The organism is Bacteroides sp. K03 (assembly GCF_019734355.1).
Classification (GTDB): domain Bacteria; phylum Bacteroidota; class Bacteroidia; order Bacteroidales; family Bacteroidaceae; genus Bacteroides; species Bacteroides nordii.
Genome location: NZ_JAASHC010000003.1, coordinates 288358 through 346028, shown reverse-complemented (window position 1 = coordinate 346028; position 57671 = coordinate 288358). Strand labels below are relative to the sequence as shown.

Sequence of the window (57671 nt, the reverse complement as noted above, 5' to 3'; positions counted from 1 at the left end):
TATGTTGCAGGAATGGATTACGGTGCAGACGGGTGCTATCCGTCCTGAGGCTCGTGGAGTGAAACTCTCTGATGAACTGATGGGAGATGCTATGCGCTTCGTAGCGTGCCATGAAGTAGGTCACTCTTTGGGACTTCGTCATAACATGATGGGGTCATGGGCATTTCCTACAGACTCATTGCGTTCCAAGTCATTTACAGACCGTATGAATTCCACTTCTTCCTCTATCATGGACTATGCCCGTTTCAACTATGTGGCACAGCCGGGTGATGGGGTGACGGTGCTTTCTCCGCATATTGGTCCGTATGATATCTTTGCTATTGAGTACGGATATCGTTGGTACGGCAAGGAAACTCCGGAAGCGGAAAAAGAACTGCTTTATGATTTCTTAGGTCGTCATACTGACCGTCTTTATAAGTATAGCGAAGCGCAGGATGTACGTGATGCAGTAGATCCACGTGCTCAGAACGAAGATTTAGGTGATGATGCAGTACGTTCTTCTCTTTTGGGTATTGAGAATCTGAAGCGTATTGTTCCGCAGATTATCCAGTGGACTACTACCGGCGAGAAAGGACAAACCTACGAGGAAGCTTCGCGTTTGTACTATGCTGTTATCAATCAGTGGAACAACTATCTTTATCATGTGATGGCCAACATTGGTGGTATCTATATTGAGAATACGGTTGTTGGTGATGGCCAGAAGACTTATACTTTCGTAGAGAAAGAGAAACAACAAGCTGCATTGAAATTCTTGCTTGATGAAGTTCTGACTTATCCTAAATGGCTGTTTGATACAGAAGTAGGAGAGTACACTTATTTGCTTCGCAACACTCCGTTGGGTGTAGTAGAGAATGCTCCTACGCTGATATTAAAGAATGCACAATCATATATTCTATGGGATTTGTTATCAAACAATCGTTTGATGCGTATGCTCGAAAATGAGTCGGTGAATGGTAAGAAGGCTTTTACTGCTGTGGATCTGATGGATGGTTTGCATCGTAGTATTTTTGCTACTACCGAACGTGGTGCAATACCTGACGTTATGACTCGTGCGCTGCAGAAGAATTTCCTGGATGCCTTGATTACTGCTGCTGCCGAAAGTGAAGGTGTAAAGATTAACAAAAAGCTGATGAATGATCATTTCTTGTTGAATCATCAGGAACCTGCGTGTAGTTGTGATGAGTATGCACATCATTCATTAGATAGTGATCGTATGGGGGCTCGTCGCGAATTAAACTTCTACGGTTCGCAGTTGAATCGTATTTCAGATGCAATCTCTGTGAAACGCGGTGAATTGCTTCGTATAAAAGACTTGTTGCAAAGTCGTCTGGGAACATCAGACACAGCTACAAAGTATCATTATAAAGATATGATTCTGCGCATTAACACTGCACTGGGTTTGAAATAATCATTGAAATAGTAGCTAATTAAAATTATATTCGTAATTATTGATGAAAAGAATAATCAGTTATTTATTATTTTCTCTTTGCTGCATCATTGCCTTTGGAGCAAATGCAGCGGAAAGGAAGATCACAGGTGTGGTTATTGCTGGTGATTACAAAGAGCCTCTGATTGGAGCCTCGGTATTTGTGTCATCAGAGATCCTAAAGAAAGCAGGGAGTTCCCAGACTACTTTAGGAGTGATAACAGACATGGACGGAAAGTTCACTATCAACGTGCCTGATGGAGTGACCACTCTTCAGTGCAGCTATGTAGGATATGAATCACAAACCATACATCTGGTTGCCGGAAAAAGCAGTTATGAGATTGTTCTGCAACCGTCGGCGCATATGCTTGATGCGGTTGTCGTAACAGGATATCAAACGATTGAACGCCGCAAACTGACAGCTGCGGTTACTAAACTGGATATTACAGATGATAAGATTGGTTCGGTAATGAGCATTGATCAGGCACTTTCTGGCCAGGTAGCCGGATTGTCTTCTATTGCTTCTTCGGGAGCTCCTGGGGCAGCTCCTAAGATCCGTATTCGTGGTACTGCCTCTTTGAATGGTACGCAAGACCCTCTTTGGGTGCTTGACGGTGTGCCGATGACAGGAACAGAGATTCCGACAATGGAAGACTTGAAAGATATAGACAATATATATCAGTCGGCTATTGCGGGTTTGAATCCTGCGGATATTGAAAGTATTACAGTATTGAAGGATGCTGCAGCAACGGCCATTTATGGTGCACGTGCTGCCAATGGTGTGATCGTGATTACTACGAAAAATGGTAAGGCTGGTAAACCTCAGATTACTTTCTCTACCAAGCTGTCTTACTCTCCTAAATTTGATATTGATCGTTTGAATTTGTTGAACTCTGACGAGAAGGTAAATCTGGAACTTGGATTGCTACAAAGTGATTATACTTTTCGTGAGAATAAAGGAGATGTGGCTGGTATTATTTCACGCTATGGGCTAACTGATGCTTATAAAGCAGGCGGTTGGAATGCTCTTTCTACTGCAGCTCAGAATGAGATAACAAATTTAAGAGGAATTAATACCGATTGGAATGATATTCTTTTTAGAGGTACATTCAATCAGGAATATAATGCAAGTCTTTCCGGTGGTTCAGAAAAAGCTACTTATTATACCTCTTTGGGTTATTATGATGAAAAAGGCAATGTGAAGGGGGTAGAAGCCAATCGTTTGAGTTTGGTATTGAAAACTTCTTATAAAGTGAATAAGATATTGAAGGTAGGAGCTTCTTTATTTGCTAATCGGAGAACCAATAAATCTAATCTTACCGATGCGGATGGTTTTACTAATCCGGTATATTACTCTCGTAGAGCCAATCCTTACCAATTGCCTTTTGACGAAAATGGTAATTATATTTACGATATGAATGTTCAGGGAAAAGGTGAAGCAGGTATGAAATTTAATGTATTTGAAGAGAGGGATAATACCTCTTACGAACAAACTACTAATGCTTTATCAGCTATCTTTGATGTAGAACTTCGTTTTAATGATAAATTTAAAGCTACTTCTCAGGTAGGATTGCAGTTAGATGCTGTGTCTAAAGAATCTGTTGCCGATCATGACACATATGCTATGCGTAAGGATAAAGAGTTCACTTCTATGTGGATAGGTAATGAATATAAATCATTCTTGCCTGATGGTGGAAAACATACGGAGGCTGCAAACACCAATTCCCAAGTAAACTGGAAAGCTCAGGCTGAATATCGTGATTCATATAACGATATTCATGAATTTGAAATGATGGCAGGTACTGAGATCCGAAAAACCTGGTATAGTTCTTTGAATAGTACAGGCTATGGGTATGACCGTAAAACTTTAACTACAAAGCCTGTGATATTTCCAAATGAATCCTGGGCGCGTAGTTATCCGTTACATACTAAAACTTATGTAGAAAATGCCTATGCTTCTTTCTTTTCAACAGCTTCTTACTCTTTGTTGCAACGCTATACAGTAGGAGGGAGCGTTCGTTTTGATGGCTCTGATATTTTTGGGGTTTCTAAAAAGTATCGCTTCTTACCATTGTATTCATTTAGTGGACTTTGGAGAATCAGTAATGAACCGTTCATGAAAAATTTCAAGAGAATCGATAATCTGGTGATTAGAGCGTCTTATGGGATACAAGGAAATATAGATAAAAATACTTCTTCTTATGTAATGGGAACTTATAAGAATATAAGTATGTTACCGGGAATAACTGAAGAACTAATTTCGTTAGATTCTCCACCTAATAAGCGTTTGCGTTGGGAAAAGACAAAGACTATGAATTTCGGAACAGATATTGCATTGTTTAATAACGCTTTGAATGTTACGGTAGATTATTATCGTCGTAAAGGTACCGATTTGATTGCTATGCAAATGTTACCTCTTGAAACGGGTTTTATATCTACTACTGTCAATTGGGCAAGTATGCGTAATGACGGTTTTGAAGTAGCTTTGACTACCCGTAATATCAATCGTAACGGTTTTACATGGTTTACGAATTTTAATTTGGGATATAATCAAAATAAAGTTTTACGCGAGTCTGTACCAGCTAATCAAACGACTCCTGGGCGCGAAGGTTATCCTGTCGGTGCTATATTTGCTTATAAATCAGCGGGACTGGACGATGAAGGTTATCCTTTGTTTTATAATAAAGAAGGTGAAAAAGTAACCTCATTAGAGCTGTTGAAACTGAATAGTGCAGGTGCCAGTACATTATCTGCTGAAGAACAACGTAACTTGTATTCCTATATAGGTTCCAGTGATCCACTATTCTCCGGAGGCTTTGTGAATACATTCAATATTAAACGCTTTGAAGTAGTAGTCAATTTTATTTTTAATTTGAAAATGTATTCAAGGGTTTCCCCTTCTTATTCCTTAACTCAGTTTGACCGGGGAATGAATACAAATCGGGATATATTGAATAGATGGACACCTACGAATACAAATACAAATCTCCCTGCATTGTTGTCCGACACAAAACGTAAGGCTGAATATTCGAATTATGACTTGTTCACGACATATCAGATGATGGATACTTGGGTGAAACGTTCGGATCATGTAAGGTTACAAAATATCCGGGTAGGTTATAAACTTCCTGAAACGTTTATTCATACATTGGGTATACGTTCGGCTACAGTTGCTCTCGAAGGTCGTAATCTGTTTGTTTTCGGTGCTAATTACAAGAATTTTTTAGATCCTGAAACAATGAGTAATCAGTTTGCACAACCTATACCTAAATCGTTTACTTTCAGTCTTAATATGAATTTTTAATAGATTATGAAGATACTAAAAAATATAAAACTACTGTGTGCTGTGTTTTGTATGGCGGCCTTATACAGTTGTGATAAGTATTTAGATATACAACCGGTAGGAAAGGTTATTCCCCGGACAGTTAAAGAGTTCAGGGCATTACTAACTCAGGCTTATTCATCTGTTCCGGCAGATAGAGGATTAGCAACTTTTCGTTCAGACGAAATGATTATGGATGGTACACTTGCTGCTGAGGATTTGAATTCCTACAAGGATATATGGACATGGAATGATGTCAGTCCGTCTGAAAATACGGCTGCATTTAAGTGGCGTCAGTTCTATCATACATTGTTTATTGCCAATTATGTTATTGAATCCAAAGATAGGATAGAGGAAGGAACTATGGATGAGGTAAATCAACTGGTAGGAGAATCTTATATGCTCCGTGCTTATATGCATTTCTTATTGGTAAATCTTCATGGCGAACCTTATACACATTGTGATCCTGCTACATCAAAGGCCATTCCGTTGAAACTGGACAGTGATACTGAAGCTACCTTATCCCGAAACACAGTAGGTGAAGTATATAGCTCTGTTTTGTCTGATCTTACGGAAGCTGAAAAGTATCTGAATGTAGATAAGTGGGATTTAGGATATAATTATCGTTTCAATACATTGAGTGTAAATGCTATCCGTTCCCGTGTATATTTATATATGGGCGAATGGGCAAAATCTCTTAAAGCATCACAGGCTGTATTGGATGTTAAGCATGATTTGGAAGATATGGCTACTTCTACAGTATTGCCTAATGAATATAATTCTTCGGAGAATATTTTGGCATTGGAACAAGTGATGACTTCTGCATATGTACGTGCAGCCAAAGTGAATACAACTTTATGGAGAATGTATAGTTCGAGCGATTTACGTAGATCAAAATATTTCAATCAGGTGACCGCCTCCAATATTTTAGTAGCTAAAGGAGGAAGTAATCAATACGCATGTTCTTTTAGAACTGGTGAAATATATTTGAATGCTGCTGAGGCTGCTTTGATGACAGGTGAGGCTGCAATAGATGTAGCTCGTGAAAACTTACTTACTCTTATGGAGAAAAGATATACGGCTAATGCTTATGCAACAAAAGAAGCAGCCGTAAATGCCATGGGCCGCGATGAGTTATTGCAGGAGATATATAATGAACGTACCCGTGAATTGGCTTTTGAAGGACATCGTTGGTTTGATCTTCGTAGGACAACACGTCCCCGTTTGGAAAAGACGTTTGGTGGGACAAGTTATGTACTTGAGGAAAATGATTCTCGCTATACCATTCGTATTCCAAGTGAAGCAATAGAAGCCAATCCTGGGTTGGCAAACTAAGTTGGAGGTATCTTTGTTATGGTTGTAATGTTTTTCATTTAACCATAACAAAGACTTATATATATTTTGTATGTCTAATTTATAACAAAAATTGTTTATGAGAAAAGTATTACTTTTTGCTTTATGTGTGGCTGCATCAGTTGTAGCACAGGCACAGCCGACTGTAAATAACAGTTGGACAAAGTCTCAGATGGGTATTCTTCCTGTTAAGGATGTAAATAACAGTAATCCTGTAGCTCTTTCTGCACAGGGAGATATGTACGTAACGGGTTTATTTGCTGGAGATGGTTTTTCATTTGCGGGTACAGATTTGGCTCCGATTGCCGTGAGTTCCTACTTGTTGAAGTATGGCGCCGATGGCACAGAAAAGTGGGGGGTAGCTTTAGCTGGTGCTGCTACTATTAAGGCTATAACTACTGATGCGTCTGGGAATGTTTATATTGCAGGTAACTTTGCAGATGTAGTAGAGTTTGGTAGTACAGATGGAAATGCGGTAGAGAAGGAAGGAATGAAAAAGGGCGATGCATATGTTGCTGAACAAGCTGCCGGTTTTGTTGCAAAGTATGATGTGAATGGTGTGTTGAAGGCGGTACAGAGCTTTGTACCACAAGGATTGCCAGAGTTGGTGGCAGGTGGAATGTATGAACCAGAACCAGGGGCTTTATATTTTGATATTAATAAATTAGAATATAATAATGGAAAATTATATGCTTCAGCACTTTACACTGGATTAACTCAAAATAACGGTTTTTCGTTTAAGGGAAATTATTTGGATACTTTTGGATGGGGAATATATTCAGACCTGTCTTCTGGTGCTGTATTTGCTTTGAATGAAGAAATGAATGTTAATGGTATTATCGCCTCTATGGCTGTATCGGAATCTCAAACGGAAAAGCAGATGTTTGTTAAGTCTGCCACATTTACGGTTGCAGGCAATGAACTTTATTCAGGATTTATGGCTGTAGGTAATGTTACATTGACAATAGACTCAAAAGATGAGAAATTTGAACTAACTATGTCCGAAGATGGTACTATAGAATATGGACATATTATTTCTGCTATTAATTTGGATAATAATACATCTTCTACCAAAAAATATTCAACCACTCATAGTATAGGTAATTACTGTTTTATAAAATCTATGGAAGTAAAAGGCGATGCTTTATTAATTGCTGGTTCATTTAACACAAAGTTAGCATTTGATTCAAGTAAAGAGTCTGTTTCTACTAATGATTTATACCTTGCTGTCCTAAATAAAAGTTCTTTGGAAGTCACTTCTACAGTAACCTCAAAAGTAAATGAAGGTGAACAGAATCAGAAGAATGAAGAATTCGGAGGTGTGACTATTTGTGGTGATTATGCTTATATGATTGGGTATACAGCAGATGCAAAATCTCATGTTGCCGAAACTCCTCTTGCTTTCTGGGTTAATATCTCTAATGGTACCATGACTCAATCAAACCCTGCCAACCTTACTACTGGTGTAGCTGCTTTAGGAACTAAATTGGCTACTGCCCAAACAAAAGTTGCTAATGATAAGTTGGAAAATATCTTCTCATTAAACGAAGTTACAGGTGGCGGTGGCACAGGTATCTCTTCTACTGAGCAGGGAGCTGGTGTATCTGTTTATCCTAATCCGGTAGTTGATGTATTGAACTTTACAACTCCTTGTAATGTTGCTGTCATTAACTTAATGGGAGTAACAGTAAAACAGGCTGAGAACGTGTCGAACTTAAATGTATCTGATTTGATAAACGGACAGTATATTGTTAAAGTTACTACGGAAGATGGTACAAGTACTGTTAAAGTGATTAAGAAATAAAGGAATCTTCCTTTTTTGGGGAAAAATAGAAGGTTGTCTCAGGTAAAACTGAGATGACCTTTTTTTATGATTAATAACTCCCAATTTATATAGAATTTATCTTGAATTGAAGAAGAATAACAAGATTGTACACTTTAGTATAACAGGATTGTACAGTCTTGTCATACTAAAGTGTACAATCCTGCTATGTAAAAGTGTACACTCTTTTATGTGTTGATTATCAGTGTTTTATAAGTGTATATTCCTATGCTATTTTATATGATTTATGTGTTAGGATAAAATCAATCAGGTAGTGACCTGCTATGTGTAGAGTTCTATAGTTGAAAGATCCGAAAAGCTGATCATTACTCCCATAAGATAAACCGATTGCTCCATCAACAAAGTATTTTGGTGAGAATAACTTGTATGGTGTTTAACTCATAATGAAGAATTGACTTTGAATAAAATTAATATCGTATTTAATTTTGTTCAATAATATATTTGATTTATTTAATTATCTATCTATATTTGCAAATATAATGATGAACTTCTAAAAAAAATATCATGAAACGTATCAGTTTAATCTTCGTTAGTTTATTTTCTTGTTGTTGCTTTCTTTGTCAGGCACAATTGATGCCATTGAATGGTGAGACCGTGACTCTGGATACCAAGGAAGGAGTTATTAATGGAAAATTGCTTCTTCCCAATGGTGGGAAGACATTTCCGGTCGTGTTATTAATTGCTGGCTCCGGTCCGACGGATATGGATGGGAATTCGGCTATTGGTAATATGAAAAACAATTCATTAAAGTTTCTTGCAGAAGGACTGGCTGCCAATGGAATCGCTTCACTGCGTTTTGATAAGCGGGGGATAGCTACCAGTGCGGCTGCCGGAAAAGAAGAATCTCTGTTGCGTTTTGAAGACTATGTAAACGATGTAAAAGGGTGGATTAATTATCTGGCCAAAGATAAAAGGTTTACTGGTATTACTGTGGTAGGGCATAGCGAAGGTTCTCTGATCGGGATGTTGGCTTGTGTGAATCAGCCTGAAGTGAAAGCTTTGGTTTCTCTGGCAGGGGCAGGGCGTCCGGCTTATGAAGTGATTGAAGAGCAGGTTGCTTCTCAGCCGGAAATGATAAAGAAAGAAGTTGCTTCTATCAATGAATCTTTGAAGAGTGGTAAAACAGTAGAGCAAGTATCTATGTATGTGCAGTCTCTGTTTCGTGCTTCGGTTCAGCCTTATTTAATTTCCTGGTATAAATACAACCCTCAGACGGTTATTGCCTCTCTGAAGATACCGGTATTGATAGTTCAGGGTAAAAAGGATATTCAGGTCTCTGTAAAAGATGCCGAACTGTTGAAGAAATCAAAGCCTACAGCAGAATTACTTCTGATTGACTCAATGAATCACGTATTAAAAGATTGTGAGACAATGGAACCACAGAAACAAATGTCTATATATACAAACCCTTCTTTACCAGTCAATGCGACTCTTATATCGTCACTGAATACTTTTATAAAGAAATATAATAAGAAATGAGTGAACTAAAGAAACGTCTACCGTTGAAATGTCCTTCTTGTGAAGCCCCACTGAAAGTAGGACGTATGTTTTGTGAGCAATGTGCCACAGAAGTCTGTGGTAGTTTTGAATTACCTTTACTGGCTCGTTTGCCAGAGAAAGAGCAACAGTTTATTATTGATTTTGTGAAATCCAGTGGAAGCCTGAAAGATATGGCCAAAAGTATGGGAGTGAGTTATCCAACCGTACGTAATATATTGGATGATTTGATTGAAAAACTAACTAAAATGAATATATAAAATGAAGAAAAGAATAGAAATACTTATTAATCCGTTTATTCGGATTGCAGGAATGCAGGCATTAGTCTGGGGGATACTGGGATTGGTAATTTCTACATTATTGAGTTGGGCATCCGGCTACCATTATCACGGCTTGCTTCATTTTGGTCCCGCTCCCAATCCCGCCTGGTGGTGCTACTTGGCAGAACATCTTCTTGTGTGGTTAGTTCCGGCTACCTTATTCTATTTGGGTGGTCTTATTTTCTCACACTCTAAAATTCGGATTATAGATGTGTTTGGTACTGTATTGTTTGCTCAGCTCCCGATGCTTGTGATGAATTTGATAAATTTCCTACCACCCATGCAAGTATTGTCACAAATAGATCCTACGATGTCACCGGCGGAAATGCTCTCCATGCCTTATTTTCACTTGGCAATAGTTTTGTCGCTGATTGGTTTCCCGTTTCTGGTCTTTTCTATTATCTGGATGGTACAGGCATTGAAAGTGTCTTGCAACCTAAAGAAGTCTCATTTGTGGATAGTAGCTGCTATTGGAATTTTAGGTGGTGATGTACTTTGTCGGATTCTCATCAGATTACTTTATTAATGCAGCAACAAACATGTGCTATTGAATTTTTTAACAGCATTGGATGTTGTAAAATTATAAAAAAATGAAAAATGATTGACCGTATACTATCTGTTAGGATTAAAAGTACTTTCTTTTGTCCTGATTTGACAAAATAGTTATTGATGGTATAAAAATGTTCCCATTTAATGGAGGAACAAAACAATTATTTACGTATGAAAAACAGCAAAATTTATTTAGTAGGAGTCTGTCTCCTGTGTACTACCGGTGCTTTTGCACAAAATGTCAGTTTACAGCCACCTCCTCAACAAATGATTGTACTTGACAAAAGTGTAGACTTACCCTCCACCTATCAGGTAAATGGTGAAAGTGAAGCAAACCCATATGCAATAAAAGTATTGAAAAAACTATTTGCAGATAGACAACCGGGCAAGAATGGGATTCGGATAAACATTGGTGAGAAAGGAGATAAAAGCGTACATAAGTATACTCATCTGATTCCTAAATACGATGAGGGTTATTATCTCTCCATTAACGAAGAAGAAATCGTATTGGCAGGAAATGATGAGCGAGGCACTTACTATGCTTTGCAAACTTTAGCACAACTGCTGAAAGACGGGAAATTGCCTGAAGTGGAAATTAAAGATTATCCTTCTATTCGTTATCGTGGGGTGGTAGAAGGGTTTTATGGAACTCCGTGGAGTCATCAGGCACGTATCAAGCAGCTGAAGTTTTATGGTGAAAACAAAATGAATACCTATATATATGGTCCTAAAGACGATCCATATCACAGTGCTCCCAACTGGCGTTTGCCTTATCCCGAAAAGGAGGCTGCCCAATTACAGGAATTGGTAACAGTAGCCAATGATAACGAAGTAGACTTTGTGTGGGCAATTCATCCGGGACAGGATATCAAATGGAATCAGGAAGATCGTGACTTTCTGATTGCCAAGTTCGAGAAAATGTATCAGCTCGGCATACGTTCATTTGCTGTATTTTTTGATGATATTTCCGGTGAAGGGACCAATCCACAGAAACAGGCGGAGTTATTGAACTATATTGATGAGAACTTTGTACAAACAAAACCTGATGTTACTCCGCTGATCATGTGTCCTACCGAATATAATAAAAGTTGGGCAAATCCGGATGGTAACTATCTGACTACTTTGGGGGATAACCTGAATCCTTCTATTCAGATCATGTGGACAGGCGATCGTGTTGTTTCTGATATTACCCGTGACGGTATTGACTGGATTAACGAACGAATCAAGCGCCCGGCCTACATCTGGTGGAATTTTCCTGTATCCGATTATGTACGCGATCATTTACTTCTTGGCCCTGTTTATGGCAATGATACTACAATTGCCAAGCAGATGTCGGGTTTCGTCACCAATCCGATGGAGTACGCCGAAGCATCTAAAATTGCGATTTATGGTGTGGCAAGTTATGCATGGAATCCTACTAAGTATGATACCTGGAGAACGTGGAAAGAGGCTATCCGTACCATTCTGCCGAATGCTGCGGAAGAGCTTGAGTGTTTCGCTATCCATAATTCAGATTTGGGTATCAACGGGCATAAATACCGTCGAGAAGAGTCACAGGATATTCAGCCTGCTGCTGAACGTTTCCTTGAAAGTTATATAAAAAACGGAGAGTATGATAAAACAGATTTTGAAACGTTACTGAACACTTTTGAGCGAATGATAGAATCCAGTGATATTCTGCTGGTTGATACGGAAAATAAGCCATTGATTCAGGAGATAACACCGTGGTTGTATCAGTTCAGGTTGCTGGCTGAAACCGGACAGGAAGTATTTAAAATGGTGGAAAGCCAGAAGACCCATTCTTGTTTTTTACACAAATATAAGCATGTAAAGGCTTTACAGCAACAAATGTTTGATATTGACCAGACATATAACCAGAATCCCTATCAACCGGGAGTAAAGACTGCTACAAAAGTTATAAAACCGTTGATCGATCAGACTTTTGCGGTGACTGTTGACCGTTATAATCAAAAGAACGGAACTACCCTGGATGCTACTTCAGACTATATGCCCCACAAACTTATTAGTAACGTAGAGCAGATAAAGAACCTGCCGTTACAGGTAAAGATAAACCGTGTGCTTATTTCACCTGCAAATGAAGTAGTGAAATGGGGTGCAGGAAATATAGTTGAAATAGAACTGGATCATATTTATCCGGCAGAAAGTATCCAAATCGATTTTGGAAAGAAAGAACCTTGTGAGTGGGGACGTTTTGATATATCTTCTGATGGTAAAGAATGGAAAACGATTGATCTGGTACAAAAAGGTAGCAGATATACGGCCGAACTACGGAGGGCTCCGGTGAAATTCGTTCGATTTACGAATATGAGTAATGACGAGCAACAGGTATATCTCCGGCAATTTGTCTTAACGTTGGAAAAGAGTAAGTGATAAGGCGAAACTCTTCTATTTCAATATCATCTTAAACTATAAGTAGAGTGACTTTATGTGTGTATGGTCACTCTACTTTTTTGTTAAAACGCCTCTTCTTTTTCCGAATATATTTATGGCAGATATCTTGAAGAAGAAGTTTTTTCTAAGGTATATATTCAATCTTAGCTACGATAACACGTATATCTTCTTCCTTATTGGCTTTAACCAAAGCCTGATGGCAATTTTTAGGGAAGAACATAAAAAACTTATCAGGAGTAGAATCTATGTATTTAACTTTAGATGATTTATAAAAAGTGACATCCGGTTTGTATTCTGTAATAGGGGTGGCATCCTTTAAGGTTACAAGGCCGAATCGTTCGGTTCCTTTTACTACATATTGCAGATCGATGCAGTGGCGATGTGATTCTATTTTGCGTCTGCTGGCATCCTGTGTCTTGGCTTCCTGTACATTAATATAACATCTTTTGCCGTCAATTTCATATTTTCCTACTGGGATAGTTGTCAGGTCATGTTCGGCCAGCCAACGAAAGGTTTTATCCCACAGCTCTTTGTTTTTACGATACTGGGTGGCAAATTCCACGTAATCCGTTGTTTTATGCGGCGTGGCTTTGAATCCGTTTGTCCATTCACCTTGTTCTGTCCATTTACGGGCTTGTTTCGGTGTGACGGATTCTATAGTTTGTGCCTGACAGATAATAGTGTACGAAAAGAGGAAAACGGTGGCTATAGTCAGAGTTCCGAGGATCGATTTTTTGTTCATGATAGTTCTTATTAAATGTATTGATTGTTTGGGCAAAAGTAGAAAAAAGAAATAGCTCTTTGGACTAAAATAGTAGAAAAGAATTTATGTTTTTCAAGTATGGGCATAAAAAAAGGAGCAACGCCTTGCTCCAACCTTTGTTAACCTTAAATCTAATACTATGAAAAACACATTGCAAAGGTACCACCTTTTTGCACATTTGCAAATTAACCAAGAAAAATCCCCTGTTATATAACATGTTTTAATAATTAAATCGTCTATTTTTCTTCTCTTTCACATAATTTTCTTCATTTTCCATCGCCCGGCGTACCTCCCCGTGCGGGAAGCACCTCCCAGTATTTATCACAAATATCCAGATAGCTTTGTTTGGGCTCTTCTCCCATAGAGAGGGCATATATTTTTGTTTGGTTCTCTTTTATATGTCGGATGTGGGCTGATAATTCTTTATCTATTGGCATCATCTCAAAGTCGGATATCATCACCATATCTGCCTCCTGATATCCTTGTGTTTCAATCATCCGGATCGTATGAGCTATGGCAGGAGCAAGATCTGTACCTCCGTGAAAAGATTGGCACAGGAAATCTACCAGACGATCGAAACTGCTTCCTAAGTCAGTTATTTCGATACATTCCACATCGTCAGAGAAGATTATGATATAACATTTGCGATGTTGTTTTTCCGTTAGTTCGGCTATAGCGAGCAAAGCCGATTTGGCCAGTTTCTCTCTTTTTCCTGCCATTGATCCGGAGGTGTCAATACAGACAATAAAGGGACCTTCGGCTTCCTCGGAAACCTGGTTACCCGGCATCTTTTTATCATCCATGGTTCGTAGCTCACGTGAGGCATAATCAATCATTTGAAGCTTTTTCTCGGCATATCGTTCAAAGAAAACAGGTTGCAGGGCTTTTTCCGCCAGATAACAATATTCAATTGGTAACAGGCTGTTCAGATCATTACCTTCACAAATACCGGTAATGTCACTCCGGGTAGAGTGAGTGATGATCTGTTCCTTATGGATTCCGGCTGTCATCTTAAAACGTTTCTGTATACCTTGATGCCGTTTGCCTAATTTCTCAATTAACTCTTGTATGGCAGGAGTTTTTTTGATTGTCTCATCATACTCCAGTATCTGTTCCGCTATTTGTTTATGGTTTCGGAGCAACCATACCAACCGGGAACCTCCCCGGACAGGCAGATTCTTAGAGAGCGATAATTGCAGGCGGTAAAACTCTTCGCACAGGTGGTTGATATGCTCCATCTGGTAATTGAACTCATTGTTGGATAACAGTTGGTGCCATTTGTCGAAGAAAAGTATTCGCAATGCTTTCCACTCTTTAGAACGGGGTTTGAGGGTATGAAATCGTTCCAGATAGTATTTCACATTGAGATCTACCAGGTTATACTTCATGGAAAGTGGATAAGCGCTATTCTCCAGAAAACGTAGAAACTTTGTATCCGAAGCTTCATCCGTTTCATGAAAATACTCCCATTGACTGGCATACCTTGAATAAAATTCTTGCAGAGAGGGCAGGGTATGACGAAAGTATTGCCGGATGTCGGTATCCAGTTCTTCGGGCTTGATGATGAGGTTGTGCAACTGCTCATCATATACCTCGTAGGCAATATCCTGCAAACGGTCATAATACCTGTCTTGCAGTTCTTTCAGCCTAATAGTCCCTGTTCTCTTGTTCATGGGCATGGGCAATGATTCGCAACTCGTTCCGGTAATTTTCAATGATATGGGCTGTACCATTCAGGATTCGTTTCAGCTCCCCTTTTTGTTTGGTGCTCAGAAAGAGGTGCTCCTTGGCATATTCGTTTTCCCGTTCAGATAGTTTTTTAAATTCTGTTTCCATGTTATGCAGTAAATCTATTACCTCTTGTAACCGGAACTCAAAGGGGGTACTCGTATCTTCATTCTGTTCGGGTAATGGAGCACAATCGTCATAGCAGAGTAGCGGATATTCCTGGTTATTGACAAACACGGAACGGTTTCCTTTTCGCAGGGAATAAATATCTTTCTGAGCGATACTGCGGTTTTTTACAAAATCATATACCTTCAGTACTTTGTTTACCGGACGGAATTTATCCTGCTGGATATAAAACAGGCGGTTGCTGTCTTTCTTCAGATTCTGATAATCGGACGCAAACATAAGCAGGTTTCCGGCAATGCGATATCCTTCGATGCGATGATAGAAAGTATCTACCACCTGAATAGCAGGGTCGCTGATTTCCCGCAGACTGTGTTCTGCTTTCATATCTTCTTTGAGTGCATCCAGTTTTTGTTCCAGCTGTTTTTCGCCTAACAGATAGGTGTTGATACTATCAGTGATGGCCCGCTGTACAATATCTTCGGCAATGGGAAATTGGCTTACCTCGTCCCAGATACAATAGGGGATCAGCAGGCAATCGGCAAAGCAGACCGTTAATGATTCGTTCAGATAGGCCGAAGTGCGTAGCAACCCAACCATTTTCTTCCAGCGGCGGTCTGATATATAAATAGGAGGAAGATTCGCCTCCCGTTGTGTATTATACTGTTCTACGGTTCGTTTGATGGTATGTATCAGTTCAAAGAAGGTATAATGTAATGTTACTTTTTCCGCTTCCTCCTGCAGGGTCGAGTATTCTTTAGGGCTGATTGTCAGTTTCTCCGGAATGCAAGGCTCTGTGTCCCGTGTAGAAGCAATCATGCGATCAAAAGCAAACTCCTGTTCAATACATCCCACGAACTGCCGGATCAGAAAGCGGTCATAGAGAGCTTCCAGTCCTTCTCCTTTGGCAGGTAATTCGTTAGAAGCCGCAATCAATACTTTCAGGGGGACTTTTACTGTGAACTGCCCATTACGGTATATCTTTTCATTGATAACGGTCAGCAAGGAGTTCTGAATTGCCGGACCGGCTTTCCATATTTCATCCAGAAAGACTACCGAGGCCGTAGGCAGATATCCCTCCGTGATTCGTTCATAAGTGTCTTCATCTTTCAGCTTAGAGATGGAAACCGGACCGAATATCTCATCCGGTGTGCTAAACCTGGACATCAGATACTCAAATGCACTGTTTTCTTTGAATGCATATTTAAGTCTTCGGGCTACCAAGCTCTTGGCAACTCCCGGAGGACCTAACAGAAAGATACTTTCTCCGGCAATGGCTGCCAGAAGGGAAAGGGCTATGGTGTGTTCTTTCTCAAACACGCCTTCGTTGAGGGCATTGAGAAGCTTAGTGATACGTGGTTTTATGGAGTTCATGCTTTTTCAATTAAAATGCAAAAATACGAATAAACTTAAATTATCTCATCCAAAAGGTGTATATTCGCAATATCAAATTCATATAAGAAGAGTAGGTTATGAAATCAACTGTAAGAATCACTGTGCCTTATGCTGTGGCAAACTATGTAGAAATGCGCGAACGTGGATTTTACTATGTGGACAAGACAATGTTTATTCCCGATCTGGAACTATATAAAGCTCCTGTCTTTTTGCGTCCGCGCCGTTTCGGAAAGAGCTTGTTAGTGTCCATGTTGGCCGCTTACTATGATTTGAATATGGCAGATCGTTTTACAGAACTGTTTGGAGATACATACGTTGGAAGTAATCCTACAAAAGAGCATAATAAATATCTCGTGCTTCGCTTCGACTTCTCTAAAATGGTAGTAACCGATACACTGGAAGGGTTACAAAAGAACTTTAATGATTTGAATTGCGGAGTCATCTATGATATGGTGAAAGCCGATGCCAGATATGCACGTTTATTCCCGGATTTTGAATTTAGTGATAAAACCGATGTCACAAAGATGTTGGAGGATATGTTGCGTTATGTATCGTCCCATAATCTTCCTCCGGTATATCTTCTTATTGATGAATATGACAATTTTACCAACCAGCTGTTGACTGCTTACAAAGATCCGCTCTATGAGCAAGTGACTACTGCCGACAGTTTCTTACGTACTTTCTTTAAAATAATAAAGGCAGGTATCGGCGAGGGAAGCATACGTACCTGTTTCTGTACAGGAGTACTTCCCGTCACAATGGACGATTTGACCAGTGGATACAACATTGCGGAGATCTTGACACTTGAACCTGACTTTCTAAATATGCTTGGCTTTACTCATGCAGAGGCAGAAGTGTACCTACGCTATGTACTCCGGAAATATTCCGGTAACGAAGAACAATTCGATGAAATATGGAAACTGATCGTGAGCAACTATGACGGTTACCGGTTTCAGCCTAATGCGGAGCCTTTGTTTAATTCTACCATACTGACTTACTTTCTTAAAAAGTTTGCTGTTAATGGTATTGTTCCCGATGAAATGATTGATGAGAATTTGCGTACAGACATCCATTGGATTCGTCGACTTGCGTTGAGTCAGGAGAATGCCAAACAGTTGCTCAATACATTGGTGATGGAAGATGAAATAGCTTATGCACAGCCTGATTTGCGAAGCAAGTTCAATAAGCAGAAGTTTTTCGACAAGAATTTCTATCCTGTCTCCTTGTTTTATTTGGGCATGACGACATTGAAGAATTCCTTCCGAATGACGTTGCCCAACCTGACCATGCGTAGCATTTATATGGATTATTATAACCAGTTGAATGACATTGATAACTTTGCAAACCGCTACGTTCCTGCCTTTGAGCAATTTACTCACGACCGGCGTATGGAAGGTATTTTCCATAACTACTACGATCAATACCTTGGGCAGTTTCCCGCACAGGTATTCGATAAGATGAATGAGAATTTCATTCGTTGTTCGTTCTTTGAACTGTGTTCGCGTTATCTGAGCCAATGCTACACCTTTGCATTAGAACAGAACCATCCTGCCGGACGTTCGGATTTTGAGATGACAGGAATTCCCGGAACGGAATATTATAAGGATCACCGGATTGTAGAGTTCAAGTATTTCAAAGCAAGCGAAGCAAAGAAAGTACTGGCACTCAATGCTCCACGTCGCGAAGATGTGGAACAGGTGAAGCAATATGCGGAAACAATTCGCGTACAATTCCCATACTATAATATACAAATGTATGTGGTGTATGTGGCTGCTAATAAAGGATACAAATTCTTTGAAGTATAAACATACTAAACAAGCATTGTAAAAATACGTACTTTATAGGTATAAAAGTACGTATTTAAGTCACTATTAATTACCTATTTAACGCATACTTAAAATAGTACTTTTGCATGCAATAAATATCTATATTGAAATGCTTGATTTCTAATAAGATACCTGTCTGATATTTCGCTTTTCTGCTCTTATTACTCTATTACTTCATTCATCGAAAATGTTTTAGTACCTATTTTAGTAACTATAAAAAAATATTGTAGTAATAATCCCTTGTTTTTATTTTATCCATCTGATTGAACGTAATACGTATATAATTTTTGCATGATACACGCTAATATAGCATGTATAATCATGTTTTTTCACTATTTATGTGTATTTTACTTTCATCGCATCTTTAATATCTGTATACTATAAAGATGAGGATAAAACAATGTTGTCTGTCTTTTATTAGTATATTTGTCTTCCTGTTTTCATTTAGGTTTTAACTGAAACTATTTGAAAGCACAACTGTTTATAGAAATATGATATAAACAGAAAGGAGAGAAACACTATGATAATAAGAGGAAATGAGATCGATATACGAACCGTTGATGTAATTCGTTACATCATGCCTTTACGTGAGGGAGGTTCGTTGCCAGCTCTTGCCGAAGCTGATGATGGATTTAAGTATGTGGTAAAGTTTCGTGGGGCGGGGCATGGGACAAAAGCGCTTATTTCTGAGCTGATAGGAGGAGAGGTAGCCCGTGTGTTGGGTTTGCGTCTTCCGGAAATTGTTTTTCTAAATCTGGATGAAGCTTTCGGGCGTTCGGAAGGAGATGAAGAGATACAAGACCTGTTGCAAGGAAGTCGTGGGTTGAACCTGGGGTTGCATTTCCTGTCGGGAGCATTACCGTTTGATCCTGTGGTAACAAAAGTGGATGCTAAATTAGCCTCACAGATAGTATGGCTGGATGCCTTTTTAACTAATGTGGATCGTACAGCCAAGAATACCAATATGTTAATGTGGCATAAAGAACTGTGGCTGATAGACCATGGCGCTTCTCTGTTTTTCCATCATTCGTGGGTGAACTGGAAGAAACATGCACTGAGTCCTTTTACACAGATAAAGGAACATGCATTGCTGGCCGAAGCGAGTGACCTGGAGGAAGTGGATCGGGAATACAAAGAGATATTGACTGATGAAATATTGCGGGAAATAGTAGATCTGATACCCGATGACTGGTTGCATTGGCGGGATAAAGAAGAAACACAGCAGGATATACGAGATATTTATTTTCAATTTCTAACAGAAAGGATACGTCATTCCGAACTATTTGTAAAAGAAGCACAGGATGCCAGAAAAGCACTTATATGAATATGCAGTAATCCGCATTGTACCGAAGGTGGAACGTGAGGAGTTTATGAATGTTGGAGTTATCCTGTTCTCAAAACAGGCTGACTTTATAAAAATGCGTTATGAGATAAATGAAAACAGGCTTAGAGCCTTTTCTCCGGAACTGGATCTAGAGTCGTTTCGCGAGCATATGGAGGCTTTTAGTAAGGTCTGTTCGGGGCATGAGACTGGAGGAACAATTGCTCTGTTGGATATTCCGGAACGTTTCCGGTGGCTGACGGCTCTGAGAAGTTCCTGCATCCAGACTTCAAGGCCACACGTAGGTTTTTCTGCCAATCTGGATCAGACACTGAATGATTTATTTCAAGAATTGGTGGAATAAGCAGTAAAAACCGAAAGTCATAGTATGTATTTTAATTGCACCGTAGTGGAATGGAAATTAGACTCGTGTGGTTTTTCGGTCGAATAACCGCTCGATTTAATTACATCGCAGTGGCATGGTAGTAATAAAGATGGTAAAAGAAGCGAAAGGGCAATCAACCTTTCGCTTCTTGATACATAAACCGTTTGATACTTTTCTTAGCTGTCTTTTCAAACTCTTCAAAGTGTATTTTTACTTTGCTTATCTGGCTGAATGCAGGTAACTGAAGGTTCAGTTCCAGCCGGTTTACCTCCATTGCTTTCTCAATATCCGGTTGTTGCAAACCATGGGCAAATGCATCGTCAAAGTCAGGATATATGAGAGCAACAAGTTTGTCATTCTGCAATACGATCAATGACTCTGCTACATACGGCATATTGTTCAGTTTGCTTTCAATCTCTTCGGGATAGATGTTCTGTCCGCTTGAGTTAAGCAGAAGATTCTTACTGCGTCCGCGTATTGTCACATACCCTTGTTCGTCTATTGTGGCAAGATCGCCTGTATGCAGCCACCCGTCTTTATCTATAATCTGTGCAGTAGCTTCCGCATTTTTATAATATCCCAGCATGAGGTTGTCTCCTCTGCAGATGATTTCTCCGGCATGTGTGTTGGGATCAGGAGAATCTATTTTTACTTCCATGCGACTGGCAGCTTTTCCACATGAGGCTTTTTTGAGATCTTGCCAGTAGTCTGAACAGATAATAGGACCACATTCAGTCATTCCGTAGGCAATTGTATAAGGGAAACCTATCTTTTTTAAGAAAGCTTCAATCTCTGCATTGAAAGGAGCACCGCCGATAATAATATCATTAAAGTTACCACCAAAAATTTCCATAGCTGTCTGTCGGGCGGCTGCTTTCAGTTTATCGTTGAGGATGGGAACCCGCAACAATAGTTTGCCTATCCTGTTGTCCAGCCGGAGTAATACCTCTTTTTTGATGATCTTTTCTACAATCAGGGGTACGCATGAAATCAGTTTCGGTTTGATTTCGGCAAAAGACTGTGCTATGATTTTAGGAGAGGGCATCCGGGTGAGGAAATACAGATGTGCGCCTGCTGAGAAACTGTACAGGAAATCATAGGTCATACCGAATACATGGCCTAACGGAAGCATAGATACAACCGTATCTCCGGCTTGCAGAGGACGCATCTCATAACAGTAAGTAATGTTGGACCATATGCTACGGGCAGGCAGCATCACTCCTTTAGAGTAGCCGGTAGTTCCTGAGGTATAGTTAATGATTACCAACTCTTCGGGATCGCTTTTGCGATATGAAATGTGTTCTTTCCGGAAACATTTGGGATAACGTTTTCCATAGATCTCATTCCGGTGCTCAAAGGCATAAGTCAGTTGATCACAACGGGACACAAGTGCAGAGAAGTCTTTCAAAGAAGCGATCCCCTTTAATAGAGGCATGGCATCCTCATTCAGGTTTTCCCATACCTGGTCGCCAACGAACAGAAGTTTAGCTTCGGAGTGATTAACGATGTTGTGTATATTATCGGCTTTGAATTCATGAAGAATGGGAACGATAACGGCTCCATAAGTTACTGTTGCCAGAAAAGCAACTGCCCAATGTGCACTATTGCGTCCACAAACAGCTATTTTATCACCGGACTGAATGCCGGCACTCTCAAGTACAATATGAAATTTTGCTATTTTGCGGGCAACATCCTTGTATTGAAGGGTGATTCCTTTATAGTCTGTCAGGGCGTTACGATCCCAGTTGTTTATGATACTTTGCTCTATATAGTCTATGAACCCTTGTTGTTGTTCCATATTTGCTTTTTGCACATTTGTTTTAAAACTGCGCAAAATTAATATTTCATTAACAAAGACGGGGTTCTCCCGGAAAGTTTTACGGTAAATTAACGGGAGGTGGAACTGATCAGAAATGAGTAAAACCCACCACAGAGTAACACAGAGTTCCACAGAGTAGTATTTATCTGATGAAACGCGGATTAACACAGATGAACGCAAATTAAAAGACTGTAGTTCTCTTAGATGAAAGTCTGCATTCATCTGCGTTTCAATAAAGATTTAAACTCTGTGGAACTCTGTGTTACTCTGTGGTGAAATATACTCAAAACCGTACGAATTTAAGTAAGAACTGAATGTAATTATAATCAAAAGGTATATCTTTGTAACCGGATACTAAACTTGTCTGATAAAAAGATTACTATGAAAACTGTTCTTACATCTCTGCTTGTACTCCTATTAGGAGTTTTACCTCCCGTTGATATATGTGCTGCCAATCGTGTGTATGATGTCTCTGATTTTGGTTTGAAAGCCAATGGAAAGAAAGATGCATCACCTGTATTGCAAAAGATTTTAGAGAAGATCAAAAGAGATTACCAGGAAGGAGATAATGTCACATTACGTTTTCCGACGGGCAGGTATCATTTCTTTGAAAAGAATGCAGCATCTCGCCAATATTATATTTCTAACCATGACCAGACAAATCCGAAGAAGGTAGGTATTGCTATTGAGAATATGAAAAATCTGACTTTGGATGGACAAGGATCTGATTTTATTTTCCATGGTCGCATGATTCCTGTCTCTCTTTTGTATTCGGAAAACTGCATACTGAAAGATTTTAATATTGACTTTGAGAATCCGCATATAGCACAGGTACAAATAGTAGAGAATTCTGTAGAGAATGGTATTACTTTTGAAATAGCTCCCTGGGTGAACTATCACATCAGTAAAGATTCAGTTTTTGAGACATTGGGTGAAGGTTGGAAACTTCGTCCTTCTTCCGGCATTGCCTTTGATCCTAAAAGCCGTCATATAGTCTATAACACCAGTGATTTATATTATCCGAATAAGGGAGTAACCCAAGTGGCTTCACGTCGTCTCAATATAAAGAGCTGGAAGGACAACCGGCTTGTTCCAGGTACAGTAATTGCTCTGCGTACTTACTTCCGGCCTACTCCCGGAATATTTCTTTCACATGATGTAGATACACAATTATTAAACGTGAAAGTACATTATGCCGAAGGGATGGGATTACTGGCACAATTGTGTGAGAATATAACCTTAGATGGATTTAACGTATGTCTTCGTGGAGAGAATGATCCCCGTTATTTCACTACTCAGGCCGACGCCACTCACTTTTCGGGTTGTAAAGGAAAGATTATATCCCGGAGCGGCTTTTATGAAGGTATGATGGACGATGCTATCAATGTACATGGTACTTACCTGAAAGTTATCAAGCGGATAGACGACCGTACTTTGGTAGGACGGTATATGCACGACCAGGCCTGGGGATTTGAGTGGGGACGACCGGAGGATGAAGTGCAGTTTGTACGTTCGTCAACGATGGAGCTTGTGGGTAGTCAGAATAGCATTACGGCGATCGCTCCCTATGATAAAGAGGAGGTTCAGGGCGCGCGTGAATTTGTTATTTCTTTCCGTGATCCTGTTGATGCGGTTGTCAATGCTGAAAGTGGTTTTGGTATTGAGAACCTGACCTGGACTCCGGAAGTGCTATTTGCTGATAATGTGATTCGTAATAACCGTGCTCGCGGTGCATTGTTTAGCACTCCTAAGAAAACGATTGCAGAGAATAACCTGTTTGACCATACATCCGGTACAGCCATTCTGCTGTGTGGTGACTGTAATGGTTGGTATGAAACAGGAGCTTGCCGGAATGTAATTATCCGGAAAAATCGTTTTGTGAATGCACTTACAAATATGTTTCAGTTCACAAATGCTGTAATTTCTATCTATCCTGAAATACCTGACCTGAAATCGCAACAAAAGTATTTTCATGGTGGAGTTGAAGAAGGCATCGTGATTGAAGACAATGAATTCGATACCTTTGATGCACCGATTCTTTATGCCAAGTCGGTAGACGGACTTGTATTCCGTAATAATAGTATCCGGATGAATACGGAGTATAAGCCGTTTCACTGGAATAAAAGCCGCTTTCTGCTGGAACGGGTAACCAATGCGAAAATAGAGTAATTACTCGATTGCATATAGAAGTCACATAGGCTATAAACGGAGGTGTGCCAAAGGTAAAATCAGCCATTATTAAAACGCAGATGATCGCTAATTAACGCAAATATTAAATTGTATTTGCGTTAATTAGCGATCACCTGCATTTCTAAAGTCACATGTTGATAGCTTTATCCGGCTTTTGAAAGGGAGATTTTTATTCTTTGCTCTTCTCTGAAATGAGTAGTAGCTTATCATCTACATGTAGTTTCAGACTTCCATTCGGAATAAGGAATTCGTCTCCACGTTTTACGATCATAACGAGTGTGCCTTTTGGAAGATTCATATCTTTCAGTGTATCGGCTTTCTCTATCATTTCCTGCGTTACAGTCATGTCGCGAAGATCGGAGTCTATCTCTTCGGGCAATTCTACTCCAAAGTCATTTCCGGTTTTCTCGAGTGGGGTGGAGAGATGAAGCAAACGTGCTACATAAGAAACTGTAGTTCCCTGTACTACCAGCGAAATGATGGTAATAAAGAATACGATATTGAATATAACATTTGATCCTTCCACATTGGCCACTACCGGATAGGTGGCAAAGATAATCGGAACAGCTCCGCGTAATCCTACCCATGATACGAATAACCGCGACTTGAATGTTATTTTCCGGAATGGGAGCAGACAAAGAAATACACTTAACGGACGACCGATAACAATCATGAATATCCCGATAAGCAATGCTACACAAGCTACTTCGAGCATCTCGTGCGGATTGACAAGCAAGCCGAGCATGAGGAACATGATAATCTGGAAAAGCCAGGTGAGTCCGTCCATGAAGGTAGCAATCTCTTTTCGAAACATGATCTTATTATTACCCACCATTATACCGGCAATGTATACTGCCAGATAACCGTTTCCATGTAGTCTGTCGGTGATAGCAAACGTAAAGAATACAAATGACAGAAGGAGGATAGGGTAGAGTGATTGGTTATCAATGTTGATTTTGTTGAGGATCAATATAGCCAATTTACCCAGTACATAACCGGCAGCTGCACCTACCAGAAACTGAATAAAGAAAGAGCCTAATATGGCACCGGCTCCCATACCGGAAGACTGAACGAACTGTATGAGAACAATCGTGAGCATATAAGCCATAGGGTCATTACTACCGCTCTCCAACTCAAGCATCGGGCGAAGGTTGTGTTTCAGATTCATTTTCTGTGAACGGAGAATGGCAAAGACGGAGGCAGAATCTGTTGACGACATAGTAGATGCAAGTAGCAGTGAGGTTGTGATTGGAAGGTAGATATTACTCCAGCTCATACCGGAGAGCCACCAGATAAATAGCCCTGTGAACAGGGCCGTAAGTAACACTCCAACGGTGGAGAGCACGATACCCGGAGTCAATATCGGACGTATTTCTGTGAACTTAGTATCCATACCACCGGAAAAGAGGATAATACTAAGTGCCACCATACCTATGAATTGTGCGGTTTTTGCACTATGGAATTGAAAGCCCAAGCCGTCGCTTCCAAAAAGCATACCAACAACAAGGAATAATAACAGGGCAGGCACTCCGAAGCGATATCCGGTTTTACCGACAATGATACTGACGAAAAGTAAGATAGAACCTACAAGTAGAATATTTTCTGCAGTGAATAACATGGGCTATATATTATAAGGGTTATAAATAAGTCTTTTTTTGCTTCACCGTGCGAAGTTACGTAATTTAGATAACAAATAAAACCCCCTTTTGGATGTATTTTGTATCCCGGAAGGAGGTTAAATAGTTTAAAAATGTTATATTTCTACCTGTTTTATTATTAAAACACAGATAATCGCAAAGTCTGGCTTCTGTTGAAAACTACTGTGTTTTAGAAGTCATCTATTGAGAGGGAGGAAGAGAAGGGAGAGGGGAGGGGAGCAAACCGGGGTGCCGGAAACTTCCGCCACTACATCGCTTGCCGAACCTCCCCGTGCGGGAAGCACCGGTTAGAATAGTCTTCTTTTAGCTCAGAAACTTCATAATATCTTCGTCTGCCGTACTTATTGTAGCAATTCCGAAGTTATCAATCAGTACCTTCTTGATGTTAGGTGAAAGAAAGGCCGGAAGAGTAGGGCCGAGGTGTATATTCTTTACTCCTAAAGACAACAGGGCAAGGAGTACGATCACGGCCTTTTGTTCATACCAGGCAATATTGTATATGATTGGTAACTCATTGATATCTTTCAGCCCGAATACTTCTTTCAACTTCATGGCGATTACTGCCAATGAGTAACTGTCATTACACTGTCCTGCATCCAGAACGCGGGGAATTCCATTAATATCTCCCAATGGTAATTTATTGTAACGGTATTTGGCGCATCCGGCGGTAAGGATTACTGTATCGTGAGGTAGTTTCTCAGCAAATTCAGTATAATACTCACGGCTCTTCATACGTCCGTCACAACCTGCCATAACAAAGAATTTGCGGATGGCTCCACTTTTGACGGCTTCTACCACTTTGTCTGCCAGTGCAATAACCTGTGCGTGTGCAAATCCGCCAACGATCTTACCGCTCTCTATGGCTACGGGTGGCTGGCAGCGTTTAGCATGTTCAATGATAACAGAGAAATCCTTTTGTCCTCCGTCTTTGGCTTCGGGAATATAAGTTGCACCCTCCAGTCCGCAGGCACCGGTAATGTAGATACGATCTTTGTAGTTTGCATCCGGGCGGGGAGGTACAATACAGTTGCTGGTAAACAGTATCGGACCGTTGAAGCTTTCAAACTCTTCTTTCTGCTTCCACCAGGCGTTCCCGTAGTTTCCGGCAAGGTGTTTATACTTTTTAAGTTGTGGATAATAGTGTGCCGGTAACATTTCACTGTGAGTATAGATATCAATGCCCGTACCTTCTGTCTGTTGTAACAACTCTTCCAGGTCTTTCAGGTCGTGTCCGCTGACGAGGATACCCGGGTTATTTCGTACACCGATATTAACTTCCGACAGTTCCGGGTTACCATAGGTTTCTGTATTGGCAGCATCCAGTTGCGCCATAGCTGATACACCTTGTCTTCCGGTTTCAAGAACCAGGCTGGTGAGTTCGTCTACGGTGATGTCGTCACGAGTTAGTTCGGCAAGTGCATGTTGCATGAAAGCGAATATTTCCGGGGATTCATACCCTAAATTGTGGGCATGTTCTACGTAAGCTGCCATGCCTTTTAGCCCGTAATGTACCAGTTCTTTTAAAGAACGAATGTCTTCGTCTGGTGTGCGGAGCACTCCTACGCTTTGGGCTTTTTCTTCAAATTCGTCTTCGTTGCCATTCCAGGTGCATTCATCGGGGGCATGTTCAATCGTTACTTCCTGGGCGAGTTTGCTTTTGAGATTCAATCCTTCCTTGATTTTACGAATGATGGCTTTTTTATCAAAGTTAGCATTGGTGATCGTTATAAAGAGGGCATCAAAGATAAAGCGGTCCGCTTCGTCCGAAGGACGTTTTTCCTCACGTAACTTCTGGTTATACACGGCAATACCTCTTACTACAAAGAGCAGAAGGTCTTGAAGATTAGCAACTTCGGATGTCTTTCCACAAACACCTCTTAGGGTGCAGCCAGTGCCTTTTGCTGTCTCCTGGCATTGATAACAGAACATGTTCATAATTTCTACGTATTTATTGGTTATTAATTGAACGCAAAGGTAGAGGAATTGTTTAAGGCAATTCTGTAACCAATGTTACAAGTTTGTGGAAAATTGAAAGTTGAAAATGGGCTGCGTGGGTGTAGTGCAGGAGTAACTTTATTCCTTCCTGTCATCCGAATGGCACTTTCCCGTGTGGGAAGTACTCACCATCAATTGAATCAGTGCTTGCTTTTGTAGTATTTTTATTTGTTTTCTGTCTGCTATTATTAGTTTATCTTCTTGCATGTGAGCCAGTTCCCGTGCCAGTGAAGGGCGGGATACTCCGAAGTAATCACTCAATTGTTGTTGTGAGCGATTGAGTGTGATATGTTCACTTTGCTGCTGATTGGATAGGCGAAGCAGATAAGATGCCAGTTTCTGTCGGATCGTTTTGAAGGACATGAAAAATAGTTTGTCCGAGAGGGTATGGGCGTAATTAGCAGAGAGATTCATATAATTTTCCAGAAACTTCTCGTTCTTTCTGAATAACTTTAGTACGCTTGTCTTAGGTATTTCAATCACTTCAGTAGCCTCATTAGCAGTAACTTCTACCGGATAACGATTCTCGTTTCCGAAAAGAAAAAGCGGTGCTATCGCTCTTGGTGCGGCAATGTCTTCTACCTTTATCAACCTTCCGGAGTCGTCAATCATCTCTCCGCGTACACTGCCTTTTATGAGAATTACGAGGCGGTTGCATACATCGCCCTGGTGAGCAAGAATTTCTCCTTTCCGATAGATCCGGGTATGAAAATTAATCTCTCTGAGATCTTCGGTGAGTACATTGGGAGCAATACCATTGAATAGTGGGTTGTTGGCAAGTATTATCATGAGTGGTGTTTCTGTTAATTTGCACTTATATAAACAGATGAGCGGACTTTTTTGTTTGAGAAAGTATTGTCACAGAGGTTATTTAAACTTCAGTATGAACCTGGTTTCCTTTCCCGGCAACAGTGTAATACTTCCGCCGGACAACCTCATAATCTGCCTGGATATGCTGAGACCAATGCCGCTTCCCCCTTCTTTGGTGGTAAAGAAAGGGATGAAGATATGTTCTGCTACTTCCGGCGGGATCACAGGACCATTGTTCTTTACTTCTATGATTACTTCTTCTGCCTCGTTGCAACAGGCATGGATGGAGATGCAACCGTCCGGTTGGTCACCTATTGCCTGTATAGCATTCTTCAACAGATTGATAACCACCTGTGAGATGAGGTTTTCGTCTGCATACAGAATCAGGTCGGCGGGTGATACGTCGGTCCGGAAAGAGATGTTACTGTCCGGATTCTGGTGCTTTGCCAGCTCTACCATGCGATCAATAAAAGCCTTGACATAGAATAACGATGGTTCGGGTACGGGGATACGTGTGAAACGGCGGTAGGATTCGACGAAAGAAAGCAATCCTTTTCCGGTAGAACTGATTGTTTGCAAACCGTTGCATATCTCTTCGTCTTTTGTATCGGCAAGAGAGAGCAAGGTATCACTCAGAGAGGTAATAGGAGTAACTGAGTTCATGATTTCGTGAGTCAGTACGCGTGTCAGGCCTATCCAGGAGTCTATTTCCTTATCATCCAGTTCGGTGTTGATATTGTTGAGTGTCAGGATACGCAGGTGCTCTTTCCGTACGGTGATGTCTGATACACGTATGGATAAATTCACTGTTTCCCGTTCGTTGTTGAAAGTGGTTTGCAGTTTATCTCCCGGGCGACAGGAAGAGAGTATTTCTACTAATCCTGTATCTATCTGACTTAGTTGTTGCACGTGGGTGAATACACTCAATCCGAGCAGACGGAGGGCTTCTTCATTTTTCTGATAGACCGCACCGTTATCATTTAGTACCAGCAGTCCGGTACTGATGCAGTTGAGTATGAGTTCGTAGTATTTTTCCTGTTGTGCCGTGTCTGCCTTTACATTATATAATATACGTCCCACACGGTTAAGGGCACGGTTTATTTCCCGGTTATCGGATGTACTTTCTTCTTCGGGAAAATGAAAGGAGTTATCGTTGTTCTCCAGCGCATCAATCATGAAAAGTACCTGACGGGTATGATGACGATAAAGTCGTAACTGCCACCAAAGACTCCATAGCAGGGTACAAAGGCATATGCCCATCCAGACGAAGGTTCCATTTGTGGCAAGCAAGGTTGTGGTGATGCCCAGAGAGAGGCTTAGCAGCACGCGAAACCAGTATTTGTCTGTTAGTTGCCGGAGGAGTGAACTCATAAGCCGAACTTTTTCATCTTGTTGTACAACGTCTGCCGTGTAATGCCTAATTGAGCAGCAACGGCGGAAAGATTTCCTCCACATTTCTCCAACGCTTTTTGTATCATCTTCATTTCCATCTCTTCAAGAGTGGAAGCGGTTGTTTCAGGCATTTCCGTACGGCGGGAGAGCTGAAATATTTCAGCAGGTATTACTGCTCCTTCACAGATGATAATTGCTTTTTCGATAGCATGTTCCAATTCGCGGATATTACCATACCAGGGATGAGCGGTCAGTTTGTCTTTGGCAGAAGGTCCGAGGCTTATTAAAGCCTTATCATATTGTTTGCAGAATCGGGCGATGAATCGTTCGGCCAGTGGAACAATGTCTTCCTTTCGTTCACGCAGAGGAGGGATTTCTACATGAATCGTATTGATACGATAGAGCAGGTCCTCACGAAATTCATCCCGGTTTACCATTTCCTGTAAATTACGGTTAGTGGCACAGATAAGACGTATATCTATCGGTAACGGTTCATTACTACCTACCCGGACGATGCTCCGTCGTTGGATAGCAGTCAATAGTTTGGCTTGCAGGTGGTAGGGGAGGTTTCCTATTTCATCCAGAAAAAGTGTACTGTGGTTGGCAGCTTCAAATTTACCGGTACGGTCGGCATATGCATCCGTGAATGAGCCTTTTACATGTCCGAATAGTTCGCTCTCAAACAATGATTCTGTGATAGCACCCATATCCACTGCTATCATTTCCTCTTGTTTTCGCTGAGAGAGGGCGTGTATTTCCCTTGCCAGCATCTCTTTACCTGTGCCGTTTTCACCGGTGATGAGGATATTGGCATCGGTGACAGCTACTTTCTCTATAAGCTGGCGCAGTTGTTGCATGGCGCTGCTTTCTCCCCAATACATGGAATTACAAGAATTGCTTTCCTGCTTTGTGTGTTTTTTCTTTCCACCTTTTGCCTGGGTGGCGGCAGATAGCAAGGTTTCTACCAGTTTCTGGTTGTCCCAAGGTTTTACGATAAAGTCTGTAGCACCTTCTTTAATACCTTTTACAGCAAGGTCAATATCAGCATAAGCCGTGAAAAGGATAACGGGTAGTGTCGGACGTAGTTTCTTTATTTCATGTAGCCAGAAAAGTCCCTCATTTCCGCTGTTGATACCAGATGTAAAGTTCATATCAAGAAGAATCACTTCGGGAGCTTCTTCGCGCAATACAGCCGGTAAAGTGACGGGTGAAGGAAGAGTGATAACTTTTGTAAAGTAGTTTTTCAGGAGTAGCTGAACGGCTGTCAGTACTCCTTTATTATCATCGACGATAAGAATAGTTCCTTGTTTACTCATAAATTTGAGAGTTAATATCGGAACAAATATACGTAATAAAATGATTTGTGAGTAGTGATTCGTGATAAATGAATAGTCAACTACCGATTCGTACCCCCTATTAAAACAGTTGTAATTTCAATCCAAATGAAAGACTAAGATAGTCTCTGGGACGAAGATAACTATTTGTTGCAGCACTTATCAGATACAGGTCACAGGTACTTAATTCGTAGAAGAAAGTAATTGATTTTGCTGTATATCGTCGTTGGGGATCTATATCATAAGTAAGCCGTTGGCCCAGGAAGATATGTGAACGTATCTTACTGGAGAAACCGTAATATCCTTTGGGGTACCGGTCTGGTTCGTGAACCCAGAATTCATTACCGAATACCGTGTTGAAATAGATACCGCAAGTCAATGGTTCAGTAGAGAAACCTCTGCCCAGGTTGAGGCTCCAGGGCATATAGTTTTGTTTTAGTGTCATGGTCACCTTTGTACGCTTGGAATCATATTTGGGTATAAATCCTAAAAATACATCCGTTTCCCACTGATTCTTTTTTCCGTAATCCCATCCTGTGCCAAAGGACAGTAATCCCATGTTTCCGGCAAACTGTACTTTGGTGTGTGTGGGTATTAGTTTTTCCCAGTGTCCACGGTAGCGGTGGATACGTTTGTCATATTTATTGGGTTTTACAATTGAATCTTGTTGTGCAAAACTGCCGGGACTGAATAGCAGAAGCATTAGTCCGGCACAAAGAGCATATTTAAAAGTTGACCAGTTCATAAGTATAATTGTCAGGGGTAATAGTAAATAACATGTAGCTACGGTGTTTCATGCAATCGCTTCCATAGTATATAACGCCATCGTCAAAAAGATCGTCCGTGCTTACTCTATGGTCATGTGCATTCAGGCAAAACTGTAACTGGGGATACTGTGTTATGTAACGTTGAAAGACTTTTGAAACATTGTTATTGAATACGTCGGAACCGGGTCTTGCGTGCATTGCTACTACGGTCTTCTCAAATTCATCTTGTCGCTCCGTCAGTTGGTTCTCAATAAAATTGAAATCAGGTATCGGCTCGGAATAATCAAACTCCAATGCATTTGTGTTGAGGCAAACAAACTTTGTGTTTCCTGCAATGAAAGAGAAATTTGCCGGACCAAATATTTTGGTATATGCCTCGTTTCCCGTTCCCAGACAGTCATGGTTTCCTAATAAAACCACATAAGGAACTTTCAGGCTATTCATGAGATCGCGCTGCCATATAAACTCACTGGTGACACCGAAATCGCTTACATCTCCTCCGTGAATGACAAAGTCTATGTTTTCCAGTTGGTTGATGGAGCTTATACACTTCTCAGTTTCGTCATACCACCGTTGCGAATCGCCCATGGCTACAAAACGGATGGTTGTTTTGTCTTTACAGTTGGCTTCTATTCTTTTGATGTTTTTGGCATTGACCTCTGTTTCTCCTTTGATATGTACATCGTATGGATGATAATCTATCATATCGCATCCTGAAAGTAGAAACAGATAAATCAAGAAGCCGCTAATCTTTTTTTTCTTCATACTCCTAATTCGTTAATTGAAAACTTCGCGCAAAGATAAAGTTTTCTTCTTGGCGAACAATAGATGCTTACTCCGATTCAGTGTTATAGAACAATTTTGGAGAAGTATTGTCTAATAATTAGACGAACGTTGTCTAATAATTAGACAGCTGTACAAAACCTGTTTTCTTGTACTTCTTTGTTTCTCAATATTTTAATTGCTTTGGCATACTTTCTGCTTTATAAAGAGAAACATAGAATCTGTTTTTATGAAACAAATGCTGATGAATAAAACAATTAATATGATTTCTTTAAGATTAACTGGCTTCATGCATTGCCAGTGGGAGAGGTGACGTTGTGAAACGTTTCTTCTCCGTTTCTGAAAAGAACAATTAACTTTGCAAGATATATGAGACAACTTTATTATGTAATTAGAACATTGCTTCGGGGACGCGGTTCCAATCTTATCAAGATCATCTCTCTTGGACTGGGATTGACGATGAGCATTTTGTTGTTTGCCCGTGTGGCATTCGAACAGAGTTTCGACAAATGCTACAAAGATTATGACAACCTTTATCAGGTTTTCTCTATTTTCACTGTTAACGGTGAAAAGAGCGAACCGCAGGATATGAATTACGGTCCTGTGGCAGGTGCTATCCTTGATAATTTCCCTGAAGAGGTAGAAGCTGCTACCAGCATTTGTAAATGGGCGGCATCATTACCTCTATATAACGGAAGCGTCCGGTTTGATGATAATAAGATAATGGCAGATTCGCTCTTCTTTCAGACAATGGGCATTGAGGTGCTTAGCGGTAATCCGAGAGATCTGATGCAGAAGGATGTTATTTTCCTGAGCGATCGTCTGGCTACAAAAATCTTTGGTGGAGAGAATCCTGTCGGTAAAGTACTCAGATATAATAAATCCATGGAAATGACGGTAAAAGGTACCTATGCCGCTTTACCCGAAAACACAACCTTACGCCCTGAGGCTGTGATATCTATGCCCAGCATGTGGAGTCGTGATATAGGCAACTATTCCTGGGATGGTGGCGACAGTTACTTTGAATACATCCGTTTCCGGCCCGGGGCGGATAAGGAAGCTGTCTTTGCACGTCTGGACGGTATGATACAAAAATATCTTCCCAAAGAAGGAGAAGGAATGTATGGCTATACAGCTATGGTGAAACCAATCCGTGACGTATACCGCAACTATGATGAGGTAAAACGGATGAAGAGTATAATGAGTATTTTAGGATTTGCGATTCTTTTCATTGCCGGATTGAACTATGTGCTTATATCTATTTCTTCATTGGCTTACCGTGCCAAGTCCGTGGGTGTGCATAAGAGTAGTGGCGCGAGCGGTGGTAAGGTTTTTGGAATGTTCTTGCTGGAGACCGGTATCATTATTCTGCTGGCACTGTTGTTGATGTTACTGATATTAGTGAACTTCCGCGAGTTTTTTGAAGATACAACCGCTGCCAAACTGGAGTCATTGTTTGCTTTTGACAGGCTTTGGGTACCATTATTTACTGTGTTCCTATTGTTTCTGGTAGGTGGCATATTGCCGGGACGAATGTTTGCACGGATACCTGTGTCGCAAGTATTCCATCGCTATACGGAGGGAAAAAAGGGTTGGAAACGTCCGTTACTGTTCATTCAGTTTGCCGGAGTAACTTTTATATGCGGATTGATGTGTGTGGTGATGGTTCAATACAAATATGTATTGAACAAAGACACGGGCTATAATCCGAAACAGGTTGTTTATAGCTATTCCACCTTTGGCGGTACATCAGAAGATAGTAATTATGCCCGTCAGTTCTTCAAAGGATTGCCCTATGTGGAGGGTGTTTCATCTGCTTCATACCCTCCGTGCATTGGTTTTAGCGGTATGATGATACAGAATGAGGGTGGACAGGCACTTTTCTCTTCCCGCTTTTGTGAGGAAGAAGAAAACTATCCCGCTATGATGGGAATGAAGATGAAACAGGGACGTATGGCCCGCGAAAAGGATGAAGTGGTGGTGAATGAGAACTTTGCAGAACGGATGCGTTGGGGAAATGAGATAGTAGGTCGTATGGTCCATGCTGAAGGCAGTACTTACAAAGTTGTGGGAGTTTTGAAAGACTTTCGTACCAATAGTTTTTATAACGAACAGGAACCGCTCATCGTCCATTGCTACAGAAACTTTGGCAATTGTATCCACGTCCGTCTGAAAGAACCTTTTGCTGAGAATTTACGTAAGCTGAATGAGGAATCCTCTGAAGCTTTCCCCGATAAAACAGTCAGTTTCCGTAGTCTGGAGCAGAGTATGGAAGAGAATTATAACGCATTACGCGTATTCCGTAATGCCACACTGATGGCAACTATAGCCATGTTCTTTGTGATGCTGATGGGATTGATAGGTTACACGGCAGATGAGGTGCGCCGACGTAGTAAAGAGATTGCCATCCGCAAAGTGAATGGAGCCGAAGCATCCGGTATTCTGGAACTTCTGTCCAAAGATGTTCTCTATGTGGCATTGCCGGCAACAGTTATCGGCAGCGTAGCATCGTGGTACGTCAATACGATGTGGATGGATATGTTTGCCGAACACGTACCGCTTAACTGGATGGTGTATGTATGGGTGGTTATAGGCGTCCTCGTTGTTATTGTTGCCTGTGTTATCTGGAAGGCATGGCGTATAGCCAATGAAAATCCGGTGAATAGTATAAAGAGTGAATAAACAGAAGATAAATCAATAAAATAAATAGCAGTATGATACAGATTGAAAACATTAGTAAGGTATTTCGCACTTCAGAAGTAGAAACCGTAGCATTGAATCATGTTAACCTAAATGTTAAGGAAGGGGAGTTTGTTGCCATTATGGGACCTTCGGGTTGTGGCAAGTCTACACTATTGAATATTCTTGGGCTATTGGATAACCCTACCGAAGGCTCCTATAAATTGCTGGGAGAAGAAGTAGCCGGGCTGAAAGAAAAAGAACGTACCCGCGTGCGTAAAGGTAAACTGGGCTTTGTATTCCAGAGTTTTAACCTGATAGACGAACTGAACGTCTATGAGAATGTGGAACTCCCCCTGACGTACCTCGGCATAAAGGCATCCGAACGTCGCCGCATGGTAGAAGACATTCTGAAACGAATGAATATCAGTCATCGTGCCAAACACTTTCCTCAGCAGCTCTCGGGTGGACAGCAACAGCGTGTAGCCATTGCCCGTGCGGTAGTCACTAACCCCAAACTGATTCTTGCCGATGAGCCTACCGGTAATCTGGACTCAAAGAACGGTGCCGAAGTGATGGCTTTACTTACCGAACTTAATAAAGAAGGAACCACTATCATTATGGTAACTCACTCTCAGCACGATGCTTCGTTTGCACATCGTACGGTACACCTCTTCGATGGTAGTGTTGTGGCAAGTGTAACGGCATAAAATAAGAAGAACAATGAGACAAATCTATTATAGTATACGAACTCTATTGCGCGAACGCGGCTCCAATATCATAAGGATTATCTCCCTTTCTCTGGGACTTACCATTGGTATTCTGCTCTTTTCGCAAATAGCTTTCGAACTGAGTTATGAGAAGTGCTACCCGGAGGCAGAGCGTCTGGCGATGGTACGTTGCCAGATGACCAATCTCAGTACAGGTGAGGTAATGGGAGACGATGGAACCAATTATGATTACACCGTCTTTGATCCGGTAGCTGCTGTATTGGCACAAGATATGCCGAAAGAGATTGAGAGTGCCAGTTGTGTTTATCCTACCAAAGAGTACCATATATATAATGAAGACAAACTGCTGCCTGATGTGAATTATATATTTGTGGATACCTGCTTCTTTCAGACTTTTGGTATACCGGTATTGAAAGGTAACCCCAAAGACCTGATTATGCCCGGAAGTGTTTTCGTATCCGAGCACTTTGCCCGTGAAACTTTTGGAGACACAGATCCTATCGGCAGAGTTCTCTCTGCAGACAAACAGCATGATTTTACCATTCGTGGTATCTATAAGGATGTTCCCGAAAATACAATGCTTACTCATGACTTTGTAGTTTCTGTCCATAAGGATGGAGGATATCAGGGCGGATACGGCTGGAAAGGGAATGACGTCTTTTATGCATTCTTACGCTTGCGTCATGCTTCGGATGTGGATGAGGTGAATAATAATATCCAACGGGTAATAGAGAAATATACGGAGAGCCAGTTTGATGATTGGAAGATAGACTTTAGCGTTATTCCACTTGTAAAGCGCCACTTGGATTCCTCCGAAGTACAAAAGCGGCTGATTATTTATGGCTTCCTGGGCTTTGCCATTTTCTTTGTGGCTATTATGAACTACATGCTGATCTCAATTGCTACACTGAGTCGCCGTGCCAAAGGCGTAGGAGTGCATAAATGCAGTGGTGCCAGTTCTGCAAACATATTCGGAATGTTTCTGGCAGAGACAGGGGTTCTTGTTTTGATTTCAGTTTTGATTAGCATGTTGCTGATAGTCAATGCACGCGATATTATTGAAGACCTGCTTTCCGTTCGTCTTTCCTCTCTTTTTGCATGGGATACGCTTTGGGTTCCGCTACTGACTATTGTGATACTTTTTGTACTGGCGGGGTGTATACCGGGACGTTTGTTTTCACGTATTCCCGTTACGCAGGTGTTTCGCCGGCATACTGACGGTAAAAAGAGCTGGAAACGTTCCTTACTGTTTATACAGTTTATAGGAGTATCTTTTGTACTTGGTTTGTTATTGGTCACTTTGTTGCAATATAGTCATCTGATGAATCGTGATATGGGAATCAAGATCCCGGGATTGACAGAAGCCGAAAGTTGGGTTTCCAGAGAAACGGTAGAACACATTAAAGATGAATTACGCCGTCAGCCAATGGTAGAGGATGTGACAGCTGCAACGCATAGTGTGCTGGGGCAATACTGGACGCGGGGATTGATGAGTAATGAAGGGAAACGCATTGCCACACTCAATTTTAATATCTGTCACTACAACTATCCCGAAGTAATGGGGATGGAAATACTGCAAGGTTCCGCTTTGAAGAAAAAGGGAGATTTGTTGGTAAATGAAGAGTTAGTGCGCTTAATGAAGTGGACAGACGGGGGAGTAGGAAAAAATCTGAATGATGTGCAAGGAACGATTGTAGGAGTCTTTCGTGATGTACGCAACGAAAGTTTCTATTCTGCCCAGTCACCTATTGTTCTGATAGGAAATGAAGAACAGAATTTCCATGCATTCAATGTCCGCCTGAAAGAACCTTATGATGAGAACCTGAAACGCCTGAACGAGTTTATGGGAAAGACTTTTCCTAATATATCTCTCCATTTTGTTCCGGTGGACCGTATGGTGAGGGATGGATATAAAGATGTATATCGTTTCCGCAATTCTGTATGGATTACTTCCGGCTTTATCCTGCTTATTGTTATCATGGGACTGATTGGTTATGTGAATGATGAAACGCAACGTCGCAGTAAGGAGATAGCCATCCGGAAAGTAAACGGTGCTGAGGCTTCACAAATACTGCGGTTGCTGGCAGGTGATATTCTGTATGTATCGGTGTTGGCTGTAGTACTTGGTACGGTTATTTCTTACTTTATAGGGCGAGCCTGGCTTGATCAGTTTGCCGAGCAGATTGACTTGAATCCACTGCTTTTCGTGGGCATTGCATTCGTAACGTTGCTACTCATCGTTGCCTGTGTGGTACTCAAGGCATGGCACATTGCGAATGAGAATCCGGTAAAGAGTATTAAAAATGAGTGATAAGTGAGTAGTGATGAGTGATTAGTGGCTGCGCTATTATGGCGGATGGTACTTATCACTCATCACTAATCACTACTCACTTATCACTAATTTGTGTGATCATGCGACAACTTTATTACACGATACAGACCCTTATTCGTGGGAGAGGTTCCAATCTTATTAAGATAATCTCTCTTACCCTGGGGTTATTCGTTGGTATTCTGCTTTTTGCCAGTGTTGCTTTTCAGTTGAGTTTTCATAACTTCTTTCGCCAGCCGGAACAGTTGTATCTTACTTATATGACTAATATCCAGAATGGAGTAGAAGGGAAAGCATTCTCTTATACTTTTGGCCCGCTTTCTGCTGCGTTGAAAGAGAATTTCCCAAAAGAAGTAGAGAATGCTACGATCTTGCGTGACTGGGGGGAGGTAGTATTGTATAATGGAGATACCAGGTTGCAGGAATATATGACATATGGAGATGAAAACCTGTTTGCTACATTGGGCTTGAAGGTATTGGCAGGTAAACCGGAGGACCTGGTGTCTCCGGATGTTATTTTTATCTCGCATACTTTGGCAAAGAAGATAGGAGCGATGGATGGTGAATTATCTTCCGTTATAGGCAAGAATCTGTATCAGGATCGTAAACAACCCATGATGGTTCGCGGAGTGTTTGAAGACTTGAAGGAGAACACAGATATCTCTTTTGATGTAGTAATGCCTATGGCTTCTCTGTGGAGAGACAACCGTGCTGGCTGGGGATATGATATTAGTTATATGGCTATTGTCCGTTTTCGTGATGAGGCCGGTATGAAAACGGTAGAAGCCCGTCTGCCTGATATGTTGAAGAAGTATATGCCGAACTTTAACAAGAGGGAAAATAATCGTTGGGAATGTTCTTTCCGTCCTTTGTCCGATCTCCACTCTACCAATCCTACGGTGAGGACAATGGTGCTTGTTATGTCTGTTCTTGCCATTGTGATTTTGCTGATAGCTGCATTCAACTATGTATTAATATCGGTTGCCTCTCTGGCGAGGCGTGCCAAAGCTGTAGGAGTACATAAGTGTAGCGGGGCTACCGGAGGTGCCGTATTCCGGATGTTTTTCACAGAGACTGTTCTGATTGTTTTGCTTGCTATCCTGTTAACAGTATTGCTCATGTTCCAGTTCCGGGATTTTGTTGAAGAAACTACAGCTGCCCGTTTGGTATCACTCTTTGCATGGCGTACGTTATGGGTACCGGTTCTGGTGGTGCTTGCTGTACTTTTACTGGCTGGTATTATGCCCGCAGGATTGTTCTCTTCTATTCCTGTGACACAGGTATTCCATCGTTATACCGAACGGAGAACCGCATGGAAACGCCCGTTGCTTTTCATCCAGTTTATGGGAATGACGTTTATCTTTGGTTTCCTTATTATAGTACTTGGACAGTATCAAACGGTAATGAATAAAGATTTGGGATATAACCCTGACCGGGTAGTCATGTGTTGGCATCAGTTTGGAAATGAAGAGGGGAATGCAAAGAGTTTCTTTAAGAACCTCCCGATGGTAGAAGACTATGCAGCAGCTGCACAAATGATTTGTTACGGTTATAGTGGCGATACTTTTGATGTAGGTGAGAGTAGAAGGGTAGATGCCCGTGTAGATTGGATCGGCGTGGATTTTGTACCTATGATGGGCATTCCTATTCTGGAAGGAAAGAATATTGCGGTTGAAGGTGAAATACTGGTGAATAAAGAATTCGTACGGCAGGCACGCTGGACGGATAGTCCTATAGGGAAGAGGATTCATTACGGACGGAGAGACTTTCTTGTAGTGGGTGTTGTAGGAGATTATGCCATAAGAAGTGCTTATCATCCCCAAGAACCTATATTATTAATGACCAGCCAGAATCCCGGTTTTAATTACCTTCGTCTGAAAGAGCCTTTCGAGCAAAATCTTGCAGATCTCAACCGACAGATGGCAGAAGCCTTTCCTACCGATGATGTTGTGTTCTTGTCATTACCCCAGATGTTGGAGGAACAATATACAGATGTCCGTCGTTTTCGGAATGCAGTTATCTTGGCTTCCATCTCTATTTTCCTGATAGCATTAATGGGATTGATTGGCTATACCAATGACGAAGTTCGTTACCGCAGTAAAGAGATTGCCATTCGTAAAGTGAATGGGGCAGAAGCTTCGGGGATTTTACGATTACTTTCAGAAAATATCCTGTGGACTGCATTGCCGGCTGTAATCATCGGTACACTGCTTGCTCATCTTATCAGTAACAAATGGCTGGAGCAGTTCAGTGACTCCGTACAATTGGGTATTTGTACATATATCGGGGTAGCACTCTTTGTATTGGCACTGATTATATGCACCGTTGTCTTTCGTGCATGGAATGTGGCGAATGAGAATCCGGTGAAGAGTATTAAAAATGAGTGATTAGTGAGTAGTGATGAGTGATTAGTGCCATGCGGCATTATAGTGCAGCCACTAATCACTAATCACTACTCACTATTTTTAAACTTTTTCTTCCTTTTGTTTGTTATTCTTCATATATAACGTACTTTAGCGTTTGCTATCATTAACTACGTGTTTTGTTTATGAAGAATACACTCCTGAATATCTGGAACTTCTATCTTGAGGGCTTTCGTAGCATGACCTTAGGTCGTACTTTGTGGCTTATCATTCTCGTGAAGTTGTTTATCATGTTTTTTATTCTCAGAATATTTTTCTTTCCAAACTTCCTGGGACATCTGTCTTCGGATGAAGAAAAAAGCGAATACGTGGGTGAAGAACTGATTCGGCGGGCTATTCCGCCGGAAGAGTGATTCTACTCTCTTTCTCCTCACTTTTACTACTCCGAGCTAATAACAACTAACTACAAAATAATATGATTGAAAGTATTGACACCTCATTGATTGATTGGTCGAGAGCCCAATTTGCGATGACAGCCATGTACCATTGGATCTTTGTTCCGCTCACCCTTGGGCTTGCGGTTGTAATGGCTATCATGGAAACACTGTATTACAAGACAGGGTTTGAATTCTGGAAGCACACAGCTAAGTTCTGGATGAAACTATTCGGTATTAACTTTGCCGTCGGTGTTGCTACCGGGTTAATTCTCGAATTTGAGTTTGGAACCAACTGGAGTAATTATTCCTGGTTTGTAGGAGATATCTTTGGAGCACCGCTTGCCATTGAAGGTATTCTGGCCTTTTTTATGGAAGCCACGTTTATTGCTGTAATGTTCTTTGGATGGGATAAAGTAAGCAAACGATTCCATCTTGCTTCTACTTGGCTCACCGGATTGGGAGCGACAATCTCTGCCTGGTGGATTTTAGTTGCCAATGCTTGGATGCAGCATCCGGTAGGGATGGAGTTCAATCCGGATAGTGTTCGTAATGAGATGGTGGACTTTTGGGCAGTGGCCCTTTCGCCTGTGGCAGTCAATAAATTCTTTCATACGGTGCTGAGTGGATGGGTATTAGGTGCTATCTTTGTGGTAGGTGTCAGTTGCTGGTATCTTTTAAAGAAGCGGAATACGAAGTTTGCCATGTCGAGTATTAAGATCGGAGCAATCTTTGGTTTGACGGCTTCTTTGCTTGCTTTGTGGACGGGCGATGGTTCCGGCTATCAGATTGCACAAACGCAACCCATGAAACTGGCTGCTGTAGAAGGTTATTATGAAGGGCAGGAGGGTGCCGGACTGGTGGCTATCGGTATGCTGAACCCTGAGAAGAAGACCTATGATGATGGGGTGAAACCTTTTCTCTTCCGTATTGAAGTACCCAAACTGCTTTCTTTGCTGGCGGAACGCGAGATGAATGCTTTTGTCCCCGGTATCAATAATATTATTGAAGGAGGGTATATGCAGAAGGATGGTACGATAGCCCTTTCTGCTGCCGAAAAGATGGAACGTGGACGAACGGCGATTGCTGCACTGGATGCCTATAAAGCGGCAAAGGCGACAGGCAATGAAGCCGATGCACAGATTGCCTATTCGGTATTAAAAGAGAATGTTCCGTATTTTGGCTATGGATATATCAAGGATGTGAACGAGTTAGTACCCAATGTTCCGTTAAACTTCTATGCGTTCCGCGTGATGGTAATGCTTGGCGGGTATTTTATCCTGTTCTTTATGCTGGTTCTCTTCTTTGTTTATAAGAAAGACTTGTCGAAGATGCGTTGGATGCAATACATCGCTTTGTGGACTATTCCGTTGGGCTATATTGCCGGACAAGCGGGATGGGTAGTAGCAGAATGTGGTCGTCAGCCTTGGGCGATACGTGATATGATGCCTACCTCAGTGGCTATTTCCAAACTGGATGTTGGTTCTGTGCAAGCCACGTTCTTTATCTTTGTAGTGTTGTTCACCGTCATGCTGATTGCAGAGATCGGTATCATGTTGCGTGAGATAAAGAAAGGACCTCAGGTTTCTGAAAAGGATTCTGGCTACTAATTACTAACTTCTAACTCCTTTAAATTATGAGTACATATATATTCCTACAACATTATTGGTGGCTGATAGTCTCTTTATTAGGGGCTATACTCGTATTCCTGCTGTTTGTGCAGGGTGGAAATTCGTTGCTTTTCTGTCTGGGAAAGACAGAAGAACACCGTAAAATGATGGTTAATTCTACCGGGCGCAAGTGGGAGTTCACTTTTACTACCCTGGTAACGTTTGGCGGAGCTTTCTTTGCCTCTTTTCCTTTGTTTTATAGCACAAGCTTTGGTGGTGCATACTGGCTGTGGATGATTATTTTATTCAGCTTTGTGCTGCAAGCTGTCAGTTATGAGTTTCAGAGTAAAGCAGGTAACCTGTTGGGCAAAAAGACGTATCAGACGTTTTTAGTGATCAATGGGGTAGTAGGGCCGTTGCTGCTTGGTGGCGCTGTGGCTACTTTCTTTACCGGTTCTGATTTCTATATCAATAAAGCGAATATGGGCAATATAATGATGCCCATTATCAGTCAGTGGGGCAACGGCTGGCACGGACTGGATGCCTTACTTAATCCATGGAATGTTGTTCTGGGGTTGGCAGTGTTCTTTTTGGCGCGTGTTTTAGGATTGCTTTATTTTATTAATAATATTGCAGATGATGCATTGATTACTAAATGTCGTCGGGCGCTTTACGCCAATGCAGGGCTTTTCCTTGTTTTTTTCCTGGCTTTCGTTATTCGTACACTATTGGCTGATGGATATGCTGTAAATCCGGATACTAAAGAGATTTATATGGAACCGTATAAGTATCTGAATAACTTCCTGGCGATGCCTGCGGTACTGGTTACTTTCCTGATCGGTGTGGTACTGGTATTATTCGGTATTCTGCGTACCCTTCTGAAAAAGACATTTGATAAAGGAATCTGGTTTGCCGGTGGTGGTACGATACTGACAGTGCTTGCCCTGCTGCTTATAGCCGGATATAATAATACTGCTTACTATCCGTCATTCACTGATATCCAGAGTTCACTAACGTTGAGTAACAGTTGCTCCAGCCAGTTTACCCTGAAGACAATGGCATATGTATCTATTCTCGTGCCTTTCGTTATTGCTTATATTTTCTATGCATGGCGTAGCATTGATAAGAAGAAGATAGATGCTGAGGAGATGGATGAAGGGGGGCACGCTTATTGAGTGGACAGTTATTCAATTGACAGTGGACAATTGACAATTGACAGTTACTATGCAGCGTGGCCGCACAATCCATTCCTTTCTGAGAAGGATGTCCTTCAGGGTAGGAGGAGTGTACTGTCATAACGCAGCCCACTGTCCACTGTCAATTGTCCACTGTCCACTGTCAATTGTCAACTGTCAATTAAATAACTGTCAAATTGTATTTCTATAAGCTAAGGAGTACTCTATTTCCTACCCATTGTATGCTGGATAGAAAAGAATGGACTGTAGAGCGTTAAGCTTTTTGCAGTTTGATAATAAAACAACAGGATGAATGACTAATGGAACGTCATTCATCCTGTTTTATTTTCCAAAGGTTCTTTCTTCTTGTTTTTCAGCTTTATTTTGCTATCAGGAGATATTTTCTCAGTGAGAGAGAAGTAGAATCGGATAACCCTTTTTTTTGTTCCCCGGAGCCGAACCTATTGCTCCCCGGAGCCGAGCCGTTCCCTCCTCGGAGCCGGGGAAGTGCCTCCCCGGAGCCGAGAAACTTTTTGCACACAAGAAAACTGAACTTTTCATGGCATGAAACGGTGATTATTCCGGTATTATATCCACCTTTTCCAGGTGTATAACGCCCCTTTTTCTATTTTTTATGATGCAATGTTCTCTGTTTTCTCTCTACTTCGTCTCTTTTTTAAAAAGAGTGTGTCAGTAAAAAGAACAGTTCTCTATTATTTTGCTACGTTATTTACTGGTTTACCTGCCATATAAGCTTTCAGGTTTTCCAGCATAATTCCCATTAACCGTTCGCGGGCAGCGGTGGTAGCCCAGGCAATGTGTGGGGTAATATAGCAGTTGCGTGCCGTCAATAACGGATTATCTGCACGAGGCGGTTCAGTAGAAAGTACATCTACGCCGGCTGCATAAATCTTTTTCTCATTGAGGGCATCGGCAAGGTCTTGTTCGTTTACCAACGGGCCGCGTCCGGTATTAATAAGTATGGCTGTGGGTTTCATCAGTGCCAGTCTACGTGCATTTACCAATTCACGTGTCTGCTCAGTTAGCGGGCAGTGCAGACTCACTATATCGCACTCGCGGAAAATCTGGTCAAGTTCCATCTTTTTGATTTCCGGTGGTAGTTGCAGACGCGATTTAGAAGTGTATGCCCATACCTTCATACCGAAACCGATGGCAATACGGGCTGTATTGTATCCGGTTTGTCCCAGACCGATAAGGCCGATTTTCTTTCCAAGCAATTCAATGAGCGGAGTATCCCAGAAGCAGAAGTCAGGGCTGTTGGTCCAGCGTCCTTTATGAACCTCTTCGGAGTGGTGTTGCACCTGTTGAGTGATGTTCAGGATATGTGCAAATACCATTTGTCCCACAGAAGGTGTACTGTATGCGGGGATGTTGGTAACTATGATTCCGCGTGCACGGGCAGCATCAATGTCTATGATATTATATCCGGTAGCCAGTACTCCGATGTACTTCAATTGGGGCAGGGCTGCTATATGTTCTGCGGTAATCACTACTTTATTGGTCAGAATGGCTTCTGCACCGGTAGCACGTTCCAATACTTCTTCGGGAGCAGTGCGATCGTAAATCGTGCATTCACCCAGTGCCTTCAGGCCTTCCCAGCATAAATCGCCGGGATTGGCGGCATAACCGTCTAATACTACAATTTTCATATTCTTTTGTTTTAATGATTATTTTCCTTCTTTATATCTGTCACCCCACAACTGCTGCATTCGTTCGGCATGCTTTTGTTCGGCAGCATTGTGTTGCGGTTGCCAGATACGGCGATCTTTCAACTCGTCCGGCAGGAATTGCTGCTTCACGAAGTTACCTTCGTAGCTATGGGCATATTTGTATTCTTGTCCGTACCCCAACTGTTTCATCAGTTTGGTTGGTGCATTGCGCAGGTGGAGCGGAACGGGTAAATTGCCGGTTTCGCGTACCATGGCAAGAGCATCATTAATGGCACTATATGCAGAGTTACTCTTCGGGCTTGTAGCCAGATAGATGGTGGCTTCTGCTAATGGGATTCTACCTTCGGGCCAGCCTAATTTCATCAGTGCGTCAAAGCAGGCATTGGCTATAAGTAAAGCATTGGGGTTGGCAAGTCCGATATCTTCGGCTGCCGAAATAACAAGGCGGCGGGCTATGAAAGCAGGATCTTCGCCACCTTCTACCATGCGTGCCAGCCAGTAGATAGCGCCATCGGGGTCACTACCGCGGATAGACTTGATAAAGGCAGAGATAATATCATAATGCATCTCTCCGTCTTTGTCATAAGCAAGCGGGTTCTGTTGCAGGCGTTCGGTTACTATCTCGTCGGTGATGATGACAGTTTCTTCTGTTTCGGATTCTACTACCAGTTCCAGTATGTTCAGTAACTTACGGGCATCGCCTCCCGAGAAACGGAGCATGGCGTTGGTCTCTTTTAGTTCGATACGGCGCTCTTTCAGTATCGTATCTGTGGTAATGGCACGTTGCAACAACTCCAGTAAGTCTTCTTTTTCGAGAGACTTCAGTACATAAAGCTGGCAGCGGGAGAGGAGGGGGCGAATCACTTCAAAAGAGGGATTCTCCGTGGTAGCACCGATGAGTGTAACCGTTCCGTGCTCTACAGCCCCTAACAGTGAATCTTGCTGAGACTTGCTGAAACGGTGTATTTCATCAATGAAAAGTATCGGGCTTCCCTGCGAAAAGAAACGGTTACTCTTGGCACGGTCTATCACTTCGCGTACATCCTTTACCCCCGAAGTAACTGCACTCAATGTATAAAACGGAGTTTCCAGCTTGTTGGCGATGATCTGCGCTAACGTTGTTTTCCCCACCCCGGGAGGTCCCCAGAGGATAAAAGAGGAGATTCGTCCTGCATCAATCATCTTGCGCAGGATAGCACCAGGTCCTACTAAATGTTTTTGACCTATATAGTCATCCAGTGTCTTTGGCCGAAGTCGTTCTGCTAATGGTTGCATATTGTTAGTGATAAGTGATTTAGTGATAAGTGATAAATGATTAGTGATAAGTGGGCTACGCTATATCCGCATGGAGCTAATCACTTATCACTACTCCGTTAATCACTATTTAAAATACCATTAATACCATGAACCGTATTCCCCATTTGTTGATACCCGGATTATCACGATATGTCAGGCGGTGTACATATTCAACATGTAACAGCTTAAAAATGTTGTAAACACCTATACTTGCTTCCATATATGGTATTTTAGGGTCCATCACATGACTTGTGTACTGTCCGTCGCGCATCGGGAAAAGGAAGAGGTCGGGGTTATTACTTTTGAAGGGATTGTTCTTATCTGTCAGTGTACCCCATAAGGTGCGGAAGCGGATCATTTCTCTCCACTTTAGCTTCTTCAATAAGGGGATGCGGTTGAATAGCTTTCCGTTCATGTCATACGACAATGAAAGGGAGGCGAAGCGGTCATTCAGGAATTCCATGTTGTTGATAAGACAGAATGTTTCGCGCTGTGTAATGTACGAAAGATTGGCTTCCGGCAATATCAACAATGGGAAGGGAACCGTATTCCATTCGACTCCCCCTTTGAGGCTGATATCTACTTTACCCCAGGACGAAGGGAGCCATACACGTTTCCAGATACTTGCTTCGGTACGGTTAAAGTTATATTCGCCACCCAATACTCCTTTGAAACCGGCCGTATGGGTCAGGGTAAAGATAGGAGCATCCAGTGACACCGGGATACGGCGTTGCTTGGAATTTACAAAAGCTTCTCCCGGCGCATATCGTAAGGTTACACTTGCTTCGGCAGTGGTAATGTCGTGAATTGGTTTTTCATTGGGTAATGGCATCTTGTCTGCGCTACTGTTGTTCGCCCAGTATTTCAGATTACCTGTCGGTTCATCATTACGATGACGGAGCATGCTTTTTACACCAAAACCTGTCGGGGTTTCCAGTTCATAGTTAATAGCAACATCACGCATATACGACATTTGGTCTACGGTTGTAGTCTTGAACGACACGAACACGTTGTCTTTATCCGTAAACAAGAATTTATCCATTGGAGACATAACGTCGTAACTGTAAGTGGCAGAGATGAAATGTTTTGGGAACTCCCAGACTACATAATCGCGTTTATTGAACGAATAGGTCAGTGTCCCACTATACTTCCAGCGATGATCTTTGAAACCATAAGCTCCATAACCGCTCAGGAACCAGTGCGGATTGAGATTGGCAGTGGTCATGGCGCTCAGTCGTAAGCGTAAGCCGTCTACATAGTTATTGGATATCATCGTATTAATAGGCCCGATATCGACTTTACTGGGCTTCTTAGGGCCGGTAGTTTCCACGAAGTTTTCAATCAATGCTTTGGCTCCGAAAATGATGTACTTGAATCCCGGAATCTGTTCTATCCGGTTCATGAACACATCCATGCTGCTTTCTGTTTTGGTGAGCGGCACCTGGCGAACTTCCGCCCAGTATTCGTCGCTCTTTGACAGCATATCGGCCTCTTTGATTACCGAACCTTTCAGGCGGAAAAGCCTTTGTTCAATAGGATCGAACTTATAATTGCTGTATTTCGTTGTTCGCTGTACCTGTAGCCCCCCCATTGACTTTACCAAAGAGAGGTCTACCAGCATATCGTCATCCATTAAGACCCAGTTTCCGTTGGGTAACTGTTCGTATTGTTGCACAATGTCCAGTTGATTGACAAAGTTAACGCCTGTTTTCTTGGGTAGGTTCATAACACACTTTTTGACGGCATATGTTGAATCCTTCAACACATACAAATGCCCCGTAAAACCGAAGTCCTGCGAGTTTTGGGGCACAAACGTGAGGTGTACACAGGTATCCCGTTCTACCGTCAGCGTATCCATCAGATAGTATTTATAGAAATTCAGTCCCTCTTTGGCAATAGGACTAGTGAAACGCCTTTGCAGCAGGCGGATATCGTCATCATAGATATTAACATTGGTAAATACATCCTGTAGTACGGTTCCAAGCATATCTCCTGTTGAGAAGAATTCATTGATACCATTGGAATTCATTCCTTTGATAATTGTCTTCTTACTTTCCGGACTTTTACGGAATACAGTTTGTGAGGATGTCTCCTGAATAGATATGGGAAGAATCAGGCTGTTAGTAGTTTCCGATACTTCAATCTGATCTTTTAGGAAAGAGTATTTCTTGTAGATGCCTTTCTCCAGCTTTTCGGGAGTGATATCGTTGAGAGACATCTTCATCTTCTCGTACTGATCATATTGATAGTAGTCGTTTACCTCCAGCTTTTGAGCCTTCTTATGCTCTATTACTTTTCGCATGAAGTCTACAGCCGGATTATTTTTCTTTGAGTACTTCTCTTTCTTTGGTTTTACAACGACCTCGGACAACATTACATCGTCCGGTACCATTTGTACATCCAATACTTTCTGTCCAGGAGTCAGTTTGATAACTTTAGTACGGTAACCAATGGATGAGAAGGTTACTTCGTTCCAGTTTTTACGGGTCTCTATCTGATATTCACCATTGGCATTGGACACTCCGCCAACGCCTTTCCCTTCATAGTAAACAGAAATATACATCAGTGGCTCGTGTGTGATTGAGTCTGTAATAACCCCCTTTAGCTGCGCAAAAGACTGTGACGCAGCAAATACGAGCAGAAATAAAAGGATAAGTTTTTTATATAGTAGCTTCATATACTTCAACATGAGGTGGCAAAGTTAACAAATTACTCTTGAAAACGTAGTTCTTAATAACCTTTTTTGTATTACTTTTGTCTCCTATAATTGTGATTGATAATGATTTCTATATTGATACCTACGTACAATGCTGTCTGTCTGCCGTTAATAGAGAAAGTACATAGTCAGGCAGTTGCTTTGCAAATCCCTTTTGAGATTTTGCTGGCTGATGATGCCTCCTGTGAAGACATTCGTCAACAGAACCGGAAAATAGCAGAATGGCAAGGTTGCCGCTATCTGCAAAAGGAAGAAAATCAGGGCCCTGCCCGTATTCGTAATTATCTGGCTTCGGAGGCACAATATCCTTATCTGTTGTTTCTAGACTCGGACGTCATGCCAGTATCCGACTTTTTCATTGCTGAGTATCTTAAGGTGGCTCGTCCCGGTCTGGTGGTTTGTGGTGGATTCGTTTATCCGCGTAAAAATATTCCCGCCAATGCCATATTACGTTATAAATATGGAATGGCTGTTGAAGAGCAGAGTGCTGAACAAAGAAATCGGGAGCCTTATAACCGCTTTATCAGCATGAATTTCATGATATGTAGAGATGCTTTTCTGAAGGTCTGTTTTGATGAATCATTCCATTTGGGATACGAAGATACATTGTTCGGAATGCAATTGGAGCAAGCGGGAGTAGAAATATTGCATATAGACAATGCGGTATATCATCTGGTGGAAGAAAACAGTGAACAGTTTCTTATGAAAATACGCAGGGCGGTCCGTAATCTTGACGGACACATTGACCAGATGCATTCGCATGTAAAGTTGTTACGATGGTATACTATTGTAAAACGTCTGCAAATGGTGCCTGTCGTCGTTTTCTTATTCAAGCATAATGAAAAAAGGCTGGTAAGCAATCTTACCAGCCAGCATCCTTCATTGAATCTTTTTGCTTTTTATAAGTTGGGGTATCTCTGTACCTTTCTTTCTGAAAAGAAATCAAGACAATAATATTTGCACAATCCTGTCGGCTGTCCGTCCGTCCCAGCGTTCGGGCAGTCCGCCGTGTTTCCATTCTCCCTTCATCAGTGTATCCATTGCTTTGCCCAGTGCGGCGGGATCTTCACCTACCAGCTCATTGGTTCCGATACGCCATGTTTCCGGATGTTCCGAGTAGTTGTTCAGTGTGATACAGGGAACTCCCAGGAATGTGGATTCCTCAGCCAGATTGCCAGAGTCTGTGATAATACCTTTTGCCTTATTCATCAGATACCCGAAAGAAAGATAACTTTGCGGAGGCATGATATGAAGGTTGGGAGCAGAGATACTCAGCTCTTTGATTGCATCACGTACATAGGTATGCACTGGGGCAACAATTGGCGTGCCGGCCGCTTTCTCTATAATTGTTTCCATCAGTCGGCGCAGGTTCTCCTTTTTGTTCAGCAATACCCGTCTGTTGAGGGTGAGCAGAAGATAATCTCCTTCTTCTACACCGAGTACGGAAAGCCAAAGCGGACGAATAAAGTGATTACGATTATAGCGGATGTTATCAATAAGAATATTTCCTACATAATATACATTGGCTTCCTCCGTTCCGGTCTGGTTTAGATTGCGGTTTGCTACCATGCCTGCCGTAAACAGATAATCGGATAGCCCGTCAGTGATCATCCGGTTTACTTCTTTGGGCATGTTCATGTCAAATGAGCGGGTACCGGCTACAAGATGCGCTACTTTAGTTCCCTGTTTCTTGGCAACGATGGCACAGCTCATTGTAGCTGTAAGATCATCGACCACAAGAACGATATGTGCGGGATTCTCTGTCAGTTCCTTGTCGAAAGCAACCATAATGCCCGAAGCTAATTGAGTGGCATTGCTATCACTAACTCCCAGAAAAACATCCGGTTGCCTCATATGGAGGTCGGCAAATAAAGAAGCGTCCAAACTGGTATCATCGCGTCTTCCGGTGTATACCAACCGGTAAGAGATTCTTCTACCTTGCGCCCGTGCAGCATCAATGGCACGTGTGATAGGCGCTATTTTCATAAAGTTAGGGCGGGCCCCGGCAACAATAGTTATTTTCATATCGCTCTTCTATCTATTTTTCTGAAAACAAAAGTACGCTTTCTTGCGGAATTATTTGTTCCTTTGCAGACAAAAAAAAGTAGTATATGCCAACATTCGTTCAAATTCTGGATTTTATAGGTACGTTTGCTTTTGCAATCAGTGGTATTCGTCTGGCTTCTGCCAAGCGCTTTGATTGGTTCGGGGCTTATGTGGTGGGCCTGGCTACTGCCATTGGCGGTGGTACTATTCGTGATGTATTGCTTGGGGTTACTCCCGGGTGGATGACGAATCCCGTCTATCTGATCTGTACGGCAATGGCTCTGTTATGGGTTATTTTCTTTGGTAAACATCTGATTCATTTGCATAATACATTTTTTGTGTTTGATAGTGTCGGTCTGGCTCTGTTTACCGTAGTAGGTGTGGGAAAGAGTATAGCTTTGGGATACCCATTCTGGGTTGCAATCATGATGGGTAGCATTACCGGTGCGGCAGGCGGTGTGATCCGTGATGTGTTTATTAATGAGATCCCTTTGATATTTCGTAAAGAGATTTATGCCATGGCATGTGTGGTAGGTGGTGTTGTATATTGGATGTGCCACCTTTTAGGACTGGACTCTGTCGTAACGCAAATTATAAGTGGATGCAGTGTCTTTGTAACGCGCATTCTGGCAGTAAAGTATCAAATTTGCTTGCCGATTTTGAAGGGGGAGGAGGAAGAATGATATATAAAGTGGGTTATAAGGTTACCCTCCATTACTTTACAATCTCATAACCTTATAACCCTACAACTCTATAACTCTTTCTCTTCCATTTCTCCCGAGAAACTTATCGATTCACGGTTTTGCATGTTGACGTTGATGCTGGTTGAACCATTGGGATAGATGGTTAAGCTGAACTTAAACCTGTCTTCCGGGCTACGGGCAATAAATTCGATCTTTGCAGCTCCCTTCTTATTCATTTTCATTTCGTATTTATCAAGGGGTGCTTTAAATATCAATCCGTCGCCTCCACCATAAGGGATGGAGTATGCGCGTCCATAGAAAGGCAGATACGAAATAACAGAATCATTTCTTATCTCCAGGGAATAAGGTGAAGATAAGTAGACAGTCTTACCACGGCGAGGATAGGCGGTACTCACACTAATTTTATACTTCTCCGATACAATCTGTTCTTTCACAGCTTGTTCTCTCTGTTCTTTTTGCTCTTTCTTACTTTGAGCAGAAACTCCGGATAAACCGATAATCAACAGGAGCATTAAGATAATAGTACGTTTATTCGTTTTCATATCGCTACTCTTTTTAATTACTAACATTCAAATATACTAAAATACAGATTAACTGTACTTTATTTAATGAAATTAAACAGAAAAAGGAGGAAGTAGTTATAATGTTTAATGTCCGGAAATGAAAATCCCTGCCTGTAATAAATGTATTACAAACAGGGATTGCATATTATCAGTTACTTTTCAGTTCTTAGAACAGTGCATCTTTGGTATTGAACAGTTTCTTCTCTGTTAATCTTACCACTTTACCGAATTTCTTCAGTTCTTCTACATTGATATCCTTCGGGTTACCCATGATACCGATAGCAATTGGTTTGTCTTTGATGTTTTCTTTATAATACTTCATTATATCATCAAAAGTCAAAGCATCAATTTTCGGTATGTTTTCAATAGCGGGATCCTGTGTATATCCCACTCTCTTATACTGTTCAAAGTATTGAGCTTTATCGCGGAAGTCCGGATGTGTAGTAAGTGCTTCCTGGCGCAGATAACTCTTGATATTGTCCATACGATCCGGATTTTCCGGCATATTACGCAACAAATCCATGTAAAGAGCTAATGCTTCATTGGCTTTGTCGTTTTGTGTTCCGATTTGCCCGATAAAAGTAGTTGGATATCCCGGAAGGATAGGCGTTGTAACTACTCCATAAGCGGTATAAACCATAGAACGCTTTTCACGAAGCTCACTTAATACCAGCCCGTTGAAATCTCCGGAGAAGTATTGGTAGAATGCATCGCGCAATACATCATCCTTTTTGTCATAGTTTGCTGTCGGCATGAAGAAATAGATCTGAGCTTGTTCTGCGTCTGAATTCGGCAGGAAATAAACCGTGTTTTCTGTAACGGGAGCAATTGGTTTCACTTGTGGTGAATCAGTTGGTTTTTCATTAGCCACCAACGGAAGGTTTTTGCTCAGGATTTCATATACATTGTCGAAAGGCAACGTACCTGTATAGTAGATTTCCGCTTCATAATTGGAGGCACGGTTGATATCGCCTGTCAGTTCTGATATCTGTAATTCCAGGATTTGTTTGTCAGTCAGTTCGTCTATGAAAGGAGATTTATCTCCATAACGGATGTACTGATTCAAAGCAGCACCCAGGGTCTGTACATTGTCTTTACGCTGTTGACGTGATCCTAGTGTACTACCTTTGATGCGGCTTAACTGTTTTTCGTCCAGTTTAGGCATTAAGATCTGGCGAGCAAGTAGTTGGCAGGCTTCCGGAAGATTGTTCTCGTATCCGCGCATTGAGATGTACAGATAGTCATCACCGGCAAATACATTACAACTGACATTCAGCTTGCTAAGTTCCTTTTTCAATTCTTGCGGTTCGTAAATTCCCATGATACCTGCATTATTCATTAAGCTGGCTGCAATACCAATTTTAGGGAATGTGCGTTCTCCCGCACCATATTTCAGTGTCAGGCTGAATACTTCGTTTTCCGAATTGGGAGTGTAGAACAGTTTAGAACGGTCATTGATCCGTTTAGTCTGTACTTCACCGAAATTCATAAATTTTTCTTCTACCTGACCGATAGGTAAGTTCTTGAATTGTTGTGCATAGAGTGACTGTTTGCCTACAGGAGGTTCGATAGGTTTGTATCCTGGTTTCTTTATTTTGGCATCTTTACTTAATTTGCCTTTTTCTATATAAAGAGCCAGATAATCATTGCTTAGGTATTGTTTGGCTACGCGCTTAATATCATCGATGTTGATGGCCATGATTTCATCTTTGTAGTTGAGTACCTGTCCCAGATCTTCTTCATTGATAAAAGCTTGTAAAAGAATAAGTGCTTTGTTTTCACTTGCTTCCATAACCTGATCAAATTCGCGGCACATATTGGTTTTGATGGCATTAATGATCCAATCTTCCACTTCACCATTAGCAATCTGCTGAATCGCTTTCAATGCTTTCTTCTCGGCACTCTTGTTTGATTCAAAACGTCTTTGGTTTTCATCATACAATGGAGTTACTGCTATTTTGCAACGACCTTGCTGACGATTGGCTTCCAGAGATGCGGAACCATTTGTTATTTCACCATCAATTGATAGTTTATCGAGTGCTCCGGTAGCACTACTGTTGTGTAATAATGCAAGTGCTATTTCCAGGGGTTTTTCATCCGGATGTCCGGCTGGCACACCTTTGTAAATCATACATACTGATGGATATTGACCAATTTTAGCCGTATATTGTGTACGCCCTTTGATATTCAGATCAGGATAGGTTTTACGTTCGGGGGTTACTTTTTGAGGAAGACGGCCGAAAGTAGATGCTATTCTTCCACTGATCTGGTTGGCATTTACGTTACCTACCAGAACCAATACCATGTTTTCTGCTGTGTACCAGTCATTGTAAAACTTGATTAACTGGCTTAACCGAGGGTTTTTCAGATGTTCGGGCAAACCAAGTACCGAACGTGAGTAAGGGTGTCCTTCGTACGCTTTACTCTGAATAAAATCGTATTGCACGCGCCAAGGATTATCCTGCCCGCGGTTGTATTCTTCATATACCGTTTCCAACTCAGATTGGAAGGTACGGAATACCGGATTCAGAAAACGCTGAGAAGAGATTTCCAGCCATTTGTTAATCTGAAAAGCGGGGAAAGAATTATGGTAATAGGTTAAATCCATACCTGTAGCAGCGTTTAGATTTTTACCTCCCATACTTTCCATCAGGTTAGAAAATTCGTTAGATACGCTTACCTTTCCGGCCTGAATAGTCAACTCATTGATTTCTTTACCAATGGCTTCTTTTTTTACCGGATCGGATTCATCGGCCATTTCATCATACTTGGCGATGATTTGTTGGTAAATAGGTTCTTCTGCAGCCCAGTCGAGTGTACCAATTTTGTCGGTTCCTTTAAACATTACATGTTCCAGATAATGAGCCAGTCCGGTATATTCGGCAGGATCGTTAACTGCCCCTGTACGTACTCCTACCAATCCGAATACGTCAGACTTCGTGTTGTCTTCCCATATATATACGGAAAGGCCGTTTTTCAGCTTAAATGCTTTCAGTCCTTGCCCAAATGACGGGACAGAAACTGCTATCGCAGCCAAAAGGATGAGAGATTTGATTAGTTTCATAAAATAATTAAATAAAGTGTTTTTATGTATATGTAGGCAAAGCTATGAAAAAATCACAAAAGAACTACGAAAACCTCGGAAAAATAACATTGTGATTACAAATAAGTAATACATCACAATTGATTATTATTGAAACGCAGAATTCTAAGACCTGCGCAAATATTTGTGCAAGAAAAAACAGTTAAATAAGTTAAATGGGTTGCTATCTAGTGTAGCAGCCTGTTTAACTTTTATATGTATTCAACTCCACAAACGGCGTTCCTCTTTTGACAACTGCAAACATTCTACATATCAATTTAAACTTCACAGCATTCAATACCACTCCCAAAGCTTTTCCCTGCATTGTCTTACGAATATAATATTCTTTCAATTCCTTGTCCCATACAATTGCAGACTTTGCAGCTTGCGAAAGGTCCGCTTTCAAGAGTTTTGCCCCTATATGGGAAACTCTGGTGGCCCCCTTGACTGAGGTTCCCGAAGTATGTTCAAAGGGGGCAATGCCCAAGTAACAGGCATACTGTCTTGCCGTTTCAAACGCTTCAAAGTTATTTGTGTGTATGAGGGTGGAAATGGCATTGACACTTCCAATACCCTTTATGCCGGTCAGCAATTCATAATTTTTTGCAATAGCCGGATCTTTTCCGACCAGTGCAATCATTTCTTCTTCCACAGTTTTAATTTCTCCTTCCAACACATCCACCATATTTTGAGCGCGTAGCAGAGTACTTGTTCTGGGACGTTCCTTGTTGTCAGTCAACAAGGCCTTATATTCAGCCTGCTGTGTGACAAAGCGCTTCCTCTCAGCCGACAAGTCCTGCAAACGAAGTACGGTACTTCCTGAAAGTTTAGAATAGGTAAGTTCTTCCCGATGAAGATAGGTGAAATAGGCAATCCGTTCGGCATCCACCTTGTCGTTTTTGCCACGAACCAGACCTAATGAACGTTTCAGATGCAAAGGGTTAAACGTACAGTAATCGATCTGGTGTTTTTCCAAATAAAGCCGCAAATCAAAACTGTAAGTGCCTGTATGCTCCAGACCGACAACGATCTGGTCAAGTGCTGCCTTTTTCTTTTTAAGCCAGGATAGTAAGGTATCATATCCTTCCTTGCTGTTGGATAACTGTTTGTAATTCTCAGTGTCCGCATGTTTCTTTGCAGAGTCATAAATAACCACATCCAATGTTTTTTTGGATACATCAATGCCGATAAACCAATTCTTTTTCATAATTTTGTTGCAACATTATTGTTAACCATAGGTT

At 41.5% G+C, this 57671-nt stretch carries 39 protein-coding genes (1 of these 39 running past the window's edge); 21 read left to right on the top strand and 18 right to left on the bottom strand.

From position 1 onward, the window contains the following. The 8 genes from HCG69_RS03885 to HCG69_RS03850 form a co-directional block, all read left to right on the top strand. On the top strand, nt 1–1408 hold the 3' portion of the coding sequence (locus tag HCG69_RS03885) for a zinc-dependent metalloprotease (RefSeq protein ID WP_221648928.1). 1226 nt of this gene lie to the left of the window's left edge; 1408 of the gene's 2634 nt are visible here — the last part of the coding sequence; its start codon lies beyond the left edge, outside the window; its stop codon occupies nt 1406–1408. Between the two features lie 43 nt (nt 1409–1451). After that, nucleotides 1452–4730 carry a SusC/RagA family TonB-linked outer membrane protein gene (locus tag HCG69_RS03880; RefSeq protein ID WP_221648927.1) on the top strand — a complete coding sequence of 1093 codons (3279 nt, stop codon included), beginning with the start codon at nt 1452–1454 and terminating at the stop codon, nt 4728–4730. A gap of 6 nt (nt 4731–4736) precedes the next feature. Then, nucleotides 4737–6083, top strand: a complete 1347-nt coding sequence (locus HCG69_RS03875) for a RagB/SusD family nutrient uptake outer membrane protein (protein ID WP_221648926.1) — start codon at nt 4737–4739, stop codon at nt 6081–6083. 97 nt (nt 6084–6180) lie between these two features. Continuing rightward, entirely contained in the window at nt 6181–7905 is a 1725-nt protein-coding gene (locus HCG69_RS03870) for a T9SS type A sorting domain-containing protein (protein WP_221648925.1), read from the top strand. Between the two features lie 543 nt (nt 7906–8448). Further along, entirely contained in the window at nt 8449–9423 is a 975-nt protein-coding gene (locus tag HCG69_RS03865) for an alpha/beta hydrolase (protein ID WP_221648924.1), read from the top strand. Continuing rightward, nucleotides 9420–9701, top strand: a complete 282-nt coding sequence (locus HCG69_RS03860; RefSeq protein WP_002560633.1) for a DUF2089 family protein — start codon at nt 9420–9422, stop codon at nt 9699–9701. Before HCG69_RS03865 ends, HCG69_RS03860 begins: the two co-directional genes overlap by 4 nt. A gap of 1 nt (nt 9702) precedes the next feature. After that, nucleotides 9703–10287 carry a YIP1 family protein gene (locus HCG69_RS03855; RefSeq protein WP_221648923.1) on the top strand — a complete coding sequence of 195 codons (585 nt, stop codon included), beginning with the start codon at nt 9703–9705 and terminating at the stop codon, nt 10285–10287. 194 nt (nt 10288–10481) lie between these two features. Then, nucleotides 10482–12701, top strand: a complete 2220-nt coding sequence (locus tag HCG69_RS03850) for a beta-N-acetylglucosaminidase (protein ID WP_221648922.1) — start codon at nt 10482–10484, stop codon at nt 12699–12701. A gap of 145 nt (nt 12702–12846) precedes the next feature. On the opposite strand, the gene HCG69_RS03845 is transcribed toward HCG69_RS03850, so the two are convergent. The 3 genes from HCG69_RS03845 to HCG69_RS03835 form a co-directional block, all read right to left on the bottom strand. Further along, nucleotides 12847–13464, bottom strand: a complete 618-nt coding sequence (locus HCG69_RS03845; protein ID WP_221648921.1) for a YhcH/YjgK/YiaL family protein — start codon at nt 13462–13464, stop codon at nt 12847–12849. A 287-nt stretch (nt 13465–13751) separates the two neighbouring features. Further along, the gene (locus tag HCG69_RS03840) at nt 13752–15158 is read right to left on the bottom strand and encodes a VWA domain-containing protein (protein ID WP_221648920.1); all 1407 of its coding nucleotides are present in this window, start codon (nt 15156–15158) and stop codon (nt 13752–13754) included. Further along, complete coding sequence (locus HCG69_RS03835) at nt 15133–16710, bottom strand: AAA family ATPase (protein WP_221648919.1); 1578 nt, start codon at nt 16708–16710, stop codon at nt 15133–15135. The genes HCG69_RS03840 and HCG69_RS03835 overlap by 26 nt, the downstream gene beginning before the upstream one ends. 98 nt (nt 16711–16808) lie before the next feature. Between HCG69_RS03835 and HCG69_RS03830 the strand changes: the two genes are divergently transcribed. The 3 genes from HCG69_RS03830 to HCG69_RS03820 all read left to right on the top strand — a co-directional run bounded on the left by HCG69_RS03830 (nt 16809) and on the right by HCG69_RS03820 (nt 20242). Continuing rightward, nucleotides 16809–18536: an ATP-binding protein gene (locus HCG69_RS03830; RefSeq protein WP_221648918.1), complete on the top strand. Its 1728-nt coding sequence runs from the start codon at nt 16809–16811 to the stop codon at nt 18534–18536. 562 nt (nt 18537–19098) lie between these two features. Then, on the top strand, nt 19099–19881 hold the full coding sequence (locus HCG69_RS03825; protein WP_221649085.1) for a HipA family kinase: 783 nt from the start codon (nt 19099–19101) through the stop codon (nt 19879–19881). Further along, nucleotides 19859–20242: a DUF3037 domain-containing protein gene (locus HCG69_RS03820; protein ID WP_221648917.1), complete on the top strand. Its 384-nt coding sequence runs from the start codon at nt 19859–19861 to the stop codon at nt 20240–20242. The genes HCG69_RS03825 and HCG69_RS03820 overlap by 23 nt, the downstream gene beginning before the upstream one ends. A gap of 154 nt (nt 20243–20396) precedes the next feature. Here HCG69_RS03820 and HCG69_RS03815 read toward each other — a convergent pair whose 3' ends face one another. Next, complete coding sequence (locus HCG69_RS03815; RefSeq protein WP_221648916.1) at nt 20397–22061, bottom strand: long-chain fatty acid--CoA ligase; 1665 nt, start codon at nt 22059–22061, stop codon at nt 20397–20399. Between the two features lie 402 nt (nt 22062–22463). Between HCG69_RS03815 and HCG69_RS03810 the strand changes: the two genes are divergently transcribed. Next, a complete protein-coding gene (locus HCG69_RS03810) occupies nt 22464–24251 on the top strand; it encodes an alpha-1,3-galactosidase B (RefSeq protein ID WP_221648915.1) in 1788 nt (595 codons plus the stop codon). A gap of 190 nt (nt 24252–24441) precedes the next feature. Here the strand turns inward: HCG69_RS03810 and HCG69_RS03805 are convergent, their stop codons facing one another. The 7 genes from HCG69_RS03805 to HCG69_RS03775 form a co-directional block, all read right to left on the bottom strand. Beyond that, a complete protein-coding gene (locus HCG69_RS03805) occupies nt 24442–25890 on the bottom strand; it encodes a potassium/proton antiporter (RefSeq protein WP_221648914.1) in 1449 nt (482 codons plus the stop codon). 343 nt (nt 25891–26233) lie between these two features. Then, nucleotides 26234–27865 carry a hydroxylamine reductase gene (gene hcp, locus HCG69_RS03800; RefSeq protein ID WP_221648913.1) on the bottom strand — a complete coding sequence of 544 codons (1632 nt, stop codon included), beginning with the start codon at nt 27863–27865 and terminating at the stop codon, nt 26234–26236. A gap of 138 nt (nt 27866–28003) precedes the next feature. Next, nucleotides 28004–28714 carry a Crp/Fnr family transcriptional regulator gene (locus tag HCG69_RS03795; RefSeq protein ID WP_221648912.1) on the bottom strand — a complete coding sequence of 237 codons (711 nt, stop codon included), beginning with the start codon at nt 28712–28714 and terminating at the stop codon, nt 28004–28006. 78 nt (nt 28715–28792) lie between these two features. After that, the gene (locus tag HCG69_RS03790; RefSeq protein WP_221648911.1) at nt 28793–30106 is read right to left on the bottom strand and encodes a PAS domain-containing sensor histidine kinase; all 1314 of its coding nucleotides are present in this window, start codon (nt 30104–30106) and stop codon (nt 28793–28795) included. Beyond that, entirely contained in the window at nt 30103–31443 is a 1341-nt protein-coding gene (locus HCG69_RS03785) for a sigma-54 dependent transcriptional regulator (RefSeq protein WP_221648910.1), read from the bottom strand. Before HCG69_RS03785 ends, HCG69_RS03790 begins: the two co-directional genes overlap by 4 nt. Before the next feature lie 100 nt (nt 31444–31543). Next, on the bottom strand, nt 31544–32164 hold the full coding sequence (locus tag HCG69_RS03780) for a hypothetical protein (RefSeq protein ID WP_223382408.1): 621 nt from the start codon (nt 32162–32164) through the stop codon (nt 31544–31546). A 22-nt stretch (nt 32165–32186) separates the two neighbouring features. Beyond that, a complete protein-coding gene (locus HCG69_RS03775; RefSeq protein ID WP_221648909.1) occupies nt 32187–32993 on the bottom strand; it encodes a metallophosphoesterase in 807 nt (268 codons plus the stop codon). Nucleotides 32994–33380: 387 nt separating this feature from the next. On the opposite strand from HCG69_RS03775, the gene HCG69_RS03770 reads away from it, so the two are divergent. From HCG69_RS03770 to cydB, 7 genes are all read left to right on the top strand, one after another. Beyond that, entirely contained in the window at nt 33381–35693 is a 2313-nt protein-coding gene (locus HCG69_RS03770; RefSeq protein WP_221648908.1) for an ABC transporter permease, read from the top strand. 32 nt (nt 35694–35725) lie between these two features. Then, nucleotides 35726–36400 carry an ABC transporter ATP-binding protein gene (locus HCG69_RS03765; protein ID WP_007485251.1) on the top strand — a complete coding sequence of 225 codons (675 nt, stop codon included), beginning with the start codon at nt 35726–35728 and terminating at the stop codon, nt 36398–36400. A gap of 13 nt (nt 36401–36413) precedes the next feature. After that, nucleotides 36414–38732: an ABC transporter permease gene (locus tag HCG69_RS03760; RefSeq protein WP_221648907.1), complete on the top strand. Its 2319-nt coding sequence runs from the start codon at nt 36414–36416 to the stop codon at nt 38730–38732. A gap of 101 nt (nt 38733–38833) precedes the next feature. Continuing rightward, complete coding sequence (locus HCG69_RS03755) at nt 38834–41137, top strand: ABC transporter permease (RefSeq protein ID WP_221648906.1); 2304 nt, start codon at nt 38834–38836, stop codon at nt 41135–41137. Nucleotides 41138–41298: 161 nt separating this feature from the next. Then, nucleotides 41299–41526: a DUF4492 domain-containing protein gene (locus tag HCG69_RS03750; protein ID WP_002560612.1), complete on the top strand. Its 228-nt coding sequence runs from the start codon at nt 41299–41301 to the stop codon at nt 41524–41526. A 62-nt stretch (nt 41527–41588) separates the two neighbouring features. Beyond that, nucleotides 41589–43157 carry a cytochrome ubiquinol oxidase subunit I gene (locus HCG69_RS03745; protein WP_221648905.1) on the top strand — a complete coding sequence of 523 codons (1569 nt, stop codon included), beginning with the start codon at nt 41589–41591 and terminating at the stop codon, nt 43155–43157. 26 nt (nt 43158–43183) lie between these two features. After that, nucleotides 43184–44332, top strand: coding sequence for a cytochrome d ubiquinol oxidase subunit II (gene cydB, locus HCG69_RS03740; protein ID WP_002560610.1), 1149 nt, complete (start codon nt 43184–43186; stop codon nt 44330–44332). Between the two features lie 713 nt (nt 44333–45045). Here cydB and HCG69_RS03735 read toward each other — a convergent pair. The 3 genes from HCG69_RS03735 to HCG69_RS03725 form a co-directional block, all read right to left on the bottom strand. Further along, the gene (locus HCG69_RS03735) at nt 45046–46002 is read right to left on the bottom strand and encodes a D-2-hydroxyacid dehydrogenase (RefSeq protein ID WP_221648904.1); all 957 of its coding nucleotides are present in this window, start codon (nt 46000–46002) and stop codon (nt 45046–45048) included. Between the two features lie 18 nt (nt 46003–46020). Next, nucleotides 46021–47298: a replication-associated recombination protein A gene (locus HCG69_RS03730; protein WP_002560608.1), complete on the bottom strand. Its 1278-nt coding sequence runs from the start codon at nt 47296–47298 to the stop codon at nt 46021–46023. Between the two features lie 109 nt (nt 47299–47407). Then, a complete protein-coding gene (locus HCG69_RS03725) occupies nt 47408–49996 on the bottom strand; it encodes a DUF5686 and carboxypeptidase-like regulatory domain-containing protein (RefSeq protein WP_221648903.1) in 2589 nt (862 codons plus the stop codon). A gap of 102 nt (nt 49997–50098) precedes the next feature. Between HCG69_RS03725 and HCG69_RS03720 the strand changes: the two genes are divergently transcribed. Then, nucleotides 50099–50989, top strand: coding sequence for a glycosyltransferase family 2 protein (locus HCG69_RS03720; protein ID WP_025867272.1), 891 nt, complete (start codon nt 50099–50101; stop codon nt 50987–50989). Here the strand turns inward: HCG69_RS03720 and HCG69_RS03715 are convergent. Continuing rightward, nucleotides 50978–52060 carry a UDP-N-acetyl glucosamine 2-epimerase gene (locus HCG69_RS03715; RefSeq protein ID WP_025867273.1) on the bottom strand — a complete coding sequence of 361 codons (1083 nt, stop codon included), beginning with the start codon at nt 52058–52060 and terminating at the stop codon, nt 50978–50980. The two genes, HCG69_RS03720 and HCG69_RS03715, sit on opposite strands and share 12 nt — an antisense overlap. A gap of 86 nt (nt 52061–52146) precedes the next feature. Between HCG69_RS03715 and HCG69_RS03710 the strand changes: the two genes are divergently transcribed. Next, entirely contained in the window at nt 52147–52764 is a 618-nt protein-coding gene (locus tag HCG69_RS03710) for a trimeric intracellular cation channel family protein (RefSeq protein WP_002560604.1), read from the top strand. 68 nt (nt 52765–52832) lie between these two features. Here the strand turns inward: HCG69_RS03710 and HCG69_RS03705 are convergent, their stop codons facing one another. From HCG69_RS03705 to HCG69_RS03695, 3 genes are all read right to left on the bottom strand, one after another. Next, a complete protein-coding gene (locus tag HCG69_RS03705; protein ID WP_221648902.1) occupies nt 52833–53327 on the bottom strand; it encodes a DUF4251 domain-containing protein in 495 nt (164 codons plus the stop codon). Between the two features lie 187 nt (nt 53328–53514). Then, nucleotides 53515–56412: a pitrilysin family protein gene (locus HCG69_RS03700; protein ID WP_221648901.1), complete on the bottom strand. Its 2898-nt coding sequence runs from the start codon at nt 56410–56412 to the stop codon at nt 53515–53517. Between the two features lie 223 nt (nt 56413–56635). Beyond that, complete coding sequence (locus tag HCG69_RS03695) at nt 56636–57637, bottom strand: IS110 family transposase (protein ID WP_221648900.1); 1002 nt, start codon at nt 57635–57637, stop codon at nt 56636–56638. Nucleotides 57638–57671: the final 34 nt, after the last annotated feature.

Bases quoted from the DNA above. Each gene is read 5' to 3' on its own strand.
- HCG69_RS03880 (WP_221648927.1), top strand. From the start codon at position 1,452: ATGAAAAGAATAATCAGTTATTTATTATTTTCTCTTTGCTGCATCATT.
- HCG69_RS03875 (WP_221648926.1), top strand. From the start codon at position 4,737: ATGAAGATACTAAAAAATATAAAACTACTGTGTGCTGTGTTTTGTATG.
- HCG69_RS03870 (WP_221648925.1), top strand. From the start codon at position 6,181: ATGAGAAAAGTATTACTTTTTGCTTTATGTGTGGCTGCATCAGTTGTA.
- HCG69_RS03865 (WP_221648924.1), top strand. From the start codon at position 8,449: ATGAAACGTATCAGTTTAATCTTCGTTAGTTTATTTTCTTGTTGTTGC.
- HCG69_RS03860 (WP_002560633.1), top strand. From the start codon at position 9,420: ATGAGTGAACTAAAGAAACGTCTACCGTTGAAATGTCCTTCTTGTGAA.
- HCG69_RS03855 (WP_221648923.1), top strand. From the start codon at position 9,703: ATGAAGAAAAGAATAGAAATACTTATTAATCCGTTTATTCGGATTGCA.
- HCG69_RS03850 (WP_221648922.1), top strand. From the start codon at position 10,482: ATGAAAAACAGCAAAATTTATTTAGTAGGAGTCTGTCTCCTGTGTACT.
- HCG69_RS03845 (WP_221648921.1), bottom strand. From the start codon at position 13,464: ATGAACAAAAAATCGATCCTCGGAACTCTGACTATAGCCACCGTTTTC.
- HCG69_RS03840 (WP_221648920.1), bottom strand. From the start codon at position 15,158: ATGAACAAGAGAACAGGGACTATTAGGCTGAAAGAACTGCAAGACAGG.
- HCG69_RS03835 (WP_221648919.1), bottom strand. From the start codon at position 16,710: ATGAACTCCATAAAACCACGTATCACTAAGCTTCTCAATGCCCTCAAC.
- HCG69_RS03830 (WP_221648918.1), top strand. From the start codon at position 16,809: ATGAAATCAACTGTAAGAATCACTGTGCCTTATGCTGTGGCAAACTAT.
- HCG69_RS03820 (WP_221648917.1), top strand. From the start codon at position 19,859: ATGCCAGAAAAGCACTTATATGAATATGCAGTAATCCGCATTGTACCG.
- HCG69_RS03815 (WP_221648916.1), bottom strand. From the start codon at position 22,061: ATGGAACAACAACAAGGGTTCATAGACTATATAGAGCAAAGTATCATA.
- HCG69_RS03810 (WP_221648915.1), top strand. From the start codon at position 22,464: ATGAAAACTGTTCTTACATCTCTGCTTGTACTCCTATTAGGAGTTTTA.
- HCG69_RS03805 (WP_221648914.1), bottom strand. From the start codon at position 25,890: ATGTTATTCACTGCAGAAAATATTCTACTTGTAGGTTCTATCTTACTT.
- hcp (WP_221648913.1), bottom strand. From the start codon at position 27,865: ATGAACATGTTCTGTTATCAATGCCAGGAGACAGCAAAAGGCACTGGC.
- HCG69_RS03795 (WP_221648912.1), bottom strand. From the start codon at position 28,714: ATGATAATACTTGCCAACAACCCACTATTCAATGGTATTGCTCCCAAT.
- HCG69_RS03790 (WP_221648911.1), bottom strand. From the start codon at position 30,106: ATGAGTTCACTCCTCCGGCAACTAACAGACAAATACTGGTTTCGCGTG.
- HCG69_RS03785 (WP_221648910.1), bottom strand. From the start codon at position 31,443: ATGAGTAAACAAGGAACTATTCTTATCGTCGATGATAATAAAGGAGTA.
- HCG69_RS03780 (WP_223382408.1), bottom strand. From the start codon at position 32,164: ATGCTTCTGCTATTCAGTCCCGGCAGTTTTGCACAACAAGATTCAATT.
- HCG69_RS03775 (WP_221648909.1), bottom strand. From the start codon at position 32,993: ATGAAGAAAAAAAAGATTAGCGGCTTCTTGATTTATCTGTTTCTACTT.
- HCG69_RS03770 (WP_221648908.1), top strand. From the start codon at position 33,381: ATGAGACAACTTTATTATGTAATTAGAACATTGCTTCGGGGACGCGGT.
- HCG69_RS03765 (WP_007485251.1), top strand. From the start codon at position 35,726: ATGATACAGATTGAAAACATTAGTAAGGTATTTCGCACTTCAGAAGTA.
- HCG69_RS03760 (WP_221648907.1), top strand. From the start codon at position 36,414: ATGAGACAAATCTATTATAGTATACGAACTCTATTGCGCGAACGCGGC.
- HCG69_RS03755 (WP_221648906.1), top strand. From the start codon at position 38,834: ATGCGACAACTTTATTACACGATACAGACCCTTATTCGTGGGAGAGGT.
- HCG69_RS03750 (WP_002560612.1), top strand. From the start codon at position 41,299: ATGAAGAATACACTCCTGAATATCTGGAACTTCTATCTTGAGGGCTTT.
- HCG69_RS03745 (WP_221648905.1), top strand. From the start codon at position 41,589: ATGATTGAAAGTATTGACACCTCATTGATTGATTGGTCGAGAGCCCAA.
- cydB (WP_002560610.1), top strand. From the start codon at position 43,184: ATGAGTACATATATATTCCTACAACATTATTGGTGGCTGATAGTCTCT.
- HCG69_RS03735 (WP_221648904.1), bottom strand. From the start codon at position 46,002: ATGAAAATTGTAGTATTAGACGGTTATGCCGCCAATCCCGGCGATTTA.
- HCG69_RS03730 (WP_002560608.1), bottom strand. From the start codon at position 47,298: ATGCAACCATTAGCAGAACGACTTCGGCCAAAGACACTGGATGACTAT.
- HCG69_RS03725 (WP_221648903.1), bottom strand. From the start codon at position 49,996: ATGAAGCTACTATATAAAAAACTTATCCTTTTATTTCTGCTCGTATTT.
- HCG69_RS03720 (WP_025867272.1), top strand. From the start codon at position 50,099: ATGATTTCTATATTGATACCTACGTACAATGCTGTCTGTCTGCCGTTA.
- HCG69_RS03715 (WP_025867273.1), bottom strand. From the start codon at position 52,060: ATGAAAATAACTATTGTTGCCGGGGCCCGCCCTAACTTTATGAAAATA.
- HCG69_RS03710 (WP_002560604.1), top strand. From the start codon at position 52,147: ATGCCAACATTCGTTCAAATTCTGGATTTTATAGGTACGTTTGCTTTT.
- HCG69_RS03705 (WP_221648902.1), bottom strand. From the start codon at position 53,327: ATGAAAACGAATAAACGTACTATTATCTTAATGCTCCTGTTGATTATC.
- HCG69_RS03700 (WP_221648901.1), bottom strand. From the start codon at position 56,412: ATGAAACTAATCAAATCTCTCATCCTTTTGGCTGCGATAGCAGTTTCT.
- HCG69_RS03695 (WP_221648900.1), bottom strand. From the start codon at position 57,637: ATGAAAAAGAATTGGTTTATCGGCATTGATGTATCCAAAAAAACATTG.